Annotated in this window: 34 protein-coding genes and 1 pseudogene; 10 read left to right on the top strand and 25 right to left on the bottom strand. The window is 59.3% G+C overall.

Features of this window, described 5'->3' with window-relative positions; translation table 11 throughout:
* The 5 genes and pseudogenes from DX909_RS28665 to DX909_RS28645 form a co-directional block, all read right to left on the bottom strand.
* Nucleotides 1–250 (bottom strand): annotated as a pseudogene (locus DX909_RS28665) (nucleotide-diphospho-sugar transferase); the annotation flags it as partial.
* Nucleotides 251–676: 426 nt separating this feature from the next.
* Nucleotides 677–2,017 (bottom strand): flippase, encoded by a 1,341-nt coding sequence (locus DX909_RS28660; protein ID WP_128548693.1) that lies wholly within the window; start codon nt 2,015–2,017, stop codon nt 677–679.
* 10 nt (nt 2,018–2,027) lie between these two features.
* A complete protein-coding gene (locus DX909_RS28655) occupies nt 2,028–3,008 on the bottom strand; it encodes a GDP-mannose 4,6-dehydratase (RefSeq protein WP_128548692.1) in 981 nt (326 codons plus the stop codon).
* On the bottom strand, nt 3,005–4,132 hold the full coding sequence (locus DX909_RS28650) for a GNVR domain-containing protein (RefSeq protein WP_128548691.1): 1,128 nt from the start codon (nt 4,130–4,132) through the stop codon (nt 3,005–3,007). The genes DX909_RS28655 and DX909_RS28650 overlap by 4 nt, the downstream gene beginning before the upstream one ends.
* A 54-nt stretch (nt 4,133–4,186) precedes the next feature.
* Nucleotides 4,187–6,604, bottom strand: coding sequence for an SLBB domain-containing protein (locus tag DX909_RS28645; protein WP_445480878.1), 2,418 nt, complete (start codon nt 6,602–6,604; stop codon nt 4,187–4,189).
* A 154-nt stretch (nt 6,605–6,758) separates the two neighbouring features.
* Here DX909_RS28645 and DX909_RS28640 point away from each other — a divergent pair, with 154 nt between their 5' ends.
* Nucleotides 6,759–7,271, top strand: a complete 513-nt coding sequence (locus DX909_RS28640; RefSeq protein ID WP_128548690.1) for a gamma carbonic anhydrase family protein — start codon at nt 6,759–6,761, stop codon at nt 7,269–7,271.
* Nucleotides 7,272–7,296: 25 nt separating this feature from the next.
* Here the strand turns inward: DX909_RS28640 and DX909_RS28635 are convergent, their stop codons facing one another.
* The 3 genes from DX909_RS28635 to DX909_RS28625 form a co-directional block, all read right to left on the bottom strand.
* Entirely contained in the window at nt 7,297–8,532 is a 1,236-nt protein-coding gene (locus tag DX909_RS28635) for a hypothetical protein (RefSeq protein WP_128548689.1), read from the bottom strand.
* 108 nt (nt 8,533–8,640) lie between these two features.
* Nucleotides 8,641–9,291, bottom strand: coding sequence for a DedA family protein (locus tag DX909_RS28630; RefSeq protein ID WP_128548688.1), 651 nt, complete (start codon nt 9,289–9,291; stop codon nt 8,641–8,643).
* 107 nt (nt 9,292–9,398) lie between these two features.
* Nucleotides 9,399–11,288, bottom strand: coding sequence for an ABC-F family ATP-binding cassette domain-containing protein (locus DX909_RS28625; RefSeq protein ID WP_128548687.1), 1,890 nt, complete (start codon nt 11,286–11,288; stop codon nt 9,399–9,401).
* A 163-nt stretch (nt 11,289–11,451) separates the two neighbouring features.
* Between DX909_RS28625 and DX909_RS28620 the strand changes: the two genes are divergently transcribed.
* Nucleotides 11,452–12,447 carry a formylglycine-generating enzyme family protein gene (locus DX909_RS28620; protein WP_128548686.1) on the top strand — a complete coding sequence of 332 codons (996 nt, stop codon included), beginning with the start codon at nt 11,452–11,454 and terminating at the stop codon, nt 12,445–12,447.
* 22 nt (nt 12,448–12,469) lie between these two features.
* Nucleotides 12,470–13,795, top strand: coding sequence for a Gfo/Idh/MocA family protein (locus tag DX909_RS28615; protein ID WP_128548685.1), 1,326 nt, complete (start codon nt 12,470–12,472; stop codon nt 13,793–13,795).
* Nucleotides 13,796–13,890: 95 nt separating this feature from the next.
* Here the strand turns inward: DX909_RS28615 and DX909_RS28610 are convergent, their stop codons facing one another.
* The 7 genes from DX909_RS28610 to DX909_RS28585 form a co-directional block, all read right to left on the bottom strand.
* Entirely contained in the window at nt 13,891–15,009 is a 1,119-nt protein-coding gene (locus DX909_RS28610; protein WP_128548684.1) for a mechanosensitive ion channel family protein, read from the bottom strand.
* Between the two features lie 81 nt (nt 15,010–15,090).
* Entirely contained in the window at nt 15,091–16,539 is a 1,449-nt protein-coding gene (locus DX909_RS28605) for a DUF1501 domain-containing protein (protein WP_128548683.1), read from the bottom strand.
* Nucleotides 16,540–16,556: 17 nt separating this feature from the next.
* Nucleotides 16,557–20,039 (bottom strand): DUF1553 domain-containing protein, encoded by a 3,483-nt coding sequence (locus DX909_RS28600; RefSeq protein ID WP_128548682.1) that lies wholly within the window; start codon nt 20,037–20,039, stop codon nt 16,557–16,559.
* Between the two features lie 162 nt (nt 20,040–20,201).
* Entirely contained in the window at nt 20,202–20,333 is a 132-nt protein-coding gene (locus DX909_RS30015) for a hypothetical protein (RefSeq protein WP_262707535.1), read from the bottom strand.
* Between the two features lie 93 nt (nt 20,334–20,426).
* On the bottom strand, nt 20,427–22,604 hold the full coding sequence (locus DX909_RS28595) for a peptidase domain-containing ABC transporter (RefSeq protein ID WP_128548681.1): 2,178 nt from the start codon (nt 22,602–22,604) through the stop codon (nt 20,427–20,429).
* Nucleotides 22,605–22,638: 34 nt separating this feature from the next.
* Nucleotides 22,639–23,820, bottom strand: coding sequence for an HlyD family secretion protein (locus tag DX909_RS28590; protein ID WP_128548680.1), 1,182 nt, complete (start codon nt 23,818–23,820; stop codon nt 22,639–22,641).
* Nucleotides 23,821–23,833: 13 nt separating this feature from the next.
* The gene (locus DX909_RS28585; RefSeq protein ID WP_128548679.1) at nt 23,834–24,085 is read right to left on the bottom strand and encodes a helix-turn-helix domain-containing protein; all 252 of its coding nucleotides are present in this window, start codon (nt 24,083–24,085) and stop codon (nt 23,834–23,836) included.
* Between the two features lie 340 nt (nt 24,086–24,425).
* On the opposite strand from DX909_RS28585, the gene DX909_RS28580 reads away from it, so the two are divergent.
* From DX909_RS28580 to DX909_RS28570, 3 genes are all read left to right on the top strand, one after another.
* Nucleotides 24,426–25,448, top strand: a complete 1,023-nt coding sequence (locus tag DX909_RS28580) for a sensor histidine kinase (protein ID WP_128548678.1) — start codon at nt 24,426–24,428, stop codon at nt 25,446–25,448.
* Nucleotides 25,445–26,215, top strand: a complete 771-nt coding sequence (locus DX909_RS28575; protein ID WP_128548677.1) for a LytR/AlgR family response regulator transcription factor — start codon at nt 25,445–25,447, stop codon at nt 26,213–26,215. The genes DX909_RS28580 and DX909_RS28575 overlap by 4 nt, the downstream gene beginning before the upstream one ends.
* A gap of 134 nt (nt 26,216–26,349) precedes the next feature.
* On the top strand, nt 26,350–28,065 hold the full coding sequence (locus tag DX909_RS28570) for a sensor histidine kinase (RefSeq protein ID WP_128548676.1): 1,716 nt from the start codon (nt 26,350–26,352) through the stop codon (nt 28,063–28,065).
* Between the two features lie 8 nt (nt 28,066–28,073).
* On the opposite strand, the gene DX909_RS28565 is transcribed toward DX909_RS28570, so the two are convergent.
* The 8 genes from DX909_RS28565 to DX909_RS28530 all read right to left on the bottom strand — a co-directional run bounded on the left by DX909_RS28565 (nt 28,074) and on the right by DX909_RS28530 (nt 36,162).
* On the bottom strand, nt 28,074–29,609 hold the full coding sequence (locus tag DX909_RS28565) for a c-type cytochrome domain-containing protein (protein WP_128548695.1): 1,536 nt from the start codon (nt 29,607–29,609) through the stop codon (nt 28,074–28,076).
* A gap of 41 nt (nt 29,610–29,650) precedes the next feature.
* Nucleotides 29,651–31,645, bottom strand: a complete 1,995-nt coding sequence (locus DX909_RS28560) for an alpha-amylase family protein (RefSeq protein ID WP_128548675.1) — start codon at nt 31,643–31,645, stop codon at nt 29,651–29,653.
* Nucleotides 31,645–32,703 (bottom strand): 6-bladed beta-propeller, encoded by a 1,059-nt coding sequence (locus DX909_RS28555; protein ID WP_128548674.1) that lies wholly within the window; start codon nt 32,701–32,703, stop codon nt 31,645–31,647. The genes DX909_RS28560 and DX909_RS28555 overlap by 1 nt, the downstream gene beginning before the upstream one ends.
* A gap of 32 nt (nt 32,704–32,735) precedes the next feature.
* Nucleotides 32,736–33,128, bottom strand: a complete 393-nt coding sequence (locus tag DX909_RS28550) for a contact-dependent growth inhibition system immunity protein (protein ID WP_128548673.1) — start codon at nt 33,126–33,128, stop codon at nt 32,736–32,738.
* A 34-nt stretch (nt 33,129–33,162) separates the two neighbouring features.
* Nucleotides 33,163–33,357: a hypothetical protein gene (locus DX909_RS28545; protein WP_206513076.1), complete on the bottom strand. Its 195-nt coding sequence runs from the start codon at nt 33,355–33,357 to the stop codon at nt 33,163–33,165.
* Nucleotides 33,358–33,395: 38 nt separating this feature from the next.
* Nucleotides 33,396–33,872 (bottom strand): DUF6932 family protein, encoded by a 477-nt coding sequence (locus DX909_RS28540; RefSeq protein ID WP_128548671.1) that lies wholly within the window; start codon nt 33,870–33,872, stop codon nt 33,396–33,398.
* A 66-nt stretch (nt 33,873–33,938) separates the two neighbouring features.
* Complete coding sequence (locus tag DX909_RS28535) at nt 33,939–35,546, bottom strand: N-acyl-D-amino-acid deacylase family protein (RefSeq protein ID WP_128548670.1); 1,608 nt, start codon at nt 35,544–35,546, stop codon at nt 33,939–33,941.
* A 4-nt stretch (nt 35,547–35,550) separates the two neighbouring features.
* On the bottom strand, nt 35,551–36,162 hold the full coding sequence (locus DX909_RS28530) for a CbrC family protein (RefSeq protein ID WP_128548669.1): 612 nt from the start codon (nt 36,160–36,162) through the stop codon (nt 35,551–35,553).
* Between the two features lie 247 nt (nt 36,163–36,409).
* Between DX909_RS28530 and DX909_RS28525 the strand changes: the two genes are divergently transcribed.
* Nucleotides 36,410–38,686 (top strand): DUF7133 domain-containing protein, encoded by a 2,277-nt coding sequence (locus tag DX909_RS28525; protein ID WP_128548694.1) that lies wholly within the window; start codon nt 36,410–36,412, stop codon nt 38,684–38,686.
* Between the two features lie 15 nt (nt 38,687–38,701).
* Here the strand turns inward: DX909_RS28525 and DX909_RS28520 are convergent, their stop codons facing one another.
* On the bottom strand, nt 38,702–41,344 hold the full coding sequence (locus DX909_RS28520) for an ABC transporter permease (protein WP_128548668.1): 2,643 nt from the start codon (nt 41,342–41,344) through the stop codon (nt 38,702–38,704).
* A 338-nt stretch (nt 41,345–41,682) separates the two neighbouring features.
* On the opposite strand from DX909_RS28520, the gene DX909_RS28515 reads away from it, so the two are divergent.
* The 3 genes from DX909_RS28515 (at nt 41,683) to DX909_RS28505 (ending at nt 44,121) form a co-directional block, all read left to right on the top strand.
* The gene (locus DX909_RS28515) at nt 41,683–43,026 is read left to right on the top strand and encodes a hypothetical protein (RefSeq protein ID WP_128548667.1); all 1,344 of its coding nucleotides are present in this window, start codon (nt 41,683–41,685) and stop codon (nt 43,024–43,026) included.
* Between the two features lie 152 nt (nt 43,027–43,178).
* Entirely contained in the window at nt 43,179–43,517 is a 339-nt protein-coding gene (locus tag DX909_RS28510; protein ID WP_128548666.1) for a PadR family transcriptional regulator, read from the top strand.
* A 58-nt stretch (nt 43,518–43,575) separates the two neighbouring features.
* Nucleotides 43,576–44,121 (top strand): hypothetical protein, encoded by a 546-nt coding sequence (locus tag DX909_RS28505; protein WP_128548665.1) that lies wholly within the window; start codon nt 43,576–43,578, stop codon nt 44,119–44,121.
* 27 nt (nt 44,122–44,148) lie between these two features.
* On the opposite strand, the gene DX909_RS28500 is transcribed toward DX909_RS28505, so the two are convergent.
* Nucleotides 44,149–44,768: DUF1553 domain-containing protein (locus tag DX909_RS28500; protein WP_128548664.1), on the bottom strand; the 620-nt coding region annotated here is incomplete at its 5' end.

The raw sequence follows: 44,768 nt of genomic DNA, 5'->3' as shown, positions 1-44,768 counted from the left end.
TGCTGACGGCCCGCCGACAGCCCAGATTCTTTTCCTGAAACAGCCGGTGTACCTGACAGGGCCAGTCGATTTCATCGGCCAGCGCCTGACATTCCGCCACCTGCCCGGCGTCCGTCGGATGGTCGGGACGCGGTCCGTCCACGGCGATGAAAAGCTCGGCAGGGCGTATTCTCCGGATTTGATCGAGAACCTGACGGGCGTGCTGCGGCCGGTTGAAAAGGAGGAAGAGAACGGGAATGTCAAATTGCATCGTTACGTTGAGTTTGGGTTCCGTTTGGGTTAGGTGCCGATTCAATAACGCAGTTCCTGCCGTTTTCCATGTGAACTAAGTGACCAGGGTAAGGTGGAGGACAGTAAATTCCCGGAAATAGTTGTCAGGGAACCGGCCGGATATCCATTTTAGCTCTCCCGGAAATGGCACCGGCCTGACCTATGATAAAGACGAAGGATCGGGCCTGAAGTCACACCGGGATTGGGCGAAACGCCGGATGGACCACGCGCCGGCTGAATCTATTCATATGATTTAACAGACAGATAGCCGGCGGATTGTATTGCCAAAAGAACAATTTATCCGGCCTTTTGAGCCAAATTTTCACGGAAAATTATCGTATGCCCCGATGGTTAAGCCACGAAGAAAAGGGTAAGAAGCCCACAATGGGCCGGCTCCTGAAACCCGTCAGCCGGGCCGACGGATAAAATCCCGCAGGAAACTCAGCCGGAGCGCGTCGCCGAAAGCCGCCGTCTGAATCCGGAAAACCGGCCGGGCCAGGCCGATGGCGTAGTTCATCAGGTAGGAGGACGTCATCTGACCGAACAACGTGGCGATCGACGCTCCGCTGGCCCCATACGTCGGAATCAGCAGGAAGTTCAGCAGGACGTTGACGATCACCCCGGCGACCGTTTTCATCAGAAGAACCCGCTGCTTGTCGTACAGAACGAACCAGTAGCTGCTTCCGACCCCCGTAAAAACAAACACCGCCGACCAGATATGGATGATCAGGATCTGATCGACTCCGGCGTATTTCTGCCCGAACAGCAGGTTCGTCAGGAAGGGTGCCGTGAAGGAGATCACGACCGCAATGGCGATGCTGATGAAGGTAAGCAGAGCGAGCAGCCGCCGGAAGGCCTGCCGGAACGCTTCCTCATTCCGGGTCTTCAGCGCCACGATCGACGGATAAAACGAGGAGGTGATGGCCGTCGCAATGAAATACCAGACCTCCGAAAGCCGCAGAGCCGCGCTGAATTTGCCCAGTTCGGCGTCACTGGCCAGTTCCTTGAGCATATACTGGTCGGCCCGCATGTAGATGAAAATAAAAAACTCCGAGATCATCAGCGGCCAGGCCAGCTGCATGAGCCGGGCGGCCACCCGGCGGTCGAACTGCCACTGCAACATATGGCGGCCCTGCTCCCGGTTATAGAACACGATGAGAATCAGGGCGGAAACGGCATTTTCGAAAAAGACGATGAAAGCGAAAGCCAGCAGGTCGAACTGATTTGCCAGAAAATAAACCCGCAGGGCGGTGGCAATCCCGAAGCCCAGGCTCCGGGCGATGACGGAGGTGCGGGCCTTTACCCTTGACTGAAAATACAGCCCGACCACATCCACGCTCTGGCTGATGAGCACCGAACTCGTGAACAGGATCATCGACTGAAGCAGCGGCTGATCCCGGTAAAAAATTTCCGTTACTGCCGTAATCAGCAGGAGGGAGGCCACCCCGGCGGCCAGCCGGAGCCAGAAAGCCGTGCCCATCAGCCGGTTTTCCGGGTCGCTTTCGCGGACGATCTCCGTGACCAGCACGTTGGCCAGACCCAGCCCGGCCAGCGGCATCAGCACCGACGGAAACACGATGGCAAAATTCAGCAAACCGAACTGATCGGGACCCAGATACCGGGCCGACCAGACCCCGACGATCATGGACGTAGCCATGCGGAAGATGCGGTCGAAAAAGACCCAGCCGGCATTGGCGAACGCTTTTCGGGCGGTACTGCTGAGTTTCTGAGGGGATAATCCGATCATTGACACGTGGTTACCGGACCGCGGCCGGATGAAAAACCCCGTTGAGCTGCGCTTCGACCATCAGACGGGCTACATCCTCCATCTTGTACCGGGCCGACCAGCCCAGGTCGCGCTTTGCCTTGGCGGGGTTGGCCTTTCCTTCGGCCAGGTCGGTCGGGCGGAAAAACGACGGGTCGATCTGAACGTGGGCTTCCCAATCCAGATTGACCTGTTCGAACACGACCCGGATGAAATCTTTCAGTTTGCGGGTGTGTCCGGTTGCGATGACGAAGTCGTCGGGCTTCGGGTGCTGGAGCATGAGCCACATGGCTTCCACATAATCCGGGGCCCATCCCCAGTCGCGGGCGATGTCGATGTTGCCGAGCGTTAGTTTTTCGTCGCTGCCCTGGGCAATGCGGCAGGCTGCGGCCACGATCTTTCGGGTCACGAAGCGTTCGGGCCGCAGCGGAGATTCATGGTTAAACAGGATGCCGGTGCTGGCGAAAAGCTGGTAGGCTTCCCGGTAGTTGGCCACCTGCCAGAACGCGGCCGCCTTGGCGACGGCATACGGGCTGCGGGGCCGGAAGGGCGTGTTTTCGTCGGCCGAAAGCGTTCCCGTATCCCCGAAAGACTCGCTGGACCCGGCATTGTACAGCTTGATCGGCAGTTCGCTGAAACGGATGGCTTCCAGCAGGTTCAGCGTCCCGATGCTGATGCTTTCCAGCGTTTCGACCGGCTGTTCGAACGACAGACCTACCGAACTCTGGCCGGCCAGGTTATAGACTTCATCCGGTTTGATTTTCAGCAGGGTCTGCAATACGCTGCGGAAATCGTTGATATTGACCGATACGAGCGTCACCTGCTGGCGGATGCCGAGTCGGTTCAGGTTCTGAAACGAAGCCATCTGTGCATCGCGCGAGCCCCCGTATACATCATACCCCTTGCTCAGCAGCAGGTGAGCCAGATAGGCTCCGTCCTGGCCGGAAACGCCACAAATCAATGCTTTTTTCATGTTGAAGAAGTTCGCTTACCAAAAAGTTGACCAGAGAAAAGCATCCGCATCAGCGTCCAGCCGAATCCGACGAACATACCGGCCACGATGGCGACCACGATGATCATCGTTCGTCGCGGGCCGCTTTTTCGTAACGGAATCCGGGGCGGTTCCAGCATCTTGAAAACCGGCGTTTCTTCCTGCACCCGGATTTTGGCCTGTTCCAGTTGCCGGGAAAGGTCGTTGTAGACGGTTTGGGCCAGCAGATAATCGGCCTGAAGCCGCTGTTCCTCCAGCCGGGCCAGACCGCCGTACAGGCTCCGGTTCCGGTCGCGGTAGCTTTCCAGGGCATATTCAGCCGACTGATACCGGCGTTTCGACTGCTCGACCTGCTGGGTCAGGAAGGCGGCCTGGTTCCGGATTTTCTGCGTCCGGTAGGAGGTGATGTAGTTCGTCAGGTAATCCAGTGAAAGCCGGGCCACCGTGGCGGACACGACCGGGTCGGGCATTTTGGCTTCGATGGTCACCATGCCCGTCCGGCGGTCGATGGTAGGCGTGATGCGGCTGATAAGCGCATTGGCCAGCCCTTCCTGCTCCGGGGTGATCTGGAGCGCCCTGCTGTAATTTTTCGGGTCAGGGAGGCTGGCCGGCGCTGGCGGCCGAACGGCTGCATCGGCCGCATCGCCCGTACTTCCGGTCAGCCGGTCCAGAAACGTTTCCCGGCCCTGCCGTTTCAGATAGGTCTGAAGCGGCATTGTGGTCCGGTACTGTTTGGCATAGACCGGCTGTTTAAGCAGGTCGAGCGCAAACGGGATGCTTTCCAGCACGTTCGGATACAGATCGGGCCGGACGGCCTCCCCGGCCGGATTGTCCAGGCTGATGCCTGCCAGCCCGGCGATGGAACCGAGATTGCCCATTCCGCCCCCACCGCCCGAGGAGGCTTCGGGCATGACGATGACCTCGGAGGTATATTCATCCGGCTTTGAAAACGCATAATAGATACCGGCCACCGCTCCCAGCAGGGCGAACCCCAGAACGGCGGTGCGGCTGCGCTGCAGAAATTTCCGGAGGTCGGCCGGACGAATCTGAACGAACTCGTCATCGACGTCCGACGGAACCGGGGATTGATGCGCTGAAACTGTCATGGAGCGACCTTTTATGATTCAGACCGGGCGTGCCGCCCGGCTTTCGGGTGCCTTTTAAAACAATCTGACGAGGTTGATGACCACCGTGGCCAGCGTGACCGTCAGGGTTCCGATGACGGAAATGATACCGATGCGTTCACCGGGGGTCAGCCGGCGGTCGTCCAGCGGTTCGAAGGGAACGATCACGGTCGATCCTGGTTCCACTCTCGGTCGTTTCTTAAAGAACAAAAATCGTTTGGTTCTGTCTTTCAGTCCGTTGGAATAAACAACGTAGGCCCGTTTCTGCCGGGCGTTATCCGTAAATCCGCCGGCCTGGGTCACATAATCCATAAACCGGAAACCCTGCGAATAGCTGACGATGGACGGGTTCAGAACCGCCCCCTCGATCGTCACCACCTCCGGTCGTTTGGGAATAAACAGCGAGTCACCCGCTTCCAGCAGCAGGTTTCCGCTGACTCCGGGGTCTTCCAGAATGGCCCGCAGATCGGTGGCGATGGCGTTGCCGCGCCGGGAGAATCGCGCCCCCACCAGAAAGGCGCCCGGTTTAAGGCCGCCGGTCCGCCGGATGATGTCGGAGATCCGCTCCACCCGCGACTGGATGGCATAATAGCCGGGGTGCTGCACTTCTCCGCCTACGAAAACGTTCTGCTGCACTTCATACTGGGGAGAGGTGCGGACATAGACGGCGTCGAACGGTCTGAGTAGAAAACGGGAGTCGGCCGCATTCAGCCGCAGTTCCCGGTCGATGTCGAACTGAAAAATTCGGATGGTTTCGCGGCCGGTCAGGCTGGTGGTGTCCTCCCGGATCCGGCGGGCCACCTCGACCCTGGTGGGTGTGGCGCCCTCCTGAAAGCCGCCCGCCAGCGCAATCAGGTCCGTTACGCTCATGTTCGAAACGAACTGGAAGGTGTCCGGCCGGTTGACCGCGCCCTGAATGATGACCGAATACGCTTCCCGTAAATCCCGGACCGAGTAAATGTGAATGCTGTCCTGCCGGGCCAGCGGAATGTCTTCCACCTCGTTCCGCATCAGCCGGCCGACATCGAACGGGATGGCTTCGAGGTCGGTATTGGGGCGCTCGCGGTACAGCACCGCCCGGTTCAGAAAGGCGTCCTTCCGAAGGCCCTCGGCCCGGTCGATGAGCGACCGCACCGACGCGATGCCGTCGCCGAAGGCATACTCGCCCGGCCGCATCACCGCCCCCGACACCGTCACCCGGTTTTCGTAGCGATTCAGGATTTCGCCGACGGTGTATTTATCGCCCGACTGGGGCACGAAAGACTCGATCTGTTCCTGGGTGATGGTGGATATGCGCAGTTCGCGGGGAGTGTTCCGGCGCAGCGTAATGGAAAAGGTATACGCCCGGTCGGTAAAGCCGCCCGCAAAGGCCAGCACGTTCCGGAGGGTTTCGCCGGTTCTGGTTTCATACACCGCCGGCCGCTTGACCTGCCCGACCAGTTCCACCCGGGTGCCGTAATCGTTGACCCGGATCACGTCCTGGTCCAGCAGCCGGATGTCGTCCTTGCGGTCGGCCCGGAGCAGGTAGTCGTAGAGGTCGATGGTCCGGATGACCCGGTTGTTCCGCATCACCTGAATAGTACGGAATGAGCCGGTTTCCGGATTGGGGCCGCCCGCCAGATAGAGGGCGTTGAAGGCCGTCGCCAGCGACGAGATGGTGTAGGTGCCCGGCCGCACGACTTCCCCGACGAGTGTGACCCGGATGCTGCGGATGCTGCCGAGCGTCACGCTGGCGGAGGTGCCGCTGCCGGGGCGGTTCAGGCCCTGGTAGGCCTGCCGGAGCCGCCCGATGATGCGCTGCTCGGCCTGTTCGATGGTCAGCCCGCTGACGAAAATCGGGGCCAGGTTCAGCATCCGGACGGTTCCTTCCGGGCTGATGCGCAGGCGGAAATTCTCGGCCGAGTTGCCGAAGATGTCCACCACCAGTTCATCGTCCGGCCCCAGAACATAGTTTCGCGGGGTGGCGATGCGCAGGTTCGGTTCGAAGGTGAGGGTGGTTCCCTGAAACAGCGAGGCCCCGAACACCACGGGTCGCCGGCTGGTGTCGCGTCGAAGCTGGTTCAGGCTGTCGAGCAGTGAAAACTGCCGCTGGGAAAGATCGCCCTGCTGCATGCGGTTGTTCAGCGTGTCGCCGGAAAACTGCCCGGCCCGGTTGCTTTGCTGCTGCCGGATTCTGGCCATCCGCTGCCGCATCCTGGCAATGTCTGTCAGCGTATATCCCTGCGACATGGCGGCCTGCTCGATCTGCATCTCCGTCAGACCGCCGGCCTGGGCACGCTGGTAAAACTGAATCAGCTGTTCATCACTCATCTGATCGGCCCGGGTCGGCTGCTGGGCAACACCCGGCACCGAAACCAGGAACAGAAGAATGGATAGGACAGTCAGATGCCGGAACAACAGATGGACTGGATACGGATCGATCAATAAATAACGTCTCCTTTTGCTACCGTTCATGCAGTAAAAGTAATATAGCACCCAAAGTTACGAATTGATCGTTTCCTTCCCTCATTATATAGGCAACGGGCGGAAAGCGGGTTTTTGTATTAAAAAAGTGCTAAATCGCCGAAATGTTCGGTGGAACGGTCCAGCGAGAAAAAATTTACTAAAGATGGCTTTGATCAAACCGGTCCGGGGAATTCAGCCCGAATTTGGAGACGAATGCTGGTTTGCCGATAACGCAACGATCGTCGGAGAAGTGAAAATGGGGCATCATTGTACGGTCTGGTTCAACGCCGTGGTGCGGGGCGACGTCAATTCCATTACCCTCGGCAATTACTGCAACGTGCAGGACGGTGCCGTGATCCACTGTACGTACCAGCGTTTCAAAACTACCATCGGCCACTACGTATCCATTGCCCACAACGCCGTCGTTCACGGCTGCACCGTCGAGGATAAGGTGCTGATCGGGATGGGGGCCATCGTGATGGACGGCGCCGTGGTCGGAACGGGCTCCATCATTGCCGCGGGGGCCATCGTCACGCAGAATACCGTAGTGCCGCCGGGCTCGGTCTACGCCGGCAACCCCGCCCGCTTCCTGAAGGCCGTGACGCCCGAACTGGAGGAAATCTTCATGCGGACGGCCAACAATTACGTCCTGTACGCCGGCTGGTTCCGGGAATAAGGGCGGAGCCTCAGGCACTCCGCCCTTATTCCCGCCGGAACGATTGCCGCAGCAACGGCAGTTCGCGGAGCAGAACGGAGAACAGCACGAACAGAAAGGCCGCAAACAAGGTCCAGTCGATGGTTTCCTTCAATAGAATGACCAGTTTGGACGCGAAACCCGGTAACTGAATCGTACCGTAGAGCAGCAGATTAAGCCAGGAGCGGAACAGAACGACGCCGGCCAGCCCATAGCCAAACCGTTTCAGCCGGGCGTCGGCCAGCAGAAACGAGCCGTACGGCAGGCAGAGATGGAGGAAGATGACGCGGTAATCCCAGTTGTTTCCCAGGACAAACGTCAGGCAGTATACCGCAGCGCCGGTCAGAAACAGATCGACGGTAACCGGCGGCAGGGCAGGCCCCGGTTCCGGCCACCGGATTTTATAGCTTCTCATCAGAAACAGGAGAACGCCCGCGAGCAGGGCCGTCACCACCGCCGAAACCCGGTGGAGCGCCGACGACCCGAATGCTACCGGCAGATGCCGGATCGCCAGCGCCCCAAATCGGTCAAACACCGCAAACTGGCCGTAGGAAAGGTCGAAAGCCCTCGGAGTCACGGCCGAAATCAGCTTCAGGTCACCGGCGGTCAGGAACAGATAGCCAATCGTCAGGGCACTGAGAGCCAGAGCATACGGGTAGAGCTTTCGGTGCAGTAGCGTCACGATGGCAGCCAGCGGATACAGTTTCAGCAGAATGGCCAGCAGGAGAAGGGCGCAGGCCGCCATGCGGGAAATCGGCCGGGACACCCTGCGGTGGAGCAGCAGGACAAAAAAGACGAGCAGACCGAAGATGATCAGATCGCTGTTGGCCCGTTCCATCGCCAGGAGCGTCACCGGCGAGCAGAACGCGGCCGCAGGAATCCACCCGGCTTTCTTCGAAAAGCGGTAGAGAACGATCAGGTAAACGAGCGCGAAGGCGATCAGGATCAGCAGGGCGGTGTAATCCGTTTCGGGAACGAACCCATTGAAGAAACGGGTGAGCGGCAGCCAGATCTGGGGGTAGTTGAGGGTGGCGTAGCCGGTCCGGCACTTTCCGGCCAGAATGTCTTCGTACGGCATCTCGCACCGGGCCGCCGAAGTGATGACGTGCAGATCGTTGAAATGATGCGCCAGGGGCGGGACGCCGAAGCTTTGCAGAATCCGGGAAACCGGGACATCGCCGAAAAGATGGATGCCCAGCAACACCAGAACGAATCCGGCTACCGTTCCGAAAAGGGCTTTCATATCGTTGAGTTAGGGTGTTGGGCCGGCGGCCGCGCCGGGACCGACCGAAGGCTTGAAAAAGCGGCTTTTCAGGCCTTCGCAGCAAAACTTTCGCCCTGAGTGCGTCCGTTAAGCCTCCTCAGGCTCTTTTTCCTTCATATCTTTCCGGGCGTTCAGATAACCCCGAATCACCGTGAAAGTTGTAACGGCCAGGAAGAAAATGATGATGTAGTGGACGTAGTCGACGATCCACGGGAATTTCTCACCGAAATAATACCCGCCCCCGACCAGCGATAAGACCCAGACCGCCCCGCCGAGGATATTGTAAAGCATAAAATACCGGAAGTTCATCCGGATCAGACCGGACAGGATCGGCGCAAACGTCCGGATCACGGGCAGAAAGCGGGCCACCACCAGCGTCCGGCTGCCGTACTTGAGGAAATATTCACGGGTGGATTCGATGTGCTTTTTCTTGAAAAAGAGCGAATCGGGTCGGTTTTGGAGCCGGTCGCCGAAGTAACGGCCCGACAGATAGCCCACCAGGGAGCCCAGGACGGCCGCGCAGAAGATACACAACAGCAGGAGCCAGAGCGGCACGTCCAGCATTCGGGTGCCGGCAAACACGCCGGACAGAAACAGCAGGTAGTCGCCCGGCAGAAAAAAACCGAAGAAAAGACCGTTTTCTACAAAAATGATGAGGGTGATCAATACCAGCCCACCCGTCCGGATGATCTCCTCGGAATTCAGCATGTATTGGAAAAACTCAACGATCTGATCCATGGAAGGGAGTTGTCGAATGATTGAATTGTTGAATGATTGAATGGTGCGCTGCCAATCTGGCACTGCGGAGCGTCATTCAATCATTCAAAATTCTATCACTCAATCATTTACATTAGTTCTGCGAGTTCGAGCCAGCGGTCGGATTTTTCGGAGATTTCCTGTTCGATGCGTTCGATTTCGCGGGCCCAGGTAGTCAGTTCCTCATGGTTACCGGAACCGCTGTTCAGTTGACTTAATAAACCGGCTTTCCGTTGTTCGAGTTCCTCAATTATTTTTTCAAGTTCCTCATATTCCCGGATCTCTTTGAAGGACGGCTTGCGCTTTTTATCGGCGGTTCCATCCTTAGGTTCAGCGGTTTGGACTTTTGGGTCGTCGGCCGGTTTTTTCTTCGGTTCGCCGGCGGACTCCTTTCGCTCCGGGACGGCGGCCCGCCATTCGCGGTAATCGGTATAATTACCGGGATAGTCGCGAATCCTGCCGTTTCCTTCAAACACAAATGAATGTTCGACCAGCCGATCCATGAAATAACGGTCGTGCGAGACAAGCAGTATGCAGCCCGGAAAATTGAGCAGAAACTCTTCCAGAACGTTCAGCGTCGTAATGTCGAGGTCATTGGTCGGCTCGTCGAGGATCAGGAAGTTGGGATTCTGCACCAGCACCAGCAGCAGCTGAAGCCGGCGCTTCTCTCCCCCCGACAGCTTGTGCACGTAGTCGTACTGCTTCGGGCGGTCGAACAGAAAGTGCTGGAGAAACTGCGAGGCCGAGACGGTTTCGCCGGTGCCGAGCTTCATGACCTCGGCCACGTCCTGCACGACGTCGATCACCCGCTGGTTTTCCGGCAGGTTCAGTTCCGTCTGGGTGTAGTAGCCGATCTTGACCGTTCCGCCGGTGATGATACGGCCCGAATCCGGGCGCATTTCGCCGGTGATCATATTCAGCAGGGTGGTTTTGCCCATCCCGTTCTTGCCGATCACCCCGATGCGGTCGTTGCGCCGGAAGGTGTAGGTGAAGTGGTCGAGCAGCTGCTTGTCGCCGAACCGCTTGCTGACGTTCTCCAGTTCGATGATCTTGCTGCCCAGCCGCTGCGTCCGGATGTTCAGCTCCATCTGGTCGTTATTCAGCCGCTGGTGGGCTTTTTCCTTCACGTCTTCGAACGCATCGATCCGGTATTGCGCCTTCGTGCCGCGGGCTTTCGGCTGCCGGCGCATCCAGTCCAGCTCCCGTCGGAAGAGGTTTTTGGCCTTGTCGACCTCGGCGGCCGCGATGGCCTGCCGTTCAGCCTTCTTTTCCAGATAATAAGCGTAATTGCCCTTATAGCTGAAGAGCGTCTGCTGGTCCAGCTCGACGATCTGGTTGCAGACCCGGTCCAGAAAATACCGGTCGTGCGACACCAGCAGCAGGGTGGAGTTATTGGTAGACAGGTAATTTTCGAGCCATTCGATCGCTTCCAGGTCGAGGTGGTTGGTCGGTTCGTCCATGATCAGCAGCTCGGGGTTTTCGATCAGCACCTGAGCCATCGCCACCCGCTTCCGCTGTCCGCCCGAGAGGGTCGAAACCGGCTGCGTCACGTCCTGGATGCCGAGCTGCCCCAGGATCTGCTTCATCTGGGTTTCAAAATCCCAGGCCTGGAGCGTATCCATGCGCTGCATGGCGCGGTCCAGAGCCTCCGTATCGTCCGACAGCAGGGCCTGCTCGTAGTTTCGGATGGCGGCCAGGGCCGGATTGTCGCCCGTCAGGACCACTTCCATCACGGTCAGGGCGTCGTCCAGTTCCGGCTGCTGGTCCAGAAACCCGACCGAAATGTCTTTCCGGAGGCTGACCAGCCCGTCGTCGGGCGGCATCTTTCCGGCCAGGATCGACAGCAGGGTGGATTTGCCGGTTCCGTTGGCGCCCACGATGGCTACTTTATCACCCCGGCTTAGTCCGAAGGTGACTTCCCGGAACAGCCATTTGTCACCGAAGGATTTGGATATTCTTTCTGCGGATAAATAATTCATACGTACTTTAACTACAGACAAAGTTACCGGTTTCTCGGCAAACGAAGGTTAGATTTTCCGGAATCCCGGCTTTTGACTGAAAAACCGACAGTCCATGATAGTGAACTGTCTGAAAATGGCGTATTTTGGCCATTTGTTTTCACAGTATCGGTCAACCTGTTCCATGAAATTGAAAAAAGCCGCCTTGTTGGTAGCTGCCTGTAGTCTGAGTGCATTCGTCCGGGCACAACCCCCCACCGCCTTACAATCCTATACCCAATCCATTGCCGGTAGTACCCTGACTTACGACATGGTCGCGATTCCGGGCGGAGAGTTCATGATGGGTAGTCCGGAAGCCGAGAAAGGGCGGAAGCCTGACGAGGGGCCGCAGCATAAGGTAAAAATCGAGCCGTTCTGGATGGGCAAAATGGAGGTGACCTGGGATTTGTTCGACCTTTTCTCGTTCCATAACATGGAAAAGGAGATGGCGGCCAAGAATCCGGGCTTCGACCTGGCAAAAACCGACGCCGTCACGCGTCCCAGCCCGCCGTATGTAGATATGTCTTTCGGTATGGGCCGGGCGGGTTATCCGGCCATCAACATGACCCAGTATTCGGCCATCAAGTTCTGTGCCTGGCTATATGCCAAAACGGGCATTTTTTACCGCCTGCCGACTGAAGCCGAGTGGGAGTATGCCTGCCGCGCCGGGACCAAAACGCCCTACTCGTTCGGGGCCGACCCCAAGCTGCTCGACCAGTTTGCCTGGTTCAACGGCAACAGCGGAGGGTCTTACAAGAAAGTCGGCACTAAAAAACCGAATCCGTGGGGGCTGCACGACATGCACGGTAACGTGATGGAATGGACCCTCGACCAGTATATTCCGGATTATTACGCCCAGAAGGCGAAAGGCACCGTCACGGAACCCTACGCCAAGGTGACGCAGCTCTACCCGAATTCGGTGCGGGGCGGCTCCTGGGACGACGAGCCGCTGGTGCTGCGTTCGGCGGCCCGCACCCCCTCCGACCCCTCGTGGAAGGTGCTCGACCCGCAGACGCCCAAGAGCGAGTGGTGGCTGACGAGCGCGTCGTTCGTCGGTTTCCGGGTGGTACGGCCGGCCAAACAGCCGTCCGAAGAAGAGATTAAGGCGTATTATAATCCGCCTTTGATTGAAGATTATTGATTTGTCTAAACCTTTTTGCCCCATGTCCAACGAATCCAATCGCCGGGAGTTTCTGAAACAATCCGGTCTGCTGACAGGCGGAGCCCTGTTGACCAGTTTGCCTTCCTTTTCGGCCGGGTACGGCTTCCATACATCTGCGGATGATACCATCAAGGTTGCCCTGGTCGGTTGCGGTGGCCGGGGAACCGGTGCCGCCATGCAGGCCCTCAGCACGAAACAGAACGTCAAGATCGTCGCGATGGCCGACGCCTTCCGGGACCGGCTGGACGAGTCGTTCAAGAACCTGAATCAGAAACCCGACGTTGCCAAGCGGGTCGACGTGCCCGATGAGCGCAAGTTCGTCGGCTTCGAGGCCTATAAACAGGCGATTCCGCTGGCCGATGTGGTGATTCTGGCAACCCCTCCGGGTTTCCGGCCGATGCACTTCGAGGAAGCCGTGAAGCAGGGCAAGCACATCTTCATGGAAAAACCGGTGGCGACCGACGCGCCGGGCGTCCGGCGGGTGCTGGCGGCTGCCGAAGAGGCCAAAAAGAAAAAACTGAACGTGGTAGTAGGGCTGCAGCGCCATTACCAGGGCAACTACCGCGAAATGATCAAACGCATCCACGACGGCATGCTGGGCGACATCGTCGGCGGATCGGTGTACTGGGTCAGCGGGGGCGTCTGGACCAAACCGCGTCAGGCCAACCAGACCGAAATGGAATACCAGATGCGCAACTGGTATTACTTCAACTGGCTCTGCGGTGACCACATCAACGAGCAGCACATTCACAACATCGACGTGGCCAACTGGGTGAAAAACGGGTATCCGGTATCCTGCCAGGGCACGGGCGGCCGTCAGGTGCGGACGGGCAAGGAACACGGCGAAATCTTCGACCACCACCTCGTCGATTACCAGTATGCCGACGGAACCACGATCAACAGCCAGTGCCGTCACTACGAAGGGACGTTCAGCAAAGTGGACGAGATGTTCGTCGGGACAAAAGGCCGGGTCGATTCGTTCGGCCGCAACAGCATCCTGAAAGATTATAAAGGCAACGCCCTGTATACGCACAACGTCAAGGCCGACGGCAATCCGTATCAGGTCGAACACGACGAGCTGTTCGAGGCCATCGCCAAAAACCAGTATAAGTTCGCCGATGCCGAAAACGGCGCAAAAAGCACGCTGACGGCCATCATGGGCCGGATGGCGACCTACTCGGGCAAGGTGGTGAAATGGGAAGAAGCGCTCAACTCGCAGATCGACCTGTTCCCGACCAAACTGGCCTGGGATGCTCAGCCGAAAATTCTGCCGCAGGCCGACGGTTTCTATCCGATCGCCGTTCCAGGCAAAACGATTGCGGTGTAAAGACCACCCCCCTCCTTGGTATGGAGGGGGAGTGCTCCGCCATATTCTACGCCCTGCGAAGCCACCCCCTCCTTGGTATGGAGGGGGTGGCTTCTTCACGAAAGAGGCTGCGGAGTCGTCGTCTCGGTCAGCTGAAGCCGGGTTTTCGGCAGGCTCTCCGGGTATTCGTCGCGCAGGAAGACCACCATCTGCTCCCGCACGAAACAACGCAGATCGAAGGCTTCCCCGGCATTCCGGGCCGACATCAGTATCCGCACTTCCACACAGGTTTCCCGGGTATCGGTCACCTGCACTACGCATACTTCCTTATCCCAGAGCGGACTGTCGTCCACCAGTTTCCGGGCCTTTTCCCGAATCCGTTCGACCGGGACGTTATAATCCAGATACAGCAGGACCGTGCCCAGCACCGACGCCTGCGACCGCGTCCAGTTCTGGAAAGGCTTTTCGATGAAGTAAGTGATCGGCAGAATCATCCGGCGACGGTCCCAGAGCCGCACGACCACGCTCGTTAGGTTGATTTCCTCGATACGTCCCCACTCATTCTCCACCACGACGGCATCCTCGACCCGAATCTGCTGCGTAAAGGCAATCTGCACCCCGGCCAGCAGATTGGCGATGGTCCGCTGGGCGGCAAAACCGATCACGACGGAGGCAATCCCCGCCGAGGTCAGGAAGCTCAGGCCGATTTTCCGGCCCCCGTTGAAGGAAAGCAGCAGGATCGAAAAGCCGATGACCACCACCACGATGGTGAAAAGCTGACGGAGAAAGCCGATCTGGGTCACGAACTTCCGCAGCTGGAGGTTCTGGTCGTTGGCGGTGTCGTACCGCCGGATGATCGACTTCTCGCCCACTTTCAGCAGCTGCACGACCAGCCAGGTGGTCGTCATGATGAACGCTATCTCGGCGGCCCTGGAAGCCAGCGGGTAGCGCTGTAAGGCCCTTTCCTGAAGATTGACGACGACCAGAAAAATCAGGGACGGAACGAAGAAATAGAAGGCTTTCCGCGCGTATTGCCGCAGCAGCGCCAGGACCTCGACCGGGCGCCGGTGCAGAATGAAGCTGACCGTCTGACCGGTGATCAGGTTGACCAGCAGCCCGCAGCCGACCGAAATCAACAGCATCAGCCAGCCCGAAAGGTTGCGGTTATGGCGCAGCCAGCGCTCGATTTCAGTCCCGAAAGGTCCTAAATTATCCCAGAAATCCGTCCAGTTCATACGTTGCTACAAGAGGTGGTTCTCTTCTATAACGACCCGCAACAAAGAGGGTTTCGGGATTTTGACTCCGCGGACCGGCGGTCAGGCCAGAACGGGCTTCACCACTTTGCCGGCGACGTCGGTCAGGCGGTAGCGACGGCCCTGGTGTTTGAAGGTCAGCTTTTCGTGATCAACGCCCATCAGGTGCAGGATGGTGGCCTGAAAGTCATGGACGTGTACCGGATCCCGGGCGATGTTATAGCCGAATTCGTCGGTTTCGCCATAGATCATGCCCTTCCGGATGCCGGCCCCGGCCATCCAGATCGTGAAACAGCGCGGATGGTGGTCGCGGCCGTAGTTGTCTTTCGCCAGCTTACCCTGCGAATAGTTGGTCCGGCCGAACTCCCCGCCCCAGATTACCAGCGTATCGTCGAGCAGACCGCGCTGCTTGAGGTCCATGATCAGGGCGGCCGACGGCTGGTCCACGCTTTTGGTCTGAATCTGGATGTCGTTCGGCAGGTTGCCGTGCTGGTCCCAGCCCTGGTGGTAGAGCTGCACGAATTTGACGTCTTTTTCGATCAGTTTGCGGGCCAGCAGGCAGTTGGCCGCAAACGTCCCCGGCTTGCGCGAATCCGGGCCGTACATATCGAAGATGTAATCCGGCTCTTTGGAAATGTCGAGCGTCTCGGGCACGGAGGTCTGCATTCGGTACGCCATTTCATACTGGGCCATCCGGTTATTGATTTCGGGGTCCAGCACGTGTTTGTACTGCTCCTGATGCAGTTTGCCGAGGTAGTCGAGCATCCGGCGCCGGCTCGTCCTGTCGATGCCCGGCGGGTTGTTCAGGTAATAAACCGGGTCGGGGCCGGAGCGGAAGACGACGCCCTGATGCACGGAAGGCAGAAAACCGTTGCTCCACAGCTTGGCATACAGCGGCTGGTCGCCGTTGCGGCCTTTGGAGAGTAGCACGACGAACGCCGGAAGGTTCTGGTTGTCGGACCCCAGCCCGTAGCTGATCCAGGAGCCGAACGATGGCCGTCCGGCCTGCTGGCTGCCGGTCTGGAAGAAGGTCACCGCCGGGTCGTGATTGATGGCTTCGGTATGCATCGACCGGATGAAGCACAGATCGTCGACGATCTTCGAAGTATAGGGCAGCAGTTCGCTGACCCACATCCGGCTGCGGCCGTGCTGGGCGAAGCGGAATTTGGAAGCCGCCAGCGGAAACCGGCTCTGGCCGGCGGTCATGCCGGTGAGCCGCTGGCCTTTCCGGACGGATTCGGGCAGGTCCTGGCCCCACATCGTCTCCAGTTTCGGTTTATAGTCGAACAGTTCGAGCTGCGAAGGGGCTCCGCTCTGAAACAGATAGATCACCCGCTTCACCTTCGGCGAAAAGTGCGGGTTGCCCGGCGCCTTGTTCTCCCCGGAAGCCGCAAACAGCCGGCTGGGGTTCAGCAGGGACGCCAGCGCAAGGGCCCCCAGACCGGCGCTGGATTTACCCAGAAAGGTCCGGCGGCTGAACTGATCGTGTATTTCGTCTTCGAGGTTGTACATCGCCTTATTGGTTCAACTTACCGCTTGATAATCGCTTCGTCCATATTCATAATCGTGCTGGCGACGACCGTCCAGGCGGCCAGTTCCGTAGCCGGAACGGCTTTTTCGACCGGATATTCCCCGACGGTCAGTAACTCGGCCGCCCGCTTCGGATTTTTCCGGAAGTCGGCCAGTTCCTCCGAATAAAGCCGTTTCATCAGTTCGACCTCCGCCGGGCGGGCCGGGCGGCTCGTCACTGCCCTGAACATAAAATCGATTGCGGCCGGTTCCGGATCGGTTGCTCCGGATGCCGTTCCGTTCGCGCCGAGAATCCGCTGGGCCAGCACCCGGGCGGCTTCGACGAACTGCGGATCGTTGAGCGTCACCAGCGCCTGCAGGGGGGTCGAGGTCTTCTGCCGCCGGACGATGCAGACGTGCCGTTCGGAAGCATCGAAGTTGAGCATCATCGGCGGGGGCGACGACCGTTTCCAGATCGTATACATCGACCGCCGGTAGAGGCTGTCGCCGTGGTTCTGCACGTAGTTGACGGCATTGCGGGTTGCCAGGGCCTCCCAGATGCCCGACGGCTGGTAGGGATGGACGCTCGGCCCGCCGATCTTCCGGGTCAGCAGCCCGCCGGTGGCCAGCGCATTGTCGCGGATCTGTTCGGCGGAGAGCCGGTAGCTGGGCCCCCGCGAGAAATAATGGTTGTCCGGGTCGGCTTCCCGTTTCTTCAGGTCCACGACCGACGACTGCCGGTAGGTGGCCGACATGACAATGAATTTCTGGAAGGCTTTGACGTTCCAGGGTCCGGAGCCGCCGGCACCGTCCCGGAACCGGACGGCCAGATAGTCCAGCAGTTCGGGATGCGAGGGCAGGTCGCCCTGGTTGCCGAAGTCGTCGCTGCTTTTTACGATGCCCTGCCCGAAATACTGCTGCCAGAACCGGTTGACCATCACCCGGCTGAACAGCGAGTTGTCGGGGTGGAGCAGCCAGCGGGCCAGCCCCAGGCGGTTTTTCGGGTAATCTTCCGGGAACGGCATCAGCTGCGTAGGCGTGTTGGCCGACACCTCCGCGCCGGGGGCGTCGTAGGCCCCGCGCTGAAGCAGGAAGGTTCGGCGCGGATATTTCCGCTCCTGCATGACCATGACCTGGTCGGAGTTGTTGTATAGCCTGATCTCCTGATTCCGGTAAACCGTCGCTTCCCCGAAGGCTTTATGATAGGCCGAATCCACCACCGTGACATAATAGTTATACAGACCGGTTCGCTGGGCGGGCGTCCGGCGGGCCGGGGGCGTGCGCAGGGCTGCGGTCAGGGCGTCGGGCCGGCCGGCCAGCTGCGGCACTTCGAGCGGGGTGAGGCTGCGGTTATAGATCCGCAGTTCGTCGATTGCAAAATCCTTGATGTAATGGTCGTGCCAGCGCCCGATGAAGAACGGATACCGTACCCAGTGCTTTCCGTTTTTGCCCTCGTCCATGCTGTGGTAGAGGTTGTCGGTCACGATCCGGACGGGCGCCGGCTGCCCGTTGAGATACAGCCGGATGCCCTGCGCCCGGCTGGAACCGTCGTAGGTCATCGCCACATGAAACCACTGCTTGTACGGAATCTTCCCGACCGACTCGATGTCGAGGCTGTTGGCGGGCCAGACGTGACTGAGGGTTACCTTGATGCGGCCGTCGGGCAGGAGGTTGATCTCATAGCCCCGGTTGCCGTCGAACGGCCCGTCGGAGCGGCCCATCAGCATCCCTTCCAGGCCCGGCTTCCGAACGTTGAGCCACGAACTGATCGTAAAGGGCTGCGTCCGCTCGAACACCCCCAGCTTGCGGGGCAGCTCGATATAACTGTCCCCCGGCAGGAACCGCGCTTTGCCCACTTTTCCGGCAATCTGGTAGGGCAGGCTTTCGGGGTCGCCCCCCAGCCGCGCGGGAAGGGTGTCGTTTACCTGGTTCCAGAAGGCGTTGCGGGGGTCTTTCGCCAGTTCTTCGCGGGTTTTGGGAACAACCGGCTTTTTGATTTCCGGCAGACCGGCCAGTTTCCGGCGCTCATTTTCTTTCTGCCGCTTTTCGTCCTCCTTCCGGCGTTCCTCGTCCTTTTTCTTCTTTTCCTCCGAATGTTCGTATGCCTTGAAGTCGATGGGGTCGGATTCATCGAAGGTATAATGGGCAATCAGGCCGGTGTTGATGAAAATGGGCGGATAACGCTCCGCCGAACCCATCCATTGCCCGAAGGCTTTCTGATATTCGGGCCGGTTGGGATTCAGCCGCTGCTCGATCGGGGCCAGCTGCGTCCGGATAAACCGTAACTGCTTTTCCACCTCGGGCGAGGTCAGCGTCAGGGTCGGGGCCGGTTCGCCGTCGTAGGGAATCTGGCCGCGCTCATTGTTATTGTTGAAAAAGGCGAACAGCGAATAATAATCCTTCTGGCTGATGGGGTCATACTTGTGGTCGTGGCAGCGGGCACACTCTACGGTCAGGCCAAGCATGGCCTTGCCGAAGGTATTGACGCGGTCGGCCACGTATTCGACCCGGTATTCCTCGTCGACGATACCGCCTTCCTGGCTCTGCTGGTGATTGCGGTTGAAGGCCGTCGCCAGGAGCATGTTGCGGGTGGGATGGGGGAGCATGTCGCCCGCCAGCTGCCAGGTGATGAACTTATCGAACCGGAGATTACGGTTGTAGGCCCGGATGACCCAGTCGCGGTAGGGCCACATGGTCCGCAGGCCGTCGTCCTGATAGCCGTGCGTATCGGCATACCGGGCCACATCCAGCCATTCCGCGGCCTGGCGTTCGCCGTACTGCGGGCTGTGAAGAAGCCGGTTCACTACTTTTTCGTAGGCGTCGGGGCTTTTATCGGCCAGAAAGGCGTCCACTTCGGCCACCGTGGGCGGCAGACCGGTCAGGTCCAGCGTCACCCGGCGCAGCAGCGTCGCCTTGTCGGCCTCGGGAGCGGGCCGGAGGCCCTTTTCTTCCAGTTTCTTCAGGACGTAGGCGTCGATCTCATTTTTCACCCAGGCCGGGTTTTTGACTTTCGGCACTTCGGCCACTTTCGGAACGATCAGCGACCAGTGCGGTTTGTATTCGGCGCCCTGCTCGATCCAGCGGATAATCAGCGCCTTTTCCTCGTTGGTCAGGCTCAGGTGCGACTCCGGCGTCGGCATCATGTAATCGGGGTCCGACGAGACGATGCGGTGGTACAGTTCGCTTTCGGCCAGATTACCGGGGACGATGGCGGTGTTACCTGATTTTTCGAGGGCGGTGAAAGCCACGTCGGGCATGTCGAGCCGCAGGCCGGCTTTCTGTTTGGCTTTATCGGGACCGTGGCAGGCAAAGCAGCGGTCCGAGAGCAGGGGCTTGATATGGAGATTGTAATCGACTTTTTCGGGCAGGCGGCTTTCCAGGGCAACGATCTCTGCCGGTTTCTCGACGCTTCGGCCGCAGGAGGTCCAGACCGCTACCGAGAACAGGCAGATCGCCGTACTGAGCGCTATCGCTCGAAATCGTATGTCGGTTGAGCAACGCATACGAAAAGGGGTTAGGGAAATACTACAAATTTAAGGTTTTATAGGACGCCCGCCAAATTAAAAAGAATCGAATATCGCCACTCCTTATAATAAGATACTAAAAAAGCGTAAGCCCGGACCGGTGTCCGGCGCTTACGCCGATAAAACGCCTGCAAAACGGGATCAGAACCTGAGGAAGCCGAGGATGAATTTGAAGACAGGCGTGGCAAAACCCAGCGAAAAGGCGAAGTAGCCGCCGTTGATTTCCTGCATTTCTTCCTTGCTCAGGGTCACCATTGCGTTTTGATTTTCCATTGTACTTGGGAATTGATTGGGTGGTTGAAGATTGATTTAACGAAACAAAATTGCGCGGCTACCATTTGGTTATCAACAACTTGTAGTTATAATTTATGCCTCCAGTGCCTGTTCGGGCAGATACTGCGAAGCCCACAGGCGGTAATAGGCGCCCTGCCGGTGCAGCAGGTCCTCGTGGGTTCCCTGCTCCACGAGCTTTCCCTGCTCCAGAACCAGGACTTGGTCGGCATTCAGGATCGTGCTGAGCCGGTGGGCAATGAGGATGACGGTCCGGCCGGCTTCCCGCCACCGCCGGACGGCCTCCCGGACCGTCTGCTCCGCCACCGGGTCAAGGGAGGCAGTAGCTTCGTCCAGAATCAGAATTTCGGGTTTTCGGTAAAGCGCCCGGGCAATGGCGATCCGCTGCCGCTGGCCGCCCGAAAGGGTGGCTCCGTTTTCACCCAGCCAGGTATGAAAACCGTTGGGCAGCCGCTCGATGAACTCGGTCATACCCAGCAGGCGGCAGAGATCGAGGATGCGCTCCATATCCGGCTGAAACTCGCCGACGGCAATGTTTTCGACCACATCTCCGGCAAACAGGTCGATCTGCTGCGGCACCACCCCGACGATCCGGCGGAGGCTGTCGGGGCTGAGGTGCCGGAGGTCGTGGTCGCCGATGTGAATCGAGCCCTCTTGCAGCGGATACAGGTTTTGCAGCAAGGACAGCAGCGTGGACTTCCCCGAGCCGCTTTCCCCGACCACGGCCGTGATCGCTCCCTTCCGTATCGTCAGGGTGAGCCCGTCGAAAACCTGCACCCTTGTCCCGTACCGGAACGAAACCTGCCGGAAATGAATATCCCCGATCATTTCCGGCCGCAGGGCGATGCGATCCCCGGCCGACTCCCGTTCCAGGTCCATGATCTCGAACAGGCGGTCGGCGGCAATCTGGGCGTCCTGGATGGTTTTATTGGCCCCGATCAGGCTCCCGGCCGGGCCGGTGAAGTAGCCGATGAGGGCATAGAACGACAACAGTTCGCCGGGGGTCAGGTCGTTGTCCAGCACGAAGCCGGCCCCGGTCCACAGCAGGATGATGGTAAACAGCCGGGAGGCCAGTTCCGAGGCATTTCCGGCCCAGACGGAGGCCGAGGCCGAATGGAAGGTGGCTTTGAGGAGCCGGATGAAGCGGGTTTCGGTTTTCAGGTCGGCAAACTCCTCCAGCCCGAACCGCCGGATGGTTCCGACGGCATTCAGCGACTCGACCAGCTGGGATTCCAGGTCGGCCGCGTCTTCCATCAGCCGTCGCTGTCCTTTCCGGTTGACGCGGTTGATGATCAGGTAAATGACGGCGTAGAAGGGGATGACCGCCAGCATAATAACCGCCATCTTCCAGTCGTAGGTAAACATCATCCCGAACGAAAACAGCACGATGAACAGGTTTACGATCAGCGTCAGGGCGGTATCGTTGATGAACGTCCGGATTTTGACGGCATCGTTGATGCGCGAAATAATCTCGCCCACCCGCATGGAGTCGAAGAACGACTGGGGAAGCCTCAGCAGGTGTTTATAATAACCCAGGATCAGCCGGGCGTCGATCTGCTGGCCGGTCCGGAGGGCGAAGAACGACTTCATGGAACCGATGTACAGCTGAAGCAGCAGAAGGAGGATCATGCCCACGCTCATGAGGTTCAGCAGATTCCGGTTGCCGCCCACCAGGACATGATCCACGATTTTCTGCATGTAGATGGATGTCGAAAGGCCCAGCACGGTATACACCAGTGCGCCGAACAGGGCCTGCATCATGACTGCGCGATGCGGCCTTGCCAGCGACCAGAACCGTTTCCGGACCGGTTGCCTGCGGTTTCCGGCTTCAAAGCTTTCGCCGGGCAGCAGCAGGACCAGAACACCCGTCCACAGGGTCTGAAAGGTCTCGCGGTCATAGGTTTCGAGGCTGCCGGTGGCGGGGTCCATCACCTTCACCCCGCCGGCGCTCACCTCGTAGATGACCACATAATGGTGCAGCACCTCCCGAACGACGACGTGGGCAATGGCCGGCCTCGGAATACCGGCCAGATTCTCAAACGAGGCCCGGACGCCTTTGGCCTGAAACCCCAGTTTTTCGGCCGCTTCGATCAGGCCCAGCACATTGGTGCCTTTCCGGTCGGTCGAGGCATATTGCCGGATGCGGGAAATCGGAATCACCAGCCGGTAAAAGGCGGCCACGGAGGCCAGACAGGCCGCTCCGCAGTCGGTGACGTCGTGCTGTCGGATCGCTATCTTTTTCGGAAAAGCCATAAGCGGGTCATGAATCGGTCAGGAGTTGAAAGGCTTATTGTTCACCGGGAGCCGGGTTATTTTTCGGATTCAGCCAGTCGTCGGCCCTGTCGTAGAGCAGGTCGAACAGGCTGCGTTCCGTCACGACGAAGTGGGCCCGCAGGCTCATCCCTTTTTTGAGGTAGCCCCGGTAACCGTCGCGCAGGGCGAGGTAATGCCGGTCGAGCCGGCATTTGACTTTGAAATACGGCGGCTGCTTTTCCGGAACGATGATGTCGTTGCTGATCTCGGTGATGGTGCCGGTGGTCATTCCCCACTGGTTATAATCAAAGGCGTCGACCTGCACCCGGACCTTCATGCCGGGCCGCAGCAGACCGATGTCTTTCGGCGGTACCGAACACTCGGCCATCAGGTTGGAATCGGGTGAAATCAGCCCCAGTACTTCCCCGGCCTGCACGTAACTGCCGGGGTATTTCCCCGACAACTGGCTGATGCTGCCCGCGACCGGCGCCCGGAGGGTGTAGAGTTCGCGTTCCTTCAGCCATTGCTGCTCCTGGGCCCGCAGTTCATCGAGGCTCATGCGGTGCCCGGACAGCGCCGTTTCCCATTCGCTGAGCTGACGCTCCACCAGCGCCCGGTACTGGACCTGCGCCGTTCGGAAGGCAAACGCCCGGTCTTCGAACTCCTGCCGGGGAATCACCCTGTCGGCCAGAAGTTTCCGGTTCAGGTCAAGTTCCCGTCTGCGTTTCCGGCGGGTTTCGTCGGATTCCGCGAGCTGAAACCGGAAATGTTCATACTGCTGGCGGTAGAGCGGGGAGCTCAGACCGGCGAGGGAACCGGAAGCCGGCCGTGCGCCCCTGACCAGCCGTTCCAGGTCGGCGATGAAGCGTCGTTTTTCGGCCTGAAGCACCCGGTTCAGACGAAGTTTGCTGTCGATCTGGTCGGTCTGGAGCCGGAACAGCGGCTGTCCGACCCGCACGGCCTGATTTTCGCGGACTTCCACCCCGGCCAGCGTACCAGCCACCAGCGGGCGAAGCTCATTTCGTTCGGAGCGGGGCCGCACCAGCCCCGGACTCTGCACCGACACCTCCGTCCGGATGAAGGGAAGACTGATCAGAGCGGCCGTCACCGCCAGGACGGTGGTCAGGTAGATCAGCTGTCCGCGTACCGAAACGGTCGGGAGGTAGGCCTCGGTCGTGAATTCGATCACCTCGGCGGGCGGAAGACGTGATTCCATCGCGTCGGGTCGGTCAGGCGGCTGCCGGGTGGTTGCGCTCGACGGCCTTCATGATCAGCTCCTGCGGGTGGCAGCTGATCAGCTCCTCGATGGAAAAATGATACAGTTCGGCCAGCTTTTGCAGACAGACCAGCGACAGGCTGGTCCGGCCGGTTTCTTTCTTGCTGTAAGCCGCCTGGCTGATTCCCAGGTGGTAAGCGACGTATTCCTGAGAGTAACAGAAAATTTCACGCAATTTGCGAACCTTGAACGCAAGCTGTTGCATACGGGGGAGGTGGGTTAATCAATCGATCATTCAGGGCAGCAAAGAAAGCCGGTCTTAAAAACCTTATAAAAAATATTCGACCAATACCCGATTCTCCTTCGACCAATGAAATGACCGGTTCCCGCTTCCCTCGAGGATTGTCGGACGGGAAGACTCTTTCCGATAAATTCCTATTTTTTATAAAAGAAACAACATTCAAACTTTTGGTTATCTTTGAATTTTGTTCAATGATTGCGCAAGCAAATATAGTTTTATAGTTGTGCCTATCACGCATCGTCTTTCGGTCGGAAAACGTACCCTTTTCGGACGCCTGTTGCTGCATAGCGGTCTATGGGCACTTATGTTTCTGATTACGTTTCATCAGACCCGCAGGGAGTTACCGGCCGGGATCCCTGAAATTACCCTCATCGCCATGCATATTTCCCACTGGCTGGGCATTTTGATCTCATTCTACTGGCTGGGTTATGTGGTGGCTCCGCTGACCTTATACCGGGGCCGCTGGAAGGCTTTTCTGGTCAATCTTATCATTCTTCATCTGGTGGTTTTTTACCAGAGCCAGGGCGTTATTTCGTACCTTGCCCAGCGATACGAACTGGAAACCGGCGGTGTGGGTGTCGCCCGGATTTACCTGGGAACCGCTTTGCCGGACATGGTTTCTAACATTGACGCCATCGTCTTTCATAAAGCGTTCAACCTCCATTTCGTCGCTTTGCCGCTTTGTTTCAAACTGGCGAAAGACGGCCTGCGGAACAATGAGGTGGCCCGTCGGCTGAAGCAGGAAAATCTCCGTTTGGAACTGAACCTGCTGCGGTCCCAGATCAGCCCGCATTTTCTCTTCAACACACTTAATAATATCTACGCCCGCGTCATCGGCCTCGACGATAGGGCCGCCCGGATGCTGGTTCGGCTGTCGGATATGATGCGGTATGCGCTCTACGAAACCGGCACGGACCTGATCCGTCTCGACCGCGAGCTGCAGTTCATGAAGGATTACATTCAGCTCGAACGCATCCGGCACCGCAAACCTGTCCGCATCGGTCTGTCGGTGGAAGGAGAAGTGCAGGAATATTCGGTGCCGCCTTTTCTGCTGGTCATGTTCGTGGAGAATGCCTTTAAACACGGGCTGAACCGGACCGGCCGGCCGGCCTGGGTCGACATTCAGGTGCAGGCCGAAGCAAACCTTCTCCGGTTTTCGGTACGGAACAGCCGGTCGGATTCCGTGCCGACCGCCCCGGCGGTCGGCGGCCTCGGCCTGGAAAATGTCCGGAAACGGCTGAAGTTCCTGTATCCGGACCGCCACCGGCTGGTGATCGAACCCTCCGAACAGGAATACAGCGTCCAGTTAACCCTGTGGTTAGTATGAAAAAGATTTTATCCTGCCTGATCATCGAGGACGAACCACCGGCTCAGGAAGTCCTCGAAAAGTTCATAAGGCGGCTTCCCTTCCTTTCGCTGGCCGCCCGCTGCGACACCGCCGTGGCGGCCTTTCAGGCGATGGAAACCCATAAGCCGGACCTGATTTTTCTGGATATCAGGCTGCCCGAAATGACCGGTATGCAGTTTCTGGAAAGTTTTACGGCCCTTCGTCCGCAGGTCATCATGACCACGGCCTACCCGAATTATGCCGTGGAAAGCTATAATTACGACGTAACGGACTACCTCCTGAAGCCGATCTCATTCGAGCGGTTTGTGCGGGCCGTCAATAAAGTCCGGGAAAAATTTGCCCTCGAACGCGGGCATCCGCCCGCCCGGCGTGCCGCCGGTGGAGCAGGGGCGGAGGCAAGGCCGGGTGCCGCACCCCGCGACTACGAAAACTACTTCCTGGTCCGGGAGAACAAGAAGCTGGTCAAGATCATGTGTTCCGAGATTGTGTTTATCGAAGGGATGAAGGATTACGTCAAAATTCATACCCGGGAGCGGACCGTGATCCCGCACATGACCCTTTCCCGGCTGGAGGAACTGCTTCCGAAGGCCCATTTCCTGCGGATCAACCGCTCCTTCATCGTGAGCCTCACCAGCATCCGGAACATCGACGGCAACACGATTGAGACGCACCAGGGCCATAAACTGCCGATCGGCGTCAGTTACCGGGAGGAGGTGCTTAACCTGTTCAGATCCAGAGTAATCTGATGCGACCGGCGGTCGGAGGGGGCAAGACGGAACCGCTTTCCCTTTCTCATAACCGGATTTCCCGAAAAACTTCCGTTCATTATGTAACTTAGAAGGCCGGATTCGAATCTGATACACCTGGTTGGTTCTGCCTCATGCGTCTAAAAGCTGCTTTCCCGTTTATCCTCTCGTTTCTGCTGCTTTCGTCCGTTATTCTGATCGACCGCAGCAATTTCAATAAAATGACCGAATACACCGCCGAGGTCGACCGAACCCGGGAGGTCATCAACCGCTTCGAACGCCTGTCGAAGAACCTGAAAAGTGCCCAGATTTTCAGCAGAAACTACGTCCGGCGGGCCTCCCCGGCCTATTACAGCATGTTTTACAGAGAGGCCGGGCAGGTAAAGGACGACCTGCGGTTTCTGCGGGCCTTACTCGGGCCTGATACCGCCCAGCAGAACCGACTGCGGACCATTTCCCGCCTGATCGAGCGGCACTGGGATGCGCTGATGCAGAAGAATATCGCCGAGATTATCGCATCCGGAGAGGGCTACCGTATCGATGATCTGTTTGTCATACACACCCTGATCGACCGGTCCATCGCCTATGAAAACTCGCTGCTGAGCAAACGGAAGGAAGAACTACAGGAGTCGACGACCCTGACCGGCAATTTTTCCGCCCTGTTCTCCATTCTGGCCCTGGGTATCGTGCTGGGCGTATTTGCCTCCCAGGTTGTGCTGACCTACCGCCGGAAATGGCTGGAGGGCTTCCTGGAGTCCATCCTCAACTCGACCCGGAACGGCATCGTCAACCTCCAGCCGATCCGGCAGGGCAACGCCCTGACCGATTTCCGGATTACGTTCTCGAACGCGGCTTTCCAGGAACTGGTGGACGAACGATCCGGGAGCCTCGTCGGCCGGCGTCTTTCTCAGTTACCGGGCTGGATGCAGGCGGAGGGGCTGGGCGGCCGGTTTAAAACCGCCATGGAGACCGGCGCGTTCGGGTCTTTCGAGTACCTGCTCCGCGACGGCGAACGAACCCTCTGGATGGACGTGCTGCTGGCGCAGTCCGGTGATAACCTGACGGCCACGCTTCATAATATTACTACGGTGAAACAATACCAGCAGGAATTGCAGGAGAAGGTGGTGCAGCTGGACCTGACCAACCGAAACCTTCAGGAGTTTGCCTACGTCGCCAGCCATGACCTCCAGGAGCCGCTACGGAAGATTCAGGCCTTCGGCGATATTCTGGAGCGGGATTTCGGTCCGCAGATTCCGGCCGGCGCCATGGATCTGGTCGGGCGGATGCAGAATTCGGCCGAACGGATGTCGGCCCTGATCAAGGACCTGCTGACCTACAGCCGCCTGTCTTCCGAACAGACGCTCGGCCCGGTGGCGCTGTCCAGTGTGCTGGTGGAGGTAACGGAAGACCTGGAACTGCTGATCGCCGACCAGCAGGCGGTCCTCCATATCGCTCCGCTGCCGACGCTGTCCGGCGACCCGATGCAGCTGCACCAGCTGTTCCATAACCTGCTGTCCAACGCGCTGAAATTCAACCGTGACGGCGTCAGGCCCGAGATTTCGATTACCTGCCGCCGGATCGGGGCCGCCGAAGAACCGGTGGTTTTGAGTAAGGCCACCCACCCATCCTATTACCGTATAGAGGTCACCGACAACGGGATCGGTTTCGATATGCGGTATGCGGACCAGCTGTTTCAACTGTTCCGGCGGCTGCACGGAAAGAGCCAGTACAGCGGTACGGGCATCGGTCTGGCCATCTGCAAAAAGGTGGTCGATAACCACCACGGCTTCATCACGGCCGAGGGCCGGGCGGGCCAAGGGGCTACCTTCACGATCTACCTGCCGGCCTGAACACCCGCTTATTTTTTAACCTTCTCCGGCTCGGCTTCGGTGCCCGTCGGGGCCGCTTTGGTAAATTCGGCAATGGAGAGTTCGCCCAGGCCCATGTTCACTTCCAGCCCCGGAAGGGCTTTCTTCAGGTCGGCGACGCCGGTTTCGGTCACTTTGGTTTGCCAGAGGTACACGGTTTTGAGCGCCTTCATACCGGCCAGTTCCTTCAGACCCGTATCCGTCACTTCCGTCCCGTACAGGTTGAGGTATTCCAGATAGGGAAGGGCTTTCAGATTTTTCAGGCCGCCGTCGGTCACCTTCGTCTGTTCGAGGTGCAGCTTCTGGAGGTTTTTAAGCCGGGCTACCTGTGCCAGCGTGGCATCGGACACTTCGGTATCTCCCAGCTTCAGCCAGACGATCTGATTGGAGAGTTTCGGCAGCAGGGCCGCCTGGGCGTCGCCGAAGCTGCGGGCATTCACGGCGCTGACTTCCAGTTGGTTCTGTTCTTTAGCAAGCGGCAGCACCAGCAGCCCGGTTTTCTTCAGTTCCTCGACGGCTTTCGGGTCGGGGACGGGCAGCTTCATCGTCAGGACGGGAGACTCCGGGGCCGGGCCCGACGCCACGGTGCCGGCTCCCGTTTCGGCGCTGCCTGTTCCGAGGGCCGCCAGCGCCGGTTTGACGGGATCGGTCACCTTGAGTTCGGCCACTTTCTTGTCGAACGGAGCGCCCTGGCTGATCCACCACGTCAGGAGTGCGACCTGATTTTCAGTCAATTGCGGCTTGCCTTTCGGCGGCATATGGTGGTCGTCTTCTTCGGGCAGGAGGCAGACTTTCAGCATCTTGCTCTGGGCCGTGTTGCCGGCCACGATCACCGGGCCGTCTTCACTGCCCTTCCTAATCATCGCGGGCGTGTCGAGCCGGAGGTCGGCCTTCGATTTCGAGGGGTTGTGGCACTGGATGCAGCGGGTTTTCAGGATGGGATGGACGATCTGCTCATACACCAGCGCCTGATTGACGTCGGTGATGGGTTTGATGTCTTCGATAGTTTCCTCGCGGGGCGGAATGCCGGCCAGCGTCCGGAACGGCTCGGGTGTATACTGGGTCAGGTAGTCGGAGCCGTGGGTCAGCGAACCGCCGAGGTGGCCGGCCGCCAGCAGACAGACCAGCGAAACCGCCAGCGCCGGGTAGTACAGCAGGGACCCGATCCGGATTTTGTGGCGAAACCGCTCGGATTTGACGGCCCAGGCGATCCATGAGAAAACCGCCACGCCGATGCCCTGCCACATATGGTTGTTCAGAGTTTCTTCCTCATAGCCCCCGCCCAGCGACAGCAGATACCCGAAAATGGAGGCCAGGGTGGCGCTGACGGCCGCCCAGAACAGAATCAGCGTGATGGTGTGGGCGTTGACGCTCTGCCGCCGGGTCAGCCGGTCGATCTCCAGCAGGCCGGCAATCAGCAGAAAGCCGATGGGCAGGTGGACGATCAGCGGATGGAAATGCCCGAAAAACAGTACCCAGTCGGAAGGTTGGGCCGGGGCGGCCTGTAACAACATGAAAGTATGCATCGAAACGGTCAGGTTCAGGAATCGGGTTAACATTCACCCGGTTATTCGATTACGGCCACCGAGTGGACATCTAATTTCGGTATAAAAAACGAGACGACCTTGTTTTGGTACTCAAAATCAACCGGCCGGTTTTCGGGCTGGAGCGTGATGCGGCCGGGTCGGCGGTCGGCCCGAAGCTGCACCCGGAACGGCCCGAGCGGCTGAATGTCGTCCAGCGTATGGACGGCCTTGTTCCCGTGCGAACCGCTCATATTCACCAGATTGACCATCAGCTTCCCGGCTTTGCGGTTGACGGCCAGATGCACCCTCGGCGCCCCCTGCACCGTCACCAGCGGCTGAGGGAATACCTCTTTGACGACGGCCGCCAGAAAATCGCGGCACTGCACGGTTTCGCGCTGCTGATACGGCGCCCCCAGATTCAGGTAAACGGCCGCAATCCGGCCTTTGCCGAGGGGCGCCACGGAAGCCGCCGGCCCGCGATAATCGCGCATGTCGCCGTTTCCGTATAAACCACCCACGGTTCGGGTTCCGGCCGCCGGCCGAAACGGCCGGTAGCGGGCCGTGGTGCCGGTGATGTGGTTGGGCAGTCCGAAATAGGGGGTGCCCCGGATCGTGTCGCCGAGGCTGACGCCCAGCACATCCTGAAAGTTCAGGACGGCTTCGCTGCCGATCACCAGCAGGTTCCCGCCGTTGCGGGCATACTGCACCAGCTCATCCCGGAAGCCCTTGTCGAGCGTCGCCCATTCCGGGACCACGATCAGCGGGTAGGAAGCCATCCGGCCCCGGAGGTGGTGTTCCATCAGAATTTCGGTCGGCAGCTGGTTGTAAAGCAGCAGGTCAAGTATCCCGCGCAGGGCGTTGTGTTCCCCGTTCCAGGGGCGGTAAAGGTTTGGCGAGACGGCTTTATAACCGGCCGTCGAATACAGCAGCGCCACCTGCGGCACGGGCGTGGCTTTGTGGCAGAACGCCTGCCGGGCGCGGCAGAAACGGGCAAGTTCCTCCATGACCGGCACCTCCCAAAGCTTGATGGACGCATCCCGCTGCTGGGTGAAATAAGCCTGAAAGCCTCCGCCCATCGACAGCACCTGCGCGGCCTCCTGACACAGCTGACGGGCCGGCTTCGGTGAATGAACGCCGTCGTAGTTCGACGCGAACCCCCAGGCCATCAGGTCCCAGGGGCGGCCCTGCGGAGCGATGCAGCGGGCTTCGAAAGCCGCGCTGTTGGCGGCATTGGTGGCATTGAGGTCGCCGGAAATAAAGTCGACGTTCAGGGTGACCGGCTCGGGCATGAAGGAAGAATACGCCCAGTTGCTGGCGATCTGGAAGCCGGGTTTGTACCGATGCACCTCATCGACGTAATGTCCGACATACCGCAGAAACGCCTTCCGCTGAAACTCCAGAAAATCGTCGTAATGCGGGTCGCCCTTCTTTTTAGGCACCTCCTGAATCCCGGTTTCCTGCCGGAAAGCCGCCAGCACCTCGGGCCGGTAGTCGGGTTCGACGGCCCAGCACTCGCCGTCGGTCCAGACGCCGTCGACGCCGTAATCGGCGATTTCCTTCAGCTGCGGAATCAGCAAACTGTCGGCATACGGCCCGAAAACGGAGGTTTTCCGGTCGTCGATCCGGCCGTCGGGAAACCGGCGCGCCCAGGCCGGGTGGTGGCGGATGGCCTCGTTGTCCCAGACGCCCGAGTGGTGGACGTAGAGGGCCACGCCATGCCGCCGGGTGACCTCGCGGAACAGCTTCAGGGGGTCCTGCGTAAACCGGCTGTAGGCATAGCCGACCTTCGTCGGGTAGCTCGTCACGCCCGCATGCCCCTTCGTATCGACCTGGATAAAATCCGGCCGGACGCGGCTCAGCAGCGTGTCGATCATCCCGGCGGTGAGCGTCCGGCCGATGGTCGAATCGTTCCGCCCGGCATGGAAGTCAAAATGCAGGCCGAAAAAGCTGTCGGACCGGCGCAGGATCGGTTTCGGCTGAGCCGACGCCGTTCCGAAGGCCAGAAGGACCAGAACAAGACCGGCGAAGCGGTTCATCAGGCGACGCGCTGCAGCTTGATCGGATAGGTTTTTCCGGAAGCCCACTGGGCCACATAGACGTTTTCGTCCTCGTCGACGTGGACGTCGTGCGGATGAATGAAAGGCGTGAACGAGCGGTCTTTGCGCTGCTCCTCCAGCTTGCCGTTTTTATAAACCGGTTCCGAACCGCCCGGTGTCGATACCACCTTGTCGTTTTTGTCCAGAATCTGGATGTAACCCGAGCCGGGGTAGGAGTCGGAGGTACTGCGGAAGACGGCCCCGTAGATCATGTCGCCGTGCGGCACGGGGCGGCAGATGTAGGAACCGGGCAGGGCGATGGTCGAGAGGTATTTGCCGTCGAGCGTAAACCGCTTCAGGGCGTTATGCCGTCGGTCGGTGATGAGCAGCGTCGGGTTGGCCTTGTTGCGCGTGTCGACCAGGATGCCGTGGCAGCAGTCGAACTGGCCGTTCTCCTCGCCCTTACCGCCCCAGTGGCGGATGTATTTGCCGTTCCGGTCATACTGCGTGATGAAGTTGAGGCCGTAGCCGTCGGCCACGTAGATATCGCCGTTGGCGGGGTTGATGCTGGTTTCGGTCGGTTTGAACTGGGTCGGGTAGTCATACCGGCCGGTTTCCTTCGGGTATTCGAGCTTCAGCAGAACCTTGCCTTTCAGGTCGGTTTTGACGACCTGGTGCCGGTCAGGGTCGGAGATGAACAGAAACTGCTCTCCGCCTTCATTGGACAGCGTCAGGCCGTGCCCGCCGGGGTAGCTGTTGCCCCAGCTTTCGAGCAGTTTGCCCGATTTATCGTAAACCAGGATGTTGTTCTTCGTCTCGTTGGTCAGCAGAATGATGCGGCCTTTGGCGTCCTGCACCATTTCGTGGCAGTCGTTGACGGGGTTTTTGCCCGCATCCAGCACGCCCCAGTTCGGAACGACGCGGTAGCGGTGGCTGCCGTGTCCGATGACGACCTCATCGGCTTTCGGCTGGGCACCGAAAAGGATATTGGGAATGGCCAGACCGGCCGCGGTTGCCGTCGTAGCCTGACCGAGAAAGGTTCGGCGATTGGTTTTCATAACAAGGGGGTTTAGCAGTGGTACGCGTATGTTCAGGATAATTCCAGAAAGGTTTCGGTGGCAATGTGCCGGTCCTCCAGTTCGAACTCCCGGTAGCGGATCAGTTCGTGAACCTGCCGCCATTCCTGCGGGTGATTCGTCCAGAAGCCGGTATTGAGATTCAGCACACTCTGTAAAAGGTCTCCGGGGTAATAATCTCCTTCTTCAAACAGATTCTTCCGGAGTTTTTCGATGGCCAGGGGAAGCAGGTACGGCAGCGAGACCCGGTTTTCGATCAGCAGCCGCAGGTCTTCCGACCGGAGCCGGCCCAGCGGAGTTTTGCGCAGCGCGTGAATCTTCTGCCCCACAAAATCCCCGTAATCCGGTTCGTCCCGAATTTCTCCCTCCAGGCTTTCCAGTGTTTCGTTTTGTAGTGAAACTTCCATCCTTTTAATTCATGATTTGGCGGCTTGCCATTGGTTAGGCGGCCTGTCTGACGGAAAGATGGGCTTCTACGCCGAAATCTTCCAGCAGCTCGGCTAAAAAGGCCAGATGTCTTTCGCGAAGTTCAGTGTATTGGTCAATAGCCAACCGGTCGGGTGACTCGAATGACTGATGATATCCGATGGCCTTGGTCGTGCGCTCGATCAGTTCGAGCGTACTTAGGATCAGCAAGTTTCTTTCTTCTGCAGTTGTCGGTCTATCCATCTGTTTTAAAAAGTTAGCTGAATGAACCCTTTATTTCTTCTCTGGTGACCCGGTTTTGGAGCGGTTTTCGAGAAGGTAAAAGCCCACTCCGTTTTATCGTATCGATACCCGTTGACAAGGGGATGATCCTCCGGATAAATCTTCACGAAATACCCGTCGATTCCCTTCTCCCGGTCGAAGCGCCAGGCTCTCAACTCATTAAACGCCGACTCCTGCCTTTCATACCAGCGATAGTCGACAAAAGTCACCAGGTCGATGTCTGCCGGATTCAGCTTTTTGGTCACAAAGCTGCCGTCGATCCACTGAAAATAGCCCTCGGGAAGCAGTTTTTGCAGGCATTCGTCGAACTCCATCAACCCGTCGAACAAGGCCCGGCGGGTGGTCGACTCCGGAAAGGCCGAAACAAAAACCTGTTCAAAAATAGAAAAATCGGTTTCTATCACTCCATACGGAGTCAGAAAGCCGTGCTGGTCGAAATGCATTCCGTTACGGTGCGGTCATCAGCGGGTTTACATCCCGCCCGGCAAGTTACGCCAAAAATCCGGTGTTTACTTTCCTGCCCTCTCCTCCATGACCCCGGCATATCCCCGGCCGGTCAGAATCCGGCCGGGCCGCTTCCCGTTGTGTTTCCCGGCTTCGATCACCGGCACCCCATTGACCAGCACGTAGGAGAAACCCGTCGAATAAGCATGGGGCACGTCGTAGGTTGACTGATCGGTCACCGTTTTTTCGTCGAAGATCACAAGGTCGGCGGCATAACCGGGCCGAAGCAGGCCCCGGTCTTCGAGAGAAAACCGCTGGGCGGGCAGCGAGGTCATCCGCCGGACGGCCTCCTCCACCGGAATAATTTGCTTCTCACGGACATACCGCCCCAGCACCCGGGCGTTGGAGCCGTAGCCGCGCGGGTGCGGCATCCCAGAGCCGTAGCGCGTCACGCCCGCGTCCGAGGCCACCATCGTGTTGGAGTAGCGCATGATCGTGGCGACATCCTCCTCCGACATGGTGTGGTAGACCATCTGGATGCGCTTCATACCGGCTTTTTCCATCAGGTCCATCACCAGATCGGCCTCCGCGTCGGCTTTGTTCTTTCGGCCGAGTTTCTGATTGATCTTCGTGATCGACAGGCCGTTGAAGCTCGTGTCGGCCGGGAAGGAAGCCACCACGGCGTAATCGAAATTTTTGCGGTCGTTCTCTTTCAGCGATGCCAGCATTTCTTTCCGGATTTTCGTCCGGGTAGCCGGGTCGCGGAACCGGGCCAGCGTGGCCGAATCACCGTCGGCCAGCGCCCAGGAGGGCACGATGCTCGCCAGCGAGGTGCTGGATGCCGTATACGGATACTGATCGACCGTCACGTCGATGCCTTCCCGCCGGGCGGCCTCCACCAGCCCCACGGTTTCGACGGCGGCTCCCCAGATCGGTTTGCCGGCGACCTTGAAATGCGAAATCTCGACCGGAATCCGGGCCTCCCGCCCGATCTGAATGGCTTCCCCGATGGCTTTTTTGACTTCCTGACCTTCATTTCGCATATGCGACGCATACACCCCGCCGTAGCGCGACGCCACCTTCGCCAGATTGACGATTTCGGGCGTGCGGGCGTAGGTGCCGGGGGTGTAGATGAGGCCGGTCGACAGGCCGACGGCGCCGTCTTTCATGGCCTGCTCCACGAGCCGTTCCATCTCGGCCTGCTCCCGGGCGGTGGGTTCGCGGAACGCCATCTTCATCACTTTCAGCCGGACCGAATTGTGGCCGACCAGCGACGCCAGATTCGGCGAAAAGCCCTGAATCCGGAGCGAGTCGAAAAACGCCCGCAGGTCGACGGCCGAACTGCCGCAGTTGCCCGTCACCAGCGTCGTGACGCCGTCGTGCAGGAAATTCTCGGCACCGGGGCGGTCCTGAAGGCTGCCTTCGACGTGGGTATGCACATCGATGAAGCCGGGCGCCACGATCTGGTTGCGGGCGTCGACCGTCGCGCGGGCGTCCGTGGCCGGGATGCTGCCGATGCGGGCGATTTTTCCGTTCAGGATGGCGACGTCGGCATAATACCAGGGGTTGCCCGAGCCGTCGACCACCCGGCCGTTTTTAATAATCAGGTCGTAGGTCTGGGCATGGGCGCCGATGGAAAACAGCAGGCAAAGGCAGAAGATGAAGTGTTTCATGAACTCAGTCGGAATCCCAGGTGGTGATGATTTGGTCGGAATGAAGACTTTTGAACACGTAGAAGAGCGTGCTGTACCGGCTGCTTTCTTCATACGTCCGGACTTCCTTGCGGGGCATTTCTTCTTCCCAGAGCGCGTCCGCGTCCGAATCGTCCCGCAGGGTGTAATACAGGGAGGATTCGAACAGGGCCTGGCCGTTGAAATCCCGCGAAAGCCGGTTGTAGAGGGGCCGGGAGCCGTAGCCGATGAACTGGCAGTAGTCGCCGTCGGCGCAGGGCCACAGCCAGTCCTGCCAGGTGACCAGGTGCGGGGTGGTTTTTTCCAGTTCGCGCGTTTTTTCCTCGGCCATGGCGTCGATTTCGTTTTCGTCGAGGTCCGGATGCCGTTCGGTCAACTGCCGTTTCAGTTCGGAAAAATCTCCCTCACAGGTATATACGTCCATTCCGTAGAGCCGGCCTTTTTCCAGGCAGGACGGGCAGACGGCCGCCAGCGTTTCTTCTCCGTAAAAGGGTTCGGCGTCGAAGCAGCGGGTAAATTCTCCGCAGGTGTCGCAGGTGGTTTTTTCGTCAAGAAAGCCGACAAAGATTTCCGGTTTGTCGAAATACTTGAAGGTCATCTCGGATCCTGATTTGAGTAAAGAGGAAAGTGGGTTTACGGGAATCGCTTATGAAAAAGGCCGGCGGCCCGATCACTGCACTAAGATAGAATTTTTCGGATACCGCCGTGAGATCGGCCGAGGCTGATTTTTAAAATCACGCCCGGGATTAAAATTTTCCCCGAATCCTGCTAAACCTCAGCCGGTAAGAGTATAAATTCTTCCTAACTTGCTATTTAGATTGACGAATTGTTCCTGAGCCCTTATGATGAATAATACCTTTTGGAAAGCCGGCCTGCTGGCTTTTTCCCTGCTCGTCGTTACCTGTAAGGTTTCGAACCCGACTTCGCAGCAAACCGCGCAGACCGCCGGGTCCGAAGCCACGCCCGACGTTCCCGCTTTTACGGACAACCCCAGCCCGGCGCACCTGACGCCCGAACAAAGCCTGCGTTCGTTCCGGCTGCCGAAGGGCTACCGCATGGAACTCGTCGCCAGCGAGCCGATGATCCGGGAGCCGGTCGCCATCGCCTGGGACGGCAACGCCCGGATGTACGTCGCCGAGATGAACACCTACATGCAGGATGTGGACGGCTCCGGCGAACACGACCCGGTATGCCGGATCATGCGGCTGGAAGACACCGACAACGACGGGAAGATGGACAAAAGCTCCGTGTTCCTCGACAAACTCCTGCTGCCCCGGCTCATCCTCTGCGTCGATCACGAACTGCTGGTCAACGAAACCGATACCTACAATATCTACAGCTATAAGGACACGAACGGCGACGGGGTGGCCGACGCCAAAAAACCGCTGTTTACCGTTCCGCGCAAGGCGCCCGGCAACCTCGAACACCAGCGCAGCGGCCTCGACTGGAACCTCGACAACTGGATTTACGTCACCGTCGACCCGATCCGGTTCCGGTATAAAAACGGCGCCCTCCAGGTCGATTCGCTGCCCAACGGCTCCAACGGGCAGTGGGGCCTGACGCACGACAACTACGGCCGGCTGTTCTTCTCCCGCGCCGGGGGCGAAATCCCGGCTTCCGGCTTCCAGATCAATCCGACCTACGGCGCGCTGGAGTTCCCCGACCAGTACAGCGAGGAGTTTGCGGCCGTCTGGCCCATCATCAAAACGCCCGACATTCAGGGCGGGCTGAAGCGGCTCCGGCCCGACTCGACCCTCAACCACTTCACGGCCGGCTGCGGCCAGTCGATCTTCCGGGGCGACCGGCTGCCGGCGGACCTCGTCGGCGATTACCTGATCAGCGAGCCGGTCGCGCGGATCATCCGCCGGGCCAAAATGATCAATAAAGACGGCAAGACCACCCTCGAAAACGCCTATCATCAGCAGGAGTTCATTGCCTCGACGGACATGAACTTCCGGGCCGTCAACACCTATACCGGCCCCGACGGCTGTCTGTACATCGTCGATATGAACCGCGGCATCATTCAGGAGTCGCAGTGGACGCCCGAAGGCAGCTACCTGCGGCCCCAGATCAAACGGCTGGGGCTGGACCGCAACGTGCAGCACGGCCGGATTTACCGTCTGGTCTTTGAAGGCATGAAACCGGGGCCGAAACCGCGGATGCTGGACGAGCCGGCGGCTAAACTGGTGACCTACCTCGACCACCCGAACGGCTGGTGGCGCGATAACGCCCAGAAACAACTCGTGGTGCTCGGCGACCGCTCGGTCGTTCCGGCCCTGCGCGAGATCGCCCTCGGCAAACCGGGGCCGCTCGGGAAGAAGCCAACGACGCTGGGGCGCCTGCACGCGTTCTGGACGCTGGAAGGGCTGGATGCCGTCGATAAGGACCTGTTGGAGGTGGCACTGAAGGACGAGGACCCGCAGCTTCGCCGGGCCGGGGTCTGGCTCAGTGAGCCGTATCTCCGCAAAAATGACGAGCCGATGATCGAGCGGCTGGCCGCGCTGAAAGCCGATCCGAGCTACGATGTCCGTACCCAATTGGTGCTCTCCCTCAGCCGCAGTTCATCGCCGAAAGCCGCAGCGCTGACCCGCGACCTTCTGGGTCTGAATTCCGGTAATGAAATGCTTGCCGGCGCCTGGAAAAGCCTTCAGAAAAGCGAGGACGTGAAGAAATACGGTTTGCGGCTGGGCCGACTCGACGAGGCCGACCGGACGACCATCCTGGCCGGAGCCGCCGGCTTCAAAACCATCTGCGCCACCTGCCACGGCCCGGACGGCAAAGGGCTGGCGGTGGGCGGCAGCAGCATGGTGGCTCCGCCCCTGGCCGGGTCCAAACGGCTGAGCGGAGAGAAGGAAATGGTCATCAAAATCCTGCTCCACGGTCTGTCCGGCCCCATCGACGAAAAAACCTACCCCGACGTCATGCCGTCGATGGCCGCCAACGACGACGCCTGGATCGCGTCCGTGCTGAGTTACATCCGGTATGAGTTCGGCACCTTCCGCGGCTATCCCGGACCCAATGCCCGCGCCACCCCGATCGTCACGGCCGCGGACGTGAAGAAAATCCGCGACCAGACGACCGGACGAAGCAAAGCCTGGACCCTTGCCGAGCTGGGCCAGTGATGGAATGAGTCCGACTTATTCGGATCGTAAGCTTTTGACGGGATTGGTCAGGGCGGCCCTGAGGCTCTGGAAACTGACCGTCAGCAGGGCGACGACCACGGCAAGCGCGCCCGCCAGCACGAACACCCACCAGTCGATGGTGGTCTTGTATTCGAAATTATCCAGCCACTGGTCGATGCCGTACCAGGCGACCGGCGTAGCCAGAACGATGGCCGCGACGACCGGCTTCAGGAAGTCTTTCGAGAGCAGCGCCACGATACCGGCCACGGAGGCTCCGAGTACCTTCCGGACGCCGATTTCCTTCGTGCGGGATTCGGCCGCGAACGTCGCCAGCCCGAACAGACCCAGACACGCGATCAGGATGGCGATCCCGGTAGCGGTCTCGATCAGACGGGCGGTCCGGGTTTCGTTATGGTAGGCCTGGGCGAGCGTCTGGTCCAGAAATTCATACCCGAAGACCTGGTTGGGGAACGTCGCCTTCCAGACGGTTTCGATGGTCGAGAGGGCGGCCTGAAGGTTTTCGGACGACCGGTTTCCGGATTCCAGTTTGATACCGGCCTGGTAAAAGTGTTTGGGAACCACCCGCAGGATGGTCGGGTCGATGCCCTGGTGCAGCGAGTTGACATGGAAGGTTTTCACGACGCCGACGATGGGCATGGATTCTTTCCCGTCTCCGTAGTAAACCAGCTGGCCCAGCGCTTTCTCCGGCCGGTCGAGGCCCATGCGCTGGAGAAATACTTCATTGATGACGGCTTTCGGCAGCGTGTCGCCGTCCCGGAAGGCTTCGCCCGCCACCAGCCGGATGCCGTAGGTAGCCAGAAAATGCGAATCCACAAATTTCATCTGGGTTCGGATCTCCACCGGCTGGGCACTCTTCCGGTACTGCATCATCTGCATCCAGTTGCTCTCGGCCGACGGGCTGTTGAGCGAGAAACTGACGTCTTTGATCTGCGGAGACTCGACCAGCCGGTTGCGGAGGGTTTGCAGTTTTCCGGGATCGTTATTCGGCAGCCCGACCGTGAGGATGGCTTCCTTGTTAAAGCCCAGATCCGAGTTTCGGAACAGCGACAGCTGCCGGTTGATCAGCAACGTGCTGCTGATGAGCACCATCGACACCGTAAACTGCACCACCACCAGACCCTGCCGCAGCGAGATGCCCGACCCCGCGCCCGGCAGCCGGTTGTTCTTCAGCGCCCGGATCGGCGGCAGGGCCGACAGCCGGAAGGCCGGATAGGTACCGGCGAGCAGGGTAGTCATCACCAGCAGAATCGTCAGAAACAGTCCGACCTGGGGCGTAAAGAGGTCCGCCGTCGTCAGCGGCAGGCCCATCAGGCCGGCCACCGCCGGCAGCACGGCCCAGGCCAGCCCGAGGGAAAACAGGGTGGCCAGGAAGGTGATCAGCCCGGCTTCCACCAGAAACTGGTAAACCAGCGACTTCCGGTTGCTGCCGATGGCCTTGCGAACCCCGATTTCCTTCGCCCGTTTCAGGGCGCGGGCGGTGGTCAGGTTGATGAAGTTGATGCAGGCGATCAGCAGCACGAACCCGCCGATCACCAGCAGCATATTGAGCAGTTTGGGGCTGGCCTGCCGCCCGCTGAAATTATAGCCGTAATGAAGTTCCGACAGCGGGTTGAGCACGAACCGCTGGACCTCAATGGTTTTCGCATCCTGATATTTCTTCTGAATGGCGCGGAAGCGGCCGGCCAGTCGGTCTGGTGCAATGCCCTTTTTCAGCAAGACATACACCTGATAACTATCCCCGAAGCCGCCCCAGCCGTGCGTATCGTAATCCGGCTTCACCTGCTTCAGGGTCGCGGCCGACACCAGGACATCGAAGGGGAAGTTGGTATTGACCGGATGGTCTTTCAGGACGCCCGTCACCAGCAGGTCGTGGCGGTCGCCGAGCCGGAGGGTTTTTCCCGTGACGTCAGCCGAATTGAAGAACTTCCGGGCCGTCGACTCGGTCAGCACCACCTGGCCGGGCCGGGAAAGAGCCGTGCGGGCATCGCCGGTGAGCCACTGGTAATCAAGCAGATTGAACAGGCCGGGGTCCACGAAAGCGACCGGCTCTTTAAAGAATTTACCGTCGGCGGGAAGGGAAAGGTTCTGGCCCCAGTCGTAGAAAACCGGTGCGACGGTTTCAATTTCCGGCACCTCATTCCGTAAGACCGCCCCCATCTCCGTATAAGTGCCGGGGTGCGGGGAGGATTCGCCGGTGTTCGAGGTTTCCACCCGGTAAATCCGGTCGCCTTTGCTGTGGTGCTGGTCGTAACCGGTTTCGTGATCGACCACCACGAAGATCAGAAGGGCGCAGGCCAGCCCCAGCATCAGTCCGAAGCCGTTGATGAGTGAAAAGGTTTTGGTGTGGGCGAGATTGCGCCAGGCGATTTTAATGTAATTTCGAATCATATCGGGATGCAGAGGGAAAGGTTGTGGTTCGTCGTTCGGCTTTCTTCGGATGGCATACGGGCGCAGGAAACCCAGCACGTCCAGCCAGTAGCGCCGGCGGGCCCGTGCCGCGCCGATGCGCCTGACCTGCCAGGCAAATTCCTCGTGGAGGTCGCCCTGGAGGGATTCGAGCAGGTGGGGTGCCACGAACCATTCCAGCAGGCGGTCGGCCAGACGGGGCGGATGGGGAGAATCGGTTTGCCGCTTCATGAAATCGTATTAAATCTATTTTTGCTGAGCAAATAAATTGCCATTCCCGCCAAAAGCCGGAATCCGGCCTGAAATGCGGGTTTTCGCGCCGGGAACGTGCCGGGGCGGTGTCCGCTACCGGACAGAAAATGTACGCTTTAGGACAGACCGGGGCCTTTCCGGCCGGTCGGCTTCGGGCCGGGAGACACGTCCCGAAAGCGATTTTCGGGCCGGTTCGGCGGCAGGCTGCTATCGGGCCGGATCACCGGGCCGCTTTTTTGGGCATGGCACGTAATGTGTGCGGGTTATCCCGATCCGGTGGAGGTCGTCGGCCTGCCACCGGAAACCATGGATCGCGTATGACAAAGACTACGGAAGAACAGTACCTTCAGCAATGTCTCCGTTTAATCGAAGCGCAGCTGGGCTGGGGCAGCGGCTCCGACTGGAACCACTATGATTTCGAAAAGCTCAGCGAAACGATTCAGGATCAGACCGGTGTCCGACTCAGCGTAACCACCCTCAAGCGCATCTGGGGCAAACTCCGGTATGAGAACACCCCGACGCTGACGACCCTGAACGTGCTGGCCCAGTTTGCCGGTTATGCCGACTGGCGGAGCTTTCGCCGGCAGGAAACCCGACCGGTCGGCACCGCCACCGATTCCGGACCGGTGTCCGTCGGCCCTGAACCGTTGCCCGCGGTTGCCGCTCCGAGGGTGATCCCGGCAGCCGCCGGAGGGCCGGAACCCGGCCGCACCGGAAGGGCCGTAAAATTCCGGAAAGCCGTCTGGGTGATTTCCGGGCTGCTGCTGGCCGGTGTCGGCTATCTGATCATTGCCTTCAGCCGGCATCCCGCCCCCATCGACCCCGCCCGCTTCTCCTTCCGGGCCGACAAGATGGTAACCCGGGGCGTCCCGAACTCGGTGGTGTTTCATTACGACGCCCGGGCCGCCCGAACCGACTCGGTGTTCATCGTCCAGACCTGGGATATCCGACGTAAAACGCTGGTTTCGAAGAATAACCACGCCCACTCGGCGATTTATTACTATCCCGGCTTCTTCCGGACCAAACTGCTGGCCGACGGGCAGGTGGCCCGCACGCACGATCTGCAGGTCACGACCGACGGCTGGCTCGGTCTGATCGAGGAGGACCCGATCCCGTTCTACTTCAAAAAGGCGGACATCGTCCGGAACGACCGGGTCGAGGTGGATGAAAACCTCCTGAAAACCTACCGGTATTCGCTTCGTCCGAAGGCTCCTAAAGTCCGTTTTTTCAACCAGCGCGACCTGGGTGACCTCATGAACGACAATTTCGTTTTTGAAACTACCCTGAAAGTCGAATACCGGGAGGGGGCCGGGGCCTGCCAGTCTGTAGAGGTGCTGATCCAGTGCAAGGACGACATCATCATCATTCCGCTGGCGGCCCGGACCTGCGTGGGCGAACTGAATCTATACTTCTGCGGCAAAGGCCTGAACAGCCGTGAGGCCGACCTCTCCCGGCTGGGAGCCGACCTGAGCCAATGGACCAAACTGCGCGTCGAAGCCGTCGATCAACACGTTACGCTCCATGTTAACGGCCTGAAGGCCTGCGAGCTGACCTTCCCCAACCCGCCGACCGGCATCGTGGGTCTGCAATACCGGTTCAACGGTCTCGGCGCCGTGAAAGACACCCGGTTCGAGCATAACGGCGTGGTCGACCGGTTCTGAAACCACCGTCCCGAATCGTACAGCCGGTGTCCGCTTATGGACGGCGGCCCGGCCGCATTTCCGTAGAAAACACCCCTGCCGTGCTGGAAACAAGGTTTTTGGAAAACTGGCAGTTTATTTGCTATGCATAGTGGAAAGATATTGGCCCGGACATGAAAGGAACACAGTTGGGTGAATTTGAAGAACTGGTCCTGCTGACGATTGCCCTGCTTTATGATGATGCCTACAGCGTAGCGGTCGTGGAGGAACTCGGCCGTCGGCTGGAGCGGCCCATGAGCCTCGGAGCCGTGCACCGGACCATGCAGCGTCTGGAGGAAAAAGGATTGGTCAGTTCCCGTTTCGGGGAGGCCACCGCCGAGCGCGGAGGACGTCGCAAGCGGCTTTTTGTCGTGACGACCACGGGTGAACAAGCCCTGCAGGAGGCCCGCCGGGTCCGCAATGAACTGTGGGCCGGAATTCCCAAAACCGCCTTCGGAACCGGTCTTGCCTGAGCAAACAGTTACCACCTGAATCATCCATCCATTTTATAACAACCCATTCAACCCTATCATGCAAAACATGCAGCAGCTCTCTTCCGGCCAATTGGCCGGCAAACGGTTTGTTTCTTCTCTGATCGCGCTGACGTGCCTCGTGCAGTCACCCCTCTTCGCCACCGTGCCCCCGACCACCGGCGTCCGGTCGGCCGTTTCGGTAAGCCAGAAAGAAGGGGACACTTATCTGGTCATCAAGCCCCAGTTGTCGCAGGAACTGCTGGATAAAGCCGTCGTCATGCTCGGGGAGAAGGGCATCCGGATGGCTTACCACAATGCCGTTTATAAGAACGGGCAGCTTTCGGCCATCGCCGTCACCATCGAGGTGCCGGTCCCGGGCAAACCGGCGGTTACCTACAGCCTGAGCGAAAACAGCGCGGACGGAACCTTCGAGCCCCTGATTTTTTACTACGAGTCGAACGGCGAGCGGTTCGGCTTCAGTAAGGAAGTGCCGGAGGACCTGTCCAAACAGGGAAAACGGGTGGTAAAAGACAACCTGATCGGAACCGTCATCCTCGACGGCAACTCGCTGCATATGGCCGGCCGGCTCGTCAAGAACTGGTAAGAAGCCGATCAACGGCAATTCCGGTCCTTACTCCTTCGAAATGACCTCATCCAGATTGAGAAGAACGTTGGTCGTCACGGTCAGGGCCGCCAGCTGGGGAGTGGCGTCGGTGCAGGCCACCAGCGTGCGGCCTTCTTCCGGGTGCTGTCGGTAATAGGACTCGCTGCGCCGGTATAAACCAAGCAGAACGGCGAGTTTCCGGGGCGACGGCTCCCGGAAAAGCACCTTGCGATAACCGGCCCGCAGCTGCTGCTCGGCCGTCGTACCCCGCTGCTGCAATTCCTCGGCCAGTCGGCGGGCGGCTTCCACATACACCGGGTCGTTGAGCGTCACCAGCGCCTGCAGGGGCGTGTTGGTCCGGATCCGGCGGCTCTGGCAGAACTCGCGGCTGGGGCTGTCAAAGCTGATCATGGATGGATACGGAGACGTCCGTTTCCAGTAGGTATATAAAGCCCGCCGGTAGCGGTCCCCGCCCTGGCTCAGCTTCCAGCTTTCTCCGTTGTAGGGCGATTGCCAGATGCCCTCCGGCTGGGGCGGCATCACGCTCGGACCATACATTTTGGGGCTGATGAGGCCGCTGAGGGCCAGCGTCTGATCCCGGACCTGCTCGGCCGAAAGCCGCACGCGCGGCCCCCGCGCCAGCAGCC

The sequence above is a fragment of the Larkinella soli genome (genome assembly GCF_003703975.1).
GTDB lineage: Bacteria > Bacteroidota > Bacteroidia > Cytophagales > Spirosomataceae > Larkinella > Larkinella soli.
The sequence above is the reverse complement of the archived record's forward strand: the minus strand, read 5'-3'. Positions and strand labels throughout refer to the sequence as shown.

Excerpts from the sequence above, each read along its gene's own strand:
- DX909_RS28525 (WP_128548694.1), top strand. The coding sequence starts at position 36,410 with ATGAATAATACCTTTTGGAAAGCCGGCCTGCTGGCTTTTTCCCTGCTC.
- DX909_RS28650 (WP_128548691.1), bottom strand. The coding sequence starts at position 4,132 with ATGACAGTTTCAGCGCATCAATCCCCGGTTCCGTCGGACGTCGATGAC.
- DX909_RS28615 (WP_128548685.1), top strand. The coding sequence starts at position 12,470 with ATGTCCAACGAATCCAATCGCCGGGAGTTTCTGAAACAATCCGGTCTG.
- DX909_RS28655 (WP_128548692.1), bottom strand. The coding sequence starts at position 3,008 with ATGAAAAAAGCATTGATTTGTGGCGTTTCCGGCCAGGACGGAGCCTAT.
- DX909_RS30015 (WP_262707535.1), bottom strand. The coding sequence starts at position 20,333 with ATGGAAAATCAAAACGCAATGGTGACCCTGAGCAAGGAAGAAATGCAG.
- DX909_RS28630 (WP_128548688.1), bottom strand. The coding sequence starts at position 9,291 with ATGGATCAGATCGTTGAGTTTTTCCAATACATGCTGAATTCCGAGGAG.
- DX909_RS28520 (WP_128548668.1), bottom strand. The coding sequence starts at position 41,344 with ATGAAGCGGCAAACCGATTCTCCCCATCCGCCCCGTCTGGCCGACCGC.
- DX909_RS28660 (WP_128548693.1), bottom strand. The coding sequence starts at position 2,017 with ATGATCGGATTATCCCCTCAGAAACTCAGCAGTACCGCCCGAAAAGCG.
- DX909_RS28505 (WP_128548665.1), top strand. The coding sequence starts at position 43,576 with ATGCAAAACATGCAGCAGCTCTCTTCCGGCCAATTGGCCGGCAAACGG.
- DX909_RS28645 (WP_445480878.1), bottom strand. The coding sequence starts at position 6,604 with ATGAACGGTAGCAAAAGGAGACGTTATTTATTGATCGATCCGTATCCA.
- DX909_RS28640 (WP_128548690.1), top strand. The coding sequence starts at position 6,759 with ATGGCTTTGATCAAACCGGTCCGGGGAATTCAGCCCGAATTTGGAGAC.
- DX909_RS28620 (WP_128548686.1), top strand. The coding sequence starts at position 11,452 with ATGAAATTGAAAAAAGCCGCCTTGTTGGTAGCTGCCTGTAGTCTGAGT.
- DX909_RS28560 (WP_128548675.1), bottom strand. The coding sequence starts at position 31,645 with ATGAACCGCTTCGCCGGTCTTGTTCTGGTCCTTCTGGCCTTCGGAACG.
- DX909_RS28635 (WP_128548689.1), bottom strand. The coding sequence starts at position 8,532 with ATGAAAGCCCTTTTCGGAACGGTAGCCGGATTCGTTCTGGTGTTGCTG.
- DX909_RS28535 (WP_128548670.1), bottom strand. The coding sequence starts at position 35,546 with ATGAAACACTTCATCTTCTGCCTTTGCCTGCTGTTTTCCATCGGCGCC.
- DX909_RS28530 (WP_128548669.1), bottom strand. The coding sequence starts at position 36,162 with ATGACCTTCAAGTATTTCGACAAACCGGAAATCTTTGTCGGCTTTCTT.
- DX909_RS28590 (WP_128548680.1), bottom strand. The coding sequence starts at position 23,820 with ATGGAATCACGTCTTCCGCCCGCCGAGGTGATCGAATTCACGACCGAG.
- DX909_RS28515 (WP_128548667.1), top strand. The coding sequence starts at position 41,683 with ATGACAAAGACTACGGAAGAACAGTACCTTCAGCAATGTCTCCGTTTA.
- DX909_RS28580 (WP_128548678.1), top strand. The coding sequence starts at position 24,426 with ATGTTTCTGATTACGTTTCATCAGACCCGCAGGGAGTTACCGGCCGGG.
- DX909_RS28585 (WP_128548679.1), bottom strand. The coding sequence starts at position 24,085 with ATGCAACAGCTTGCGTTCAAGGTTCGCAAATTGCGTGAAATTTTCTGT.
- DX909_RS28540 (WP_128548671.1), bottom strand. The coding sequence starts at position 33,872 with ATGCATTTCGACCAGCACGGCTTTCTGACTCCGTATGGAGTGATAGAA.
- DX909_RS28550 (WP_128548673.1), bottom strand. The coding sequence starts at position 33,128 with ATGGAAGTTTCACTACAAAACGAAACACTGGAAAGCCTGGAGGGAGAA.
- DX909_RS28605 (WP_128548683.1), bottom strand. The coding sequence starts at position 16,539 with ATGTACAACCTCGAAGACGAAATACACGATCAGTTCAGCCGCCGGACC.
- DX909_RS28565 (WP_128548695.1), bottom strand. The coding sequence starts at position 29,609 with ATGCATACTTTCATGTTGTTACAGGCCGCCCCGGCCCAACCTTCCGAC.
- DX909_RS28510 (WP_128548666.1), top strand. The coding sequence starts at position 43,179 with ATGAAAGGAACACAGTTGGGTGAATTTGAAGAACTGGTCCTGCTGACG.
- DX909_RS28595 (WP_128548681.1), bottom strand. The coding sequence starts at position 22,604 with ATGGCTTTTCCGAAAAAGATAGCGATCCGACAGCACGACGTCACCGAC.
- DX909_RS28570 (WP_128548676.1), top strand. The coding sequence starts at position 26,350 with ATGCGTCTAAAAGCTGCTTTCCCGTTTATCCTCTCGTTTCTGCTGCTT.
- DX909_RS28555 (WP_128548674.1), bottom strand. The coding sequence starts at position 32,703 with ATGAAAACCAATCGCCGAACCTTTCTCGGTCAGGCTACGACGGCAACC.
- DX909_RS28600 (WP_128548682.1), bottom strand. The coding sequence starts at position 20,039 with ATGCGTTGCTCAACCGACATACGATTTCGAGCGATAGCGCTCAGTACG.
- DX909_RS28625 (WP_128548687.1), bottom strand. The coding sequence starts at position 11,288 with ATGAATTATTTATCCGCAGAAAGAATATCCAAATCCTTCGGTGACAAA.
- DX909_RS28575 (WP_128548677.1), top strand. The coding sequence starts at position 25,445 with ATGAAAAAGATTTTATCCTGCCTGATCATCGAGGACGAACCACCGGCT.
- DX909_RS28610 (WP_128548684.1), bottom strand. The coding sequence starts at position 15,009 with ATGAACTGGACGGATTTCTGGGATAATTTAGGACCTTTCGGGACTGAA.